The following is a 57,671-nucleotide window of genomic DNA, read 5'->3' as shown; positions in this document are numbered from 1 at the left end:
CTAAATGTATAAAAACATCTTAGAATAAATGTTAAAAAATGATTCTTGTTTCATAAAACAATTAAAAGTATCTACGAATAATCAAAGATTTGGTTTTAGACTGGGAAAAGTAATGAATCATTCTCGATTTTATTCACTCTCTGTTGGGCTGAACATAACAGCATTGTTTAATTGAATCTGCGCAAACGAGTGATATTTGGTTTTCAGTTTGCTTTGAAATTCATCAATTTAGAAGTTTTATTACTAAACAGTAAAAATGAGATCTTTGTAATGTGTTGAAAAACAGGGTGTGAAAAAGTTTTTAAAAAAATGCAAATTTTCTTGTTTTGTAATTTATTTTTTTAGATTTGCAGAACTAACAAGAAAAACATAAAGCGAAAAGTAATGAATAAATTAGCAGTTGTAGCCTTAGGAGGTAATGCGTTGCTTCGAGGCAATCAGAAAGGTACTGTTGAAGAGCAAAATGCGAATACAACAGATACTCTTGAAAATTTGATTTTCCTTATCAAAGAAGGATATGATATTATTTTGGCTCATGGTAATGGTCCTCAGGTTGGTAACATCCTGATGAGAAATGATGCAGGTGAGCAATTGTACAATATTCCTCAGATGCCTTTGGATATCGATGTTGCTGATTCGCAAGGCGGAATTGGTTACATGATTGAGCGTAACCTGAGAAATATTTTGAAAAAGCATGGCATCAAGAAAGATGTGATTACTTTGGTAACTCAGGTAGTCGTTGATAAGAACGATCCGGCTTTCGAAAATCCAACAAAACGTGTAGGTAAAATTTACACCAAAGAACAGGCAGATGCTTTAGCTGCTGATAAAGGGTGGATTTTTAAAGAAGAAGTTAAAGCTGATGGTGGTTGGAGAAGAGTAGTACCATCGCCAAGACCAATGCGAGTAATGAATGAAGATATTGTTTCCAAGTTGGCTCGTGAAGGCAATATCGTTATCACTGTTGGTGGTGGTGGTGTGCCAGTATATGAAGATGCTGATGGTCAGATTTGTCCGGTAGAAGGTGTAATCGATAAAGACCTTGCTTCAGCATTGATTGGTGCAAGAATTAAAGCTGATGAGTTCTACATTTTAACTGATGTTCCATATATCTACAAAAACTTCAAGCAGCCAAACGAAGAAATTCTTGAGTTCCTTGACTACAAAGATACCATGGAGTTAATGAAAGATGGTCAGTTTGCAGAAGGTAGTATGGCTCCAAAAATCAGAGCTTGTCTTGAGTTTATTCAGAATGGTGGTAAAAAATCGGTAATCACCGAAGCTACTAAGCTTGAGGACAAAAAGTATGGTAGTAAAATTACCATGGAATACGAAAACTAAAATTCGCTAAGAATCTTGTAACATTACTTTGTTATGTTGTTGCAAGATTCTAATTTTGACAAATATTTGTTTATCCTATTTAAAAATTATAACAATGGCTTTCAATCTTAGAAACAGACACTTTTTGAAGCTTTTGGATTTCACTCCAAAAGAAATGAAATTTTTACTTGATCTTTCAGCAGACCTTAAAAAGGCAAAATATGCTGGTACTGAAGAGCAAAAACTTAAAGGTAAGAACATTGCTTTGATTTTTGAAAAGTCTTCAACTCGTACTCGTTGTGCTTTCGAAACAGCTGCTTACGATCAGGGAGCTCACGTAACTTATTTAGGTCCTTCAGGATCTCAAATTGGTCAGAAAGAGTCTATGGCTGATACTGCTCGTGTATTGGGTAGAATGTATGATGGAATTGAGTACCGTGGTTTTGGTCAAACTGTTGTTGAAGAATTGGCTAAATATGCAGGTGTTCCTGTATGGAATGGTTTAACTGATGAATTCCACCCAACTCAAATTTTGGCTGACTTCTTAACAATGATGGAGCACACTGACAAGCCATTACACCAGGTTTCTTTTGCTTACTTAGGTGATGCTAGAAACAATATGGCTAACTCTTTAATGGTAGGTGCTGCAATTATGGGTATGGATGTTAGAATTATCGGTCCTGCTTCATTGCAACCAGAAACTGAATTGGTAGCTCAATGTGAAGAGATTGCTAAAGAAACTGGTGCTAAAATTACAATTACTGATGACGCTAAAGGTGGTGTTAAAGGTTGTGATTTCCTTTATACTGACGTTTGGGTATCAATGGGTGAGCCAGATTCAGTATGGGCAGAGCGTATCGAATTGTTGAAACCTTACCAGGTGAATACAGAATTAATGGATGCTACAGGAAATGCTAAATGTAAATTCATGCACTGTCTTCCAGCTTTCCACAACAGAGAAACTAAAGTTGGTGAAGAAATTTTCCAGAAGTTTGGTTTAGATGGTATGGAAGTAACTGAAGACGTATTCGAATCTCCAGCATCGATTGTATTCGACGAAGCTGAGAACCGTATGCATACTATTAAAGCTGTAATGGTTGCTACTTTAGGAGCATAATTAAGCTTTAAAAAAGATAAAGGAAAAGGGATAACAAATGTTATCCCTTTTTTATTGTATTATGATATTGTATTTTTTGTAAGAGTTCAGTTTTACAGTATTGTAAGAATGAATTAATTTTTGATATATGTAAAGCTGTCGTTTTTATTGATCTTTACAGGCTGTATGCCTCTTTTCTTTATCTCATCCTTAATTTCGCATCCGCTACAGCCACCTCCACAGGCCGATTCTCTTTGCTTCATAATCATACGAACCGTATGATAGCAAGTGTAACCAACCGCATAGGCAATAATTAGGTATGTCAGAATTAATTGTATGCTCATATTACTACATGATTAAATTTCCTACTTGATATACAAGGAAGGATGCCAGCCATGCCAGGCCGGTTGTATAAAATACAACAAATGTTGCCCATTTCCAATTCGATTCTTTCACCAGTGTCACTACAACGGCCACGCATGGGAAGTAAATCAGTATAAAAATCAGGAAGGAAAGAGCCGATATTGGATTAAATACTTTTTCGCCGGTTCTGTGAGAGCCCGTGAAAGTTTGCTCCTTTAATTTATTTCTTAGTCCTTCGCTTGATTCATCTTGTTCGCCTTCCTGGTAGAGAACACCCATGGTGCTTACAACAACTTCTTTTGCTGCAATTCCGGTTAAAATACTTACCGTCATTTTCCAGTCAAATCCCAATGGATGCAAAGTTGGAGCTACAAAATGGCCAATTCTGCCAATGTAAGAGCTCTCTTGTCTCTCTTCCAGCATTGCATTGTGCAATTGTGCAACTTTTTCATTCTTGGCCTCTGTTAAGGATTCAATATCCAACTGATTGGAATGATCTGAAGATGCAATTTTCTGATCAAAATCGATGGATACCTGCTCTATTAGCTGGTCGTAATCCTTCGAGTACTCAATGTCTCTTGGAAAATATCCCAAAGCCCAAATAATGATTGAGGCAATTAATATTACACCACCCATTTTTTTAAGGTACTGAAAGCCTTTATTCCACATGTGTCGAATTGTGGTTTTTAGGGTAGGGATTCGGTACGGAGGAAGTTCCATTACAAATGGAGCATCTTTCGATTTAAAAAAACTTGCTTTGAATACTTTTGCAAAAATTATCGCCAAAAGAATTCCCAGAATATAAATTCCAAACAATACAAGGCTTGCATTGGTCGGGAAAAAGGTTCCAATAATTAAAATATATACTGGCAGACGTGCACTACACGACATGAATGGTATAATCAGCATGGTGAGAATGCGGTCGTTCCTGTTTTCGAGTGTTCTGGTTGCCATCATTGCAGGTACATTACACCCAAATCCCATTACCAAAGGAATAAATGATTTACCGTGCAAACCAATTTTGTGCATCAGCTTGTCCATAATAAATGCAGCCCTGGCCATATAACCAGTATCTTCCATAAAGGAGATAAAGAAGAAGAGGATTAGAATGTTAGGCAAAAAGACAATTACACCACCAACACCTCCAATAATCCCATCAACAATCAGGTCTTTTAAAGGTCCGGGTGACATCCATTTTTCTATCAATCCTCCCAATTCAGCAACTCCCATGTCAATCCAATTCATTGGATATTCTCCCAGGTTAAAAGTTGCATAAAATGTTAGAAACATGAACACAAAAAAGATTGGGAACCCAAATAGTTTGTGTGTTAAAAAGGTATCGATAATGGTAGTTTTACGTCTGCGTTTAACCGGACTTTCCTTGTAGGTTTCTTTTAGTGCACCATCAATAAATCCGTATTTGGCATCGGTAATTACGGTTTCGCAAACCTCGTTAAATTCCGATTCTATTTTATTGATTTGCTCTTTTACCGTATCCTTAATTTCGAAATGATTCTTGCTGTCTTTAACCAGGAAACGAGCACTCTCATCATTTTCCAGAAGTTTAATGCTCAGGAATCGGGGAGAGGCTTTGGCAGAAAGCTTATCATCTTCTTTAATAAACTTTTGAATTTTAGTAATAGCCTTCTCAACCTGAGATCCATAATTAATATGAATATGGCGTACAATAGGATCTCTGTCTTCATAAACTTCGATCACTTTATCGAAGAGGTCGGAGATTCCTTTTCCCTTTGATCCTACGGTAGGAACAATTGGAATGCCCAGCATTTTTGATAAGGCCTTATAGTTGAATCTAGCGCCCTTTTTTTCCAGTTCATCATACATGTTTAAGGCAATAATCACCTTAATGTCCATGTCGATTAACTGGGTGGTTAGGTAGAGGTTTCTCTCAAGGTTTGAGGCATCTACTACATTCACAACCACATCAGGTCGTTCACCTAAAATATATTTTCGAACAAATAGTTCTTCAGGGGTATATGCTGTAAGCGAGTATGTTCCGGGTAAATCGGTTACGTCAAAATGATAGCCATTTTGCTTCACTTTGGCTTGTTTAGAGTCAACCGTTACTCCGCTGTAGTTTCCAACATGCTCTTTCGAACCGGAGGCAAAATTGAACAAGGTAGTTTTACCTGCATTTGGATTTCCCACTAAAGCAACATTGATTCTTTTTCCTTTCTCTTTAGCAGAAGTTTTTAAGATTTCATCGCTAATGGTGCCACCAAAATCAGAAATTTTAACTTCATCAGCCTCGTCTTTGGTAATCACTTCGATTAATGCAGCTTCGCTACGGCGCAGGGATACTTCGTACCCCATTATTTCATATTCAACAGGGTCTTTTAAAGGAGCATTTTTAATGACAGTTACTTTTTTGCCTTTTACAAAGCCCATTTCGGTAATTCTTTTTCGAAATGCACCGTGCCCCTGTACTTTTATAATTATACCTTTTTGATTATCTGTTAACTCAGATAGTTTCATTTGTCCTTAATTTCCTTAAAAAATAGAATATACAAGTCTTTAAATGGACTTGTAAGCGTTGTAATAGTTGGCCTAAGCCACAATGGAAAAATCAACAAAACCTTTCCTAAACGTTCCGTCAAACGTATGGGAAAATTCCATGATTCACAATCCCTACTAATAGGTATTTTTTCTTAAATAAGTGTTTAGCGCGGTATGGTGTTTTGTTGTTTCTTTGGACTTAATAAAAATATGTCCGTATGCAAATGTAATAGTTTTGCACAATTTATTGGCAAGATATTTCAAGAATCAAAAAAAGCTGCTTGTTTAAAGCAGCTTTTCAAGTATGGTAGTAAACTTTTACTCTGATAAATCTTCAAACTCAACATTTGAATAGGTCTCGGCTTCCAATCCCTCAATTAGTTCCGAGCTTGTATTTTGTTCTTCGGTTACGAACAGTTCTTCCACCTTTTCATTTTCCTTATTAGAAGCTCTGATAAAGTCCAATGCTTCTAATAATCCTTCAGAGAATTTGTCGAAATCCTCCTTGTACAGGAATACTTTGTGTTTCTCGAAAGAGTAATTCCCTTCCTTGTCGTAACGTTTTTTACTTTCAGTAATTGTTAAGTAGTAGTCGTTTTTCCTTGTTGCTTTTACATCAAAGAAGTACGTCCTTTTTCCAGCCCTAACCGCATTAGAAAATATTTCGTCGCGATTATTTTTTCCATATCCTTCTTTATTGTCGTAACCTTCCATTTCAAATAAATTTTAATTTATTCTGTTTATTGTCTTCAAAAATAAAAAAATCTGTGTACTAATTGCTATGTGTTAGTAATTTATTATCGTAAAAAGGTAATTTAAAATCAGTATGCAAACCTTTTCAATTGGCATTGATTGACTTACACGGATTTGTTATATGTAAAATAGAGGATACTCTGATCTTTAATTCTTTTTACTGTTTTTTTCAAAAATACTTGTTGGGTTATAAAAAAAGTCTAATTTTGCAGCCACAATAATAATTTTGTAAAAGTTCTTTAAGGATATGATTAGTAGAAGATTACTTCGAGTGAAAGTATTGCAATTGCTGTATGCGTACTACAAAAACCAGGATCGCACCATTGCAAAAGCTGAGAAAGAATTGTTTTTCAGTATAGGTAAAGCTTACGATTTGTACCATTACTTGCTTCTGCTGATTGTAGAGCTTGCTTTTGTTTCAGAGAAAAAGATTGAAACAGCCAAAGCCAAAATTATCCCTAGCCAGGAGGATCTTAATCCCAATACACGATTTATCGATAACAAAGTAATTAGACAGCTGGCTGAAAATATTCAGTTAAACAGTTATGCTGATTCCAATACAATTACATGGACCGACCAGGAAGATTACATCAGACTGTTGTTTGATAAGTTGATGAAGTCGGACTTGTACATCAATTACATGAATGCTGATAGTAATTCATACCAGGATGATAAGAAGTTTGTGGAGAAATTTTTCCTGTCTCTTGTTGCAGCTGATGAAGATTTCTACTCTTTAATGGAAGAAAAGAGTATTTACTGGAACGATGAAGTTGAGTTCATTATCAGCATGGTAATTAAAACAGTTAAAGGGTTAAAAGAGAATGATGATCAGCATACATCAATCATGTCATTGTTTAAAGATGATGAAGATGAAGACTATGTGAAAACATTGTTCCGTAAAGCGGTAGTGAATCATACCGAGCACGTGGAGCTAATTCAGCAAAATACCAAGAACTGGGATTTGGAGCGAATTGCTTTCATGGATATCCTGATTATGGAATTGGCTCTTACTGAATTGAAAGAATTCCCGAATGTACCAGTAAAGGTTAGCTTTAATGAATATCTTGAAATTGCGAAGTATTACAGTACCTCTAATTCGAGCAACTTTATTAATGGTATTCTCGATAAGCTGGTTAAGGAATTAAAGGAGAGTGGTAAAGTGAAAAAAGTAGGCCGAGGACTTGTTGGAGAAGTGTAAGTCTACTTTTGAAATGATATGTAAAGTGCGCAGTTCAGTTGAGCTGCGCATTTTTGTTTTATATGATCTAAGATGAATAGATTCATGGAAAATTTTGTACTTTCGAAATCCGAAAATTAATGTATGAATAGTCGAAAGTATAAATATAAAGTAGATCTAAGATTGGCTGTTTTATTGCTGCCTTTGTTAATGTTGAGTTGTGTAAGTGGTGATTCGAAAAATGGAAGCCATTCCAATTCTGGAAATAAGATAGAGACAGCAAGTGGGAAGTATCCTAAGTTTGAGTTTACTAAAGAAATACATAAATTTGGGAAGATTTCGGAGGGTGAAATTGGAGTATGCGATTTCTACTTTAAGAATATAGGTGAAAGTAATCTGATTATCAGGAAGATTGAGAGTGGTTGCGGATGTGCCGAATTCAAGTGGAAGAAAGAGCCCATTAAAGTCGGAGAAGAATCGAAAATTACCATTGAGTTCAATTCTAAAGGACGATATGGAAAACAATACAAAGTGATCACAATTTACAGCAACACTTTGCAGAAAAAGAAAAAGCTGTTTATCTCAGCAAATGTGGAATAGTAATTAAATGATTTGTAATTTTATAATAAATCGGTCGAAAGACCATTAAATTTGGATTGAAATGAATATGCTAAACATCTTATTGATGACTCAGCCTGCAGAAGGTCAAGGAGGTTTAACTTCCTTTATTCCTTTGATTTTAATTATTGTGGTATTTTATTTCTTCATGATTCGTCCTCAGATGAAAAAACAGAAGGAACTAAGAAAATTCCGCGAAGAATTGAAAAAAGGTGATAAAATTGTTACAACTGGTGGTATTTACGGAAAAGTTTTGGAGATTCAGGAACGTGCAATTATCATGGAAGTTGAAGGACAAAACCGTTTGAAAGTTGATAAAGCTGCGGTTGTAAAAGACATGGGTGACGTTGCTCAAAAATAATTTATCAGGCTGTGCCTACAGGGCACAGCTTTTCTAAACATTAAGCGCCTTGAATAATCTCGATCTTCAAAAACTAAAAGGATACTTTAACAAAGAAAAAATTACATCGAATAAAAAGCTATTGGTTTATTTATTCTTTGTTGGATTGTCAACCATTTTTTGGTTTTTGAATGCTCTGAGTAAAGAGTATACTACCAATATTAATTACCCGGTATATTATATGAACCTGCCGGAAGATAAGGTGCTAACCAATGAACTTCCTAAAAAACTTAGTCTTCGCGTAAAAGCAAATGGTTTGTATTTGCTTCGTTACAAGCTAAGTACGGCTTTTTTATCAAATCCTTTTGATGTAAACAAATATACCAATAACAGAATTACAGGCAGTTCGTTGAATTCGTATAACCTGCTTACCTCAAGTATCACTGCAAGAGTAGAGAAGGAGTTGTCAACAGGAATTCAACTGGAGTCAATCAGTCCGGATACAATTCGCTTTCAGTTTTCACCTATCCTGGAAAAGAAAGTTCCCGTAGAGTTGAACCTAAAACTGAATTACGAACAGCAATTTATGCAGGGTGGAATCATTCTTCCTGAGTTCGATAGTGTACTTGTAAAAGGTCCTCAATCATTACTCGATTCGGTATTTATTGCCAAAACAGAATTGTTGGAACTGTCGGGCTTAAAAAAGACAACAGAGAAGGAAATCGACTTTAATAAGATTAAAGGAATATCATTCTCACCTAAAAAAGTGAAAGTAAACATTCCGGTGGAACGATTTACCGAGGCAAATAAAAATGTGCCTATAAAAGTAGATAACCTGCCCGATTCGGTCTTGTTAAGATTATTTCCCGGAGATGTAAAACTATCTTACTTTGTGGGAATGAACAAGTACGAAAATATCACCGAAGATCATTTCGACCTGAGAGTTGATTATTTGGAAGCCACACAAGGTGATGGAAACAAACTAAAGGTAGAATTGAAACGAAGCCCTGATTTTGTTTCCAATGTTAGGTTTTACCCACAAACCGTTACTTTCCTCATCGAAAAACGCAATTCAGTTCAATAAGAATTTATCATGATAAAAATAGGCTTAACTGGCGGAATTGGTACTGGAAAATCCATTGTGGCCGAGGTCTTTAAATTGATAAAGATCCCTGTCTATGTTTCCGATTTGGAAGCCAAACGCCTGATGGTTGAAAGTGATGAAATCAGATCTCGTTTGATTAGCAGATTTGGAAAAGAAGTATATCATGAAAATGGAGCTTTAAATAGAAAGTTTCTTGCTGATATTATTTTTAATGAACCCGGTGCCCTACAAGACGTAAATGGAATTGTTCACCCTGTGGTGAGAAGCGATTTTCAAAATTGGAGTGAAAGACAACAAGCACCTTACGTAATACAGGAGTCGGCCATATTATTCGATACGGGCTTGTACAAGAACTTCGACAAGATTATTTGTGTAACGGCCAATGAAGAGCTCAGAATACAAAGAGTAATGGATCGTGATGGAGTCGACCGAAATGCTGTAATGGAAAGAATGAAAAACCAGCTTGACGAGAAGATAAAAATAAAAAAAGCGGATTATGTGATCCATAACAATACAGATCTTATTCTGCCCCAGATTATCAGGATTCACGAACAAATTCTGGCTCTTAACAAGTAAAGGCAACAGCTGTTAAACTTTGTTAAGGTTTTAGGATAAATCTGATAAAACCCCTGAATTATACTATCTTTAACGCTTTCTGGTAATGTTTGCCAGTTTGTAAATTTTAAAATTGATTACCAGAATATGGGTAAATATGGAAAATGGATAGCCGGTGGATTAGGCTGGGTCTTATTAGGAGGACCGATTGGTGGAATCCTTGGTTTTTTAATTGGTTCGGCATTTGAAACAATTGATGTAGAATCTATAAAATCAAACCCTAAAACACGACAAGGAGATTTTGTTGTTAGTCTTTTGATATTGGTTGCTGCTGTAATGAAATCTGATGGGAAAGTTCTTCGTTCGGAGCTGGATTACGTAAAAGCCAACCTGGTAAAAAGCTTTGGTGTGAGCAAAGCTACCGAAGCCGTAGGAATGCTGAAAGATATCTTAAAGCAAAACATTCCAGTTGAAGAAGTTTGCCGACAAGTGCAAGCCAACCTTGATTACTCTTCAAGACTGCAATTAATGCACTTTTTATTTGGGATCGCACAGGCCGATGGATCGATTTCAAGTGCAGAGCAATCGGTAATCGATAAGATATCCTACTACCTGGGAATACAGGGGAGTGATTATTCTTCTATTAAGTCGATGTTTGTTCAGGATACAGATTCAAGCTATAAAATTCTTGGACTTACGAAAGATGCAAGCGACGAGGAAATTAAGAAAGCCTATAAAAAAATGGCGGTAAAATATCATCCCGATAAGGTGAGTTATTTAGGTGAAGATGTGCAAGAGGCTGCTAAAGAGAAGTTTCAGAAAGTAAATGAAGCCTTCGAGAAAATTAAAAAGGAACGAGGATTTGCTTAATTTTAAAGCTTTCGAACTATTTTTTGCCAAATAGTTTTATAAAATACAATGGAATTATAAATTTGTGCTTCCAAAATTAAAATTTGAAAATATGTTGAAAGGAATATTAGCTATATCAGGACATTCAGGTCTTTTTAAAATGGTATCAAATGCAAAGAATGCTTTAATTGTTGAATCGTTGGTTGACAAAAAACGCATGCCAGCTTATGCAACTTCAAAAATTAGCGCATTGGAAGATATCGCAATTTTTACCGATGAAGGAGATGTGCCTTTGGCTGACGTTTTCAAAAACATTAAAGAGAAAGAAAACGGTGGAAAAGCAATTAGCCATAAAGCTTCAGGAAACGAATTGAAAGGATATATGGCAGAAGTATTGCCAAACTACGACGAAGATCGCGTTTACGTATCTGATATGAAGAAAGTATTCCAGTGGTACAATTTGCTACAGGAAAATAATCTTCTTGAAGAACTTGACAAAGAAGAAGAAGCTGAAAATACTGAAGAGTAATTTTCAATTCGAAATAATTTGCCAACCGCCTTCGTTCGAGGGCGGTTTTTTTGTGCCTGAAAATTGCGTTGAATCAATATTTTCAAGAACTTGTTGAGTGTTGTTGTAAGAAATTAAAATGCTTGTGTTATGGAAACGGTAAAAATAGGCGTACAAAATGTGATTTTAAGAAAATGGCAAAAAGGTGATGAGGATAGCTTGGTAAGGCATGCAGATAATATGGCTGTGGCCAAATTTCTGAAAGATAGTTTTCCAAAGCCATATACCTATTCAGATGCCGTTCAGTGGATTCGTTTTGCCAATAGAAGCATTGATTCCTATAACTTGGCAATCACCCTTAACGATAAGGTAATTGGAGCAATTGGAGTAGAAAAACAGCAGGATGTTTATCGAAAATCAGCAGAATTGGGATATTGGTTGGGCGAGGAATACTGGAACAAAGGCATCATGACCAATGTGGTAAAAGAGATGGTTGAATTGGCCTTTCAGAATTTTTCGATCGTACGTTTGTATGCTTATGTTTTTTCGGGCAACAAAGCTTCATCCGTTGTACTTGAAAAAGCTGGATTTGAATTGGAATCGATTCAAAAATCAGCCATTTATAAGAACGGACAATTTATGGATCAGATGGTGTATACCATTGTAAGAGTATAAAAGAATAAAAAAACGCACAGAACCAGAACTCTGTGCGTTTCTCTTTTTTAAACCAATATTTTATTCTCCATCGAAGATGATATTGTACGACTCCCAAAACTTTTTATCGTAAGGCATATTCTCATAATAAGCTCTTTTTTCAATTACTTCCGGATTTTCGGTATTGATCTTCGTAATCAACATCTCCGTATTGATATCAATTGATTTTGGAATGTCCGTCTCTTTTTCCTTTAATTCGTGATGACGCTTGTAAGTTACATAGCTTAGGTAGTATCTGCCCGAATGTTGTTTGTAGGTTACGCTAAAATCGTACTCAATTTTTAGTGGCTTCCAATCCTGTCGGTTTTCGTTCACATAAAAACTTCTTCCCTGCGGAGAGTAATTGGTGGCAACAACATGAGTTTCATTTTTAATTACAGCGTAATCTTTGGTTTTGATGTAAAGTTTTCCAGAATAACTTTTTGCATAGTAATCACCCGTATTACTAAGCATTGGGCGTTTGCTCTTGTAACTAATTACCCAAATTGAATCATTTTCATACTCGGTAATCTGATCTAATTTTAAATCGTAAAAGCTAATGTGATTGCCATTTAAAACATTGCCTCGGCTTCTAACAATATCCATTTCAAGCAATTCGTCCAAAAAAGTAGAACCATCAGCCAATGAAGCTGGCTCAAAATTCTTTCTTACCTGTAGAAACTTGTAGCCTCGCTCTTTAAAAACCTGGTACGCGTCGGCGCGCTGATATCCTTTGTCATCATAAATTCTTACAGCAGCTTCGCGCAAGCGGTTTAGTTCTTTATTTTCAAACTTCTCCGAACGGTAATACACATCGTAATTAAATGGAGTCTGTAAATAATTGTCTGGAATTCTTTCCAATGCCGTTTTTATTCTCTTTTGTAAAACAAGCGATTCAGCCATAATTTCAACCTCTCCAATGTTGTAGTTTTTAGGTGTAAGTACAATCTCAAGAGTATCTACACCTATGCAATCTGCAACTTTAGCTGTATAAGTCGAAAATCCAACTGCAGAAGCCTGAATCATTCTTTCACGATACTTTCCCGGAATTTTAAACTCAAAAATTCCATCCAGGTTCGATGCCGCTCCAATATAAGACCCAATCACGCCGACATTGGCAAATGGAATTGGCTCATTGTTTTGTTTGTTGCTAAGCTTTCCAACAATTCTGATAATTTCAGACTTTTCATCTTTTGTTTCATTCTCTTGTGCAAAACCAACAAGAGAGAATGCGCAGAGCATTACAAGCAATAATTTAAACTTTTGCATGATATGTAGGATTATTTCTTTTTTCGTTCAATCAAATTCTTTGCCAAATCGTATTTGACCAAAGCCTCTTACAAAGATATGTTAATATCAGAGCAAGAAAAGTGAATGTGAACAGAATCCCTTTAAAAAATGTTAATTTTATTCAGAAATATTTATTTTTTGTTGAATAAAAAATATCTTCGCTTGTAATTCTGTTATTAATAGAAAAGATTTACTACCGAAATAAAACAAATGTCCTATGAAAAGTAAATTGCTTGTTCTGTCTTTGGCATCATTAATGCTTACTTCATGCGTGGTTTCGAAGAAGAAATATGAAGAACTGGAGTATGCAAAACGTCGAAGCGATGCTAAAGTATCAGCCTTAGATAAGGAAAATTCAAAAAAGAAAAAACATATCGATCAGTTAAACTCAAAACTGGATAAAACTTTGGCCGAGTTTAACGAGATGAAAAACAGCATGGCTGAGAGCAATGCAAAAAAGAATACCGAGATCGATGAGATGAGCACAGAGTTAATGGGGTTGGCATCAGATACAACAGCCTTAAAATCCAAATTGCAGGAAACACTTGCCAAATACAACGATTTGATCAATAGAAACAGTAATAACGAAGACGCTATTGCCGATTTGAACAAGCAAATTAAAGAACTAAAGGCAGACTCTACTAAACTGGCACAAGAACTAAAAACCGCAAGTGTAGAAGCCGAATGGGACAAGAAAAAACTTGATACAGAAAAGCAAAAAGCAAAAGAAGCCGTAGCTGCCAAAGAGCAAATTATTAAAGAAAAGGATGGCAAACTGGGTTGGTTACGAAAGGAAATTAAAAGGTTGGAAGCAGAACAAAAGGAGTTAAATGAAAAACTTGAGTTTATGACCAACCAAAGAAATCTTTTCAAAAAGCAATACGAGAAAGCTACAGGAAAGAAATAAGAGATAGGAAAGAATAATTTAAACCATGAATTGCTTAGGCTTTGCTTCTGTAATTCATGGTTTTTCATTTGTTTTTGAATAGAAATAGTGAATCTTGTGTTTAAAAGTATATCTAGATATCTTGATTTAATAGATCTTAATTTTTAGCTTTGCACACATGAAAGTTTTATTGATATCACTTGTAGTGATTGCCCTTATTGCTTTCCTTTCTACCTGGATTGGACAAAAGCTAAGAGCACGCAAGGGGGAGATGGAAGAAGAACCAGAGGCCGAGCCAATGGAAGAGTGTTGCGGTGCGCATGAGATTTGCGAAACCGACTTGCTTAATAAGATGTCCGAAGAAATCATCTATTATGAAGATGAGGAACTGGATGCTTATAAAAATTACGAGGAGAACGACTACAATGATGATCAGATTGATGAATTCCGTGAAGTATTGTATAGCCTAAAAGAAAAAGAGATTGAAGGCTGGATGAGAAGCCTGGAATTGCGTGAAATTGAAATGCCTTCTGTAATTAAATCAGAATTGGTATTTATGTTGGTGAAATAATAGAACATATAAGATATGACTGAACCGTTTTGTATTACAGGACGGTTTTTTTGTGCCCTCTCTCATTTCTTAATTATGGATGTAATTTCAAGTCAGTACAAGTTTGTTTCCGGGCGATTGTTTTGTAAATTCATGATTTCAAAATTAATCCATCAAGAGCATTGAAAGCCATTTTATTTTCGTTAGGAAGCCGGGGAGATATTGAACCTCTGTTTGCTTTGGGAGAAATTCTCAGGAGCAAAAATTGGGAGGTGATTTATGTGTTTCCAGAACAATTCCGAGAATTGGTAGAGGGTGAAAATACTAGCTTTTATCCTTTTACCAAAGAATTTCTGGAGCTGCTGATTACCAGTGAGAAATCGAAACAACTTACAAGCAGAAGTGGTTCCTGGTTGAGTCGTGTTAAAGTGCTGATTGGGTTGGCTGTAAAGTCAATTAAAATTAATAAAGAAGTACTTGCCAGGCAACATGAGATTCTTGAGCAGGAGCAAGCCGACTATGTTTTTTTCAATCAGAAATGTGTTTACCCGATTTTATGGGAGCTTCAGAATCCGGGGCGGGCAATATTTGTTCATCCCTTTCCTTGTTTTCTTCACAAGGTGAAACAACACTCTATCATTGGTTTCTCGGGTGGAGGCAATTATGGAACGATACTAAATTCATTTACATACCGGCTTCAAACTGTGATTTTATCGATAGCAGTTTATTTTTCAACGAAAAAATATCACAAAGAAATACAAGGAGCTAAGCTGAATCCTGTAAGCATAAAAAGAGCCTTGCTGAATCGTTGCAAATCGGTTTACATGCTTTCACCATCGCTGTTTAAGCAGCCTGAATATTGGCCTCAAAATGCCAATGTTGTTGGTTATTATGAGCGCAATAAGTTGAAGAATTGGCAAGCCGATAAGAAGTTAATTGGATTTTTGAAGAAGTATCAAAAAATTGTGTTCATTACCTTTGGAAGCATCTCAAATTCAAATCCGTTAGAAAAAACAAAGGCAATACTTTCTGTTTTAGAAAAGCATAAAATTCCTGCTATTGTGAATACTTCCTGGGGTGGTTTAATTCAACCCGAGAGCCATGCAGATCATATCCATTTTGTGAATCAGATTCCTTATGAATGGATTATGCCAATGGTCTATGCCGTTGTTCACCATGGCGGTTCGGGTACTACACATACTGCCTTGAAATATGCATGTGCTAATTTAATCATACCTCATTTTATCGACCAGTTTTTCTGGAATAAAACCATTCATCAATTGGAGGTGGGCCCAAAAGGGAACTCTATAAAGAAGTTAAATCGCAAAAATTTCGAAAGCAAGCTTCTGGATCTGTTGCAAAATCCAGTTTACAAGAAAAATGCAGAAACAATTGCAAAGCAGATGAGAAATGAAAATGATATTGAGAAATTACTAGAGCTTATTCTTAGGGAATATTAGTGTAATTCGATCAAACTTGTTACAGACTTTTTACTTTTAAGAATCTTGCATTTAAAATTCTCTTGAATTAAAGAAAAAAAAGGCTAATTCACAGGAATCAATCAGTCTTCTTTCTTGTTAAAAATCAGAAAATTAACTTTCGAAAATTAATTTGTATCATTCTATTCAAATTAGGCCATACTTCCTATTTTAATTGCTACCTTTGCCGCTCATAAAATTTATAGAATGAATTCATTTGAAAATCTTGGTCTTTCAAAGGCCATACTAGAAGCTATTTCCGAATTAGGCTTCGAAACCCCAACTCCTATCCAAGAACAAGCCATCCCAATTCTTCTTGACGGAAGATCTGACTTTGTGGGATTGGCTCAGACCGGAACAGGAAAAACGGCGGCTTTCGGTTTACCTTTGCTTGAGCTTATCGAGCCTCAGGTAAAAATACCGCAAGCTTTGATTCTATCCCCAACAAGGGAATTGGGAATCCAAATTGCAGACGATCTTAAGACATTCTCGAAGAATATCTTAAACTTGAATGTTGTAAATGTGTACGGGGGTGCAAGTATCGAAGAGCAAATTCGAAAATTGAAAAGAGGAGCACATGTAATTGTGGCTACCCCGGGGCGTCTTCTTGATTTAATTAGAAGGAAGGCTGTTAACTTATCTGCTGTTGAATATTTAATTCTTGATGAGGCAGATGAAATGTTGAACATGGGATTTAAAGAGGATATTGATGCCATCTTATCTTCTACATCCGAAGAAAAAGTGACTTGGTTGTTTTCTGCAACTATGCCAGCTGAAGTTCGACGAATCTCTAAGAACTATATGACTGATCCTGTGGAAGTAACTGTAGGAAAGGCAAATACAACCAACAAGAATATTGAACACCAATATTACATGTTGAACAATCGCGACCGTTACAATGTATTGAAACGTGTGGTTGATTTTTATCCAGATATTTATGGTATTATTTTCTGTAGAACCCGAAAGGAAACTCAGGAAGTTGCCGAATTATTAATGAAAGATGGTTACAATGCCGATGCTTTACATGGAGATTTAACTCAGGTTCAGCGCGACAGGGTAATGCGTAACTTCAAGAATAAATCATTGCAATTATTGGTTGCTACCGATGTTGCTGCTCGTGGTATCGATGTTGATGATCTTTCTCACGTAATTCATTACAACCTGCCAGATGAGTTGGAATTCTACACTCACCGTAGTGGTCGTACCGCTCGTGCTGGAAAGAAAGGAATTTCCATTGCTTTGGTAACTCCTAGAGAGGAGCGCAAAGTAAAAGATCTTTCGAGAAGATTGAAAGCTGATTTCGAGCAAGTGAAAATTCCTGTAGGAAAAGAAGTGTGCGAGCGCCAGTTAATGAACTTCATGCATCGTGTTAACGAAGTTGAAGTGGAAGAGGAAGAGATTGCACCATTTATCGATGGAATTAACGAAGAATTAGAAAACCTAAATCGTGAAGAGCTGATTAAACGCTTTGTTTCTTTAGAGTTTAACCGATTTTGGGAATATTACAAGAATGCTGATGATTTGAACCTAAAATCAACTACCCAGAGAAGAAACAAAAAAGAGGGTAGCAATGGTGAAGATCGATTGTTTATCAATATTGGTAAGAAAGATGGTATCGATGTACCTCGTTTGTTAAACCTGATTCACAAACAGTGTGGTGTTCGTGGTAAAAACGTAGGTAGAGTTGACCTAAAAGGTGTGTTCTCATTCTTTGATGTGGACAACGGATTTACCGATGAAATTATTAAAGGATTTGCCGGAGCCGTTATTGGTGGAAGAAAAATCAGAATTGAAGTTTCGGGAGACAGACCATCGGAGAGTGGACATCGAAAAGGACGCTCACGAGGAGGAGAAAGAAGTAGGGGAGACCGAGGTAGAGGAGATCGAAGAGATAGAGGTTACCGAAAAGATTCTTCAAAAGATCGCAGAGGAAAAGGCGATGGAAAAAGAAATTTTGACAGAAAAAGAAAAGAGGCGTAAGCCTCTTTTTTTTATGGAGTTAAATGATGTTTAAATTTATATTGTTTAAAAAAAGATAAATAAAAAGCGCATACGTTTGAGAGTAAGTCGCACATAATTAATGACCTGTAGGCTTTAATTTACGCTAATTTTTATTTAAATTTAATCTATGGAAATCTGATTTTGGATTTTTATTATGAAAAAATTTATTTAATTATTATGCTATGAAGAAATTCTACACACGAACCTCATTGCTAATTTTATTGGCAATGCTCACTACCTTCCATGTTAATGCCCAAAATGCCGATGAAAAATGGGGCCTTGGTATCTATGCCAATTTTAATAGTTATAAGGGAGACCTGGGTAATGGCTTCTGGACCATTGAACCTCGATTCCCGGTTATCGGTGCAGCCAGTTTAAGCAGATATCTTAATTCATCATTTGATGCGGAGTTTAAACTTAGCGTATTCAATTCAAAATACAAGAAAGAGTTTGCCAACTTTGATGATTGGTTGGTAAATACTAACCTTAACCTTAGGTATAAATTCAATAATGGATACATTCTTGACGAAGATGTTAGAATTTCCCCATTCCTGGTTGGAGGATTTGGTAGTTCCTTTGTAAATGCGGAAGGAACTGCTTATGGAAATTATTTTGATCGAGATTATATCAACCTGAATTTCTATTATGGTGCCGGTATTAAATTTAGAATCGATGAAAGATGGAGTATTCTTTTAGAGACAGGTATTTTCTATCCATTAAATGATAAATACGATGGCGTTAAAAGTAAGAAGCGAGATACCGAAATGTACCATGATAAATTCATGCAAAACAGCATTGGTGTGGTGTACAGCTTTGGCGCTTCATCAGATTCTGATGGTGATGGAGTAAGCGATAATCGCGATGAATGTCCAAATACTCCTTCAGGGGTTCAGGTAGACAAAAACGGTTGTCCGATAGATACCGATGGTGATGGCGTACCAGACTACAAGGATGAATGCCCAATGCTGGCAGGAAGCGCATTGTTGAACGGTTGCCCGGATTCTGATGGCGATGGTGTACCAGATAAAGATGATAAATGCCCGAATGTAAAAGGAGAAGTTCAATTTGCCGGTTGCCCTGATACCGATGGCGATGGTGTACCTGATGCAGAAGATGAGTGCCCCGATGTTAAGGGTTTAAAATCGCTGAATGGATGTCCTGATTCAGATGGAGATGGTGTACCAGATAAAGATGACCAATGCCCGAACACAAAACCAGGATACAAGGTTGATGCCAATGGATGTGCTTTTGACGATGACAATGATGGTGTTGTTAACGAGGAAGATAAATGTCCGAATGTAGCCGGACCGGCCAGCAATTACGGTTGTCCTGAAATTAAAGCGGAAGTGAAGAAAGAACTTGAGTTTGCTGCTAAAAACGTTCATTTTGCTTCGGGTAGGGATGCACTTACAGCAAAGTCAAAGAAAATACTTGACGAAGTGGCAAGGATCATGAATGAGCATCCTGCTTACTCCTTGAAAATTGCCGGTTATACCGATAGCCAGGGGAAAGATGAAATGAATTTGAAATTGAGTGATAAAAGAGCGCAGGCAACAAAAGCTTACCTAATCTCTAAGGGAATCTCTTCGGCTAAAATTGACGCAAAAGGATTTGGAGAAGCCAATCCAATTGCAGACAATACAACCGCGGCTGGCAGAGCTTTAAACAGAAGAGTTGAATTTGAATTAAATATTAAATAAAAACCAAAACAAGAAAAAAATGGATATGGATGTAATTTTTAGTAAATCAGATCAGTTGTGGAACATGGCGATGGCTTATGCGCCAAAGTTGTTATTGGCTATTGTCACCCTTATTATCGGTTTGTGGATTATTAAAATAATCACAAAAGGAATTGCGAAATTGATGGATAAAAATGAATTGGATGCAACATTAAAGCCATTCATTGTTAGTATGCTATCGATACTGTTGAAAGTGATGCTCTTCATTGCTGTGGTAGGAATGATTGGTGTGCAAATGACTTCGTTTATTGCCATCTTGGGTGCCGCGGGTTTGGCAGTAGGTATGGCTTTATCAGGAACACTACAAAACTTTGCTGGTGGCGTAATGATTTTGATCTTCAAGCCATTTAAGGTTGGAGACTTGCTTGAAGCTCAAGGTTATCTTGGTGTTGTAAAAGAGATTCAGCTTTTTAATACAATTCTGCTTTCGCTTGATAATAAGACAATTATTATACCTAATGGTGGTTTGTCAACAGGGTCAATGATCAATTATTCGACTCAGCCTACCCGAAGAGTTGATATGACATTTGGTATTGGTTATTCTGACGATATTGACAAAGCGAAGGGAATATTGGAAGGATTATTGGAAAACCATCCAAAAGTATTGAAAGATCCGGCGCATTTTATTGCCGTTTCAGAATTGGCAGATAGTTCGGTTAATTTTACAGTAAGAGCATGGGTAAATGCAGCCGATTACTGGGATGTATTCTTCTTTATGCAGGAAACAGTGAAGAAAGAATTCGACAAGAACGAAGTTGGAATTCCTTTCCCACAGAGAGATATTCATGTTTACAATCATTAATTGTTTTTGATGAAATGATGAGGAGGCGAAAGCCTCCTTTTTTTGTGTAAAAAACAATCGAATAACAGGAAATAATAAACTTATTATTTAGCTTTGATTGTTTAATTTAATTCAATGCTAAATGATCCGATTCTCAAAAAAGAAAATCATCGTAGTCTCAATACTTACTGTACTTTTTGTACTCTTCTTTTTTCTCTCTACAATCGTAAAACACTATGTAATTAAGCATTCTGAAGAACTAATCGGCAGAAAACTTCATATTGCAGAATTACATTTTAACTATGCAAAAGTTGCTGTTCGCATTAAGAATTTACACTTATATGAAGAAAATGGAAGTGATGAATTCGTTGCATTTAAGGAGTTGTATGTAAATGTATCTCCCTGGAAATTGTTGTCTGGAGAGTATTCTGTCTCCCAAATATACCTCGATGGTTTAAATGTTTCTGTAATTCAGGATAGCCTGGGCTTTAATTTTGATGATTTGTTGCCCGCTGAAGAAAGTGTTTCGGATAGTTTAGCAGTTGAACCGGAGAATAAAAACACAAAATTCTCCATTTACAATATCGAAATAAAAAATAGTGATGTGGCTTATTTTGATAAGGAAAAGGATAACCTGTTGGATTTGAAGAATATTAACCTGGAATTGCCTGTTGTTGCCTGGGATAACCAGAAATCGGAGATGGGTGTAGATTTTTCATTAGGCAATGAAGGAAATGTTGGGATAAAAGCTGATGTGGATCATTCCAATGAGCGATACCAAATCGATCTTACTGTTAGTTCAGTTGATATCAGTCCATTTCTTGCTTACCTAAAAGATTACATGAAAATATCAAGCATGAATGGGAAAATGAATACATCGCTTACAATTGATGGAAGTATGACAGATTTTATGGATGTATTTGTGAAAGGTGATGCCAGCTTAAACGATTTTAAGTTATTGGATCAGGAAGGAAATCGGTTTCTTGCTGCAAAATCTGCTTTGGTAGATTTAGATTCTTTGCATATTGGCAAGTCTTACTACAAAATTGGAAAAGTAAGTCTTGTTAAACCGGAAATATATGCCACTTTATTTAAGAACAATACCAATTTTGAAAGGGTGTTTCAGCCAGTTATGGTTGTTGATTCAGTTGAAATGGAAACAGATTCTATTGTGAAGGAAGCTGAGATGTTTTACGCTGTTGATACCACAATAATTGAAGGTGGATTTTTACAGTTTGTTGATAAAACATTAAACCGTGATTTTGTATACGATATTCAGGATATTGGGATAAGTCTTGGTGAAATTACCGCTCTTGCCAAGAGTGTCCCGGTAAACTATTCGATGAACTTGAATGGAGGAGGAGAAGTTAAAGGAAATGCCAGGTTTAGCCTGCAGAATGTTCATAATTTTAGCTTGGATAGCAAACTTTCAGGTTTGGAATTAATGAGCTTTTCGCCATATACAGAATTTTATATTGCCAGGCCAATTACACAGGGAACTTTAGATTACAATTGCAGTATTGATATGAAGCCAGATCATCTGGAAAATCAAAACCAAATAAAAATTTCTGAATTCGATTTTGGGAAGAAGACCAATGATCCTAATACAATAAAAGCTCCGGTCAGACTGGCCTTGTATCTTCTAAAAGATCAGAATGACAATATTGAATTTGACTTGCCTGTTTCGGGAAATCCTAAGGAACCTAATTTTAAATTGCGTAAAATCATTTGGAAGACATTCATGAATTTTCTCGTAAAAACGGCAGCAAAACCTTTTGGAATTTTGGGAAGTATAGCGGGAACAAATCCCGAAAGCATTGAAACCATTCCGATGGAATATTCAAGAGTGGAATTGGAGAAGAAGCACAAAGCAACTTTGCAGGATATTTCAAAAATTATAGAGAAAAAGCCTGAGCTCGTATTTACCTTCACCCAGGAAACAGATGATACATTGGAGAAGGATTTAATCGCGCTAAGCAAATGTTCTAAAATGTATGCTGAATTGGATGTAGCTGAAAAAAACGAACTGTTTGGTGCTGATTTTGTAGCTTGGGCAGAAGATAAGCCTACATTTTTGAATTATAAACTCGGGCAAAAATTGGAGATTACAGCTCCATTCAAAGAAAAATGTCATTCCATTATTGGAGATCAAAAATTAAAAGCGATGTTGGATTCCATTATTGATGGAAGAAATCATTCATTGAAGGTCTACATGAAAGACAGTTTACAAATTTCTCCAGACAACTTTACGGTCAAGACAGCCGATTTAAGAAATCTGTCCGACCAACAAAAGGAAGCAAAATTTAGAGTGGAAGTTTCGATTAAATAGTTTATATGAGTCATAATCAAGTATTAGATAATACAAAGACTTTGCTCTTGCAAGATATCTTGTAAAACTATGTATTTTTTTATATGTTTGTTACACCATGAATCACGAAATCAACGAATACTTTATAACAAAATGGAAGTCTCAATTCAAAAAGGGACTCCTGGAATACATTATCCTCTTACTATTAAGATCGAAGCCATGTTATGGTTACGAATTAATTAGTGAAATGAATCAATTTACCTCGCTTGAAATTGCGGAAGGTACAATTTACCCTCTCTTGAACCGACTGAAGAAAGAAAAGTTGGTGACTTCGGAATGGGCAGAAATGGATACTGGTATTCCAAGAAAATACTACAAACTTACCGACGAAGGCGCTTCGCATTTGGAAATAATGCGCGAGTATGTTGATTCCTTAAACCTATCTATTAAAAGGATAAAGGAGAATGCGTAAAACTGTTAATTACAATTAATTACCAAAGGGAATGAAGGACTATATTTTATCCTTAGATCAGGGAACGTCAATTTCGAAAGCAATTTTATTTAATAAGAAAGGTGAAATAGTTGCGCAAGTTCAGAAGGAGTATGAGCAGTATTATCCGAAACCAGGGTGGATTGAGCAAGATGCCAGGGAAATATGGTATTCGCAAGCATCGGTGGCTGAAGAAGTATTGGCAAAGAAAGGATTAAGCGGGAAAGATATCGCAGGAATTGGAATCACCAACCAAAGGGAGACTACCATAATCTGGGATAAAGAAACGGGAGAGCCTATTAACAATGCCATTGTTTGGCAGGATAAAAGAACATCGAGAATTTGCGATGAGCTTAAGGAGAAAGGTTACTCTCAGAAAATAAAAGACAAAACCGGTTTGATTTTGGATGCATTCTTTTCTGCAACCAAAGTAAAATGGTTACTTGATAATATCGAAGGCGCAAGAGAAAAAGCCGAACAAGGTAAATTGGCTTTTGGTACTGTAGATAGCTGGTTGATCTGGAAACTAACCAAAGGAGAACTTCATGTAACTGATGTGTCGAACGCAAGTCGTACGATGCTTTATAATATACACGATTTGTGTTGGGATCAGGAATTGCTGGAATTGCTTGATATTCCAGAATCTATTCTGCCAAAAGTATGCTCTTCGAGCGAAGTGTATGGGCATACCCGAAGATCAATGTTTGGAGAAGAAATTCCAATTTCTGGTATTTGCGGTGATCAGCAGGCAGCACTTTTTGGACAAGCATGCTTCGAGAAAGGTATGATTAAAAATACCTATAACACAGGTTGTTTTATTTTAATGAATACTGGCGATAAACCAGTACAATCGAAAAATGATCTGATTACAACCATTGCCTGGGGAATTGGTGATAAAGTTACCTATGCACTTGAAGGAAGTGTGTTTATTGGAGGTGCTGTAATTCAATGGCTGCGCGATAGTTTGAATTTAATTCATTCTATTGAAGAAATTGAATCGCTTGCTCTAACTGAAAAAGATAATGGAGGAGTTTATATTGTTCCTGCCTTTACAGGATTGGGAGCTCCCTATTGGGATCAGTATGCCAGGGGAACTTTCTGGGGATTAAATATGGGAACCAGCATTGGCCATATTGCTCGCGCTTCGCTGGAATGTATTGCACACCGATCATCGGATGTGTTAAAAACAATGGAAGCGGACTCTGGTATGAAGGTAGAACAATTAAGAGGTGGAGGTTTGATGGCCAATGATACCTTACTACAATACCAGGCAGATTTCCTTGATTTGCCAATTGTTCGACCTGAAATTAAAGAAATTACCGCTGTTGGAGCAGCATACCTTGCTGGCTTGGGTGTGGGTTTCTGGGATAGTGTAGAAGAAATTCAGAACCATTGGAAACTCGATAAGGAGTACGAAGTTAAAATGGATAAGGATACGGTAAAACACCATAAAAAATACTGGGAAAAGGCGGTTAGTCGTTCTCAAAACTGGATCGATTCAGAAGATTAAATATGTCTGATTCAAGAGATATAGGATAGGTTATTTCAAGTTATGAGATAACCTATTCTTTTTTTTTGGTATTCGTTTTAAGCTGATTGATGACTAAGAAACACAGTAATCGTGGGTGTTTTAGCTTATGCAAACCTTTTAGACTAAATTAAAATAATACATTTTTTCACCAAGCACCTTGTATAACTAAGTATTTTATTTAGCTTTGTAATGTTCAAGTTTGAAAAAGAGTACCTTTTTACGAATTTGAATCTTAACAGGAAGAGTACTTCCGTTTTTTTTGACAAAGGTACATAGTAAGACAATGTACTGTGTATTCAGATTTATATTTTAATACTACTATGGAAGATGTAAGATTTGATATGCAAATGGGGAATCGCCTCTATTCTTTTTTTCTTGACATTTTGTCGGGACAAAAAGAACAGGCAACTCAGGAGGAAGAAGAAGCGAAAGGAAGTATTTGGGAATACTGGGAGAAGGAATTGTAGAAGAATCAATAGGTTGTGCAGTCATGGATAGAGGAAAGATGCTAAGAGAAGTAAAGAGTGCAAATCAGAAATGGGATGTTATCATTGTAGGTGGCGGAGCATCGGGTTTGGGCGCAGCCATTGAATCTTCGACTCGTGGTTACAAAACCCTTCTTCTTGAACAGGATGATTTCGCCAAAGGTACTTCGAGTAGAAGTACAAAGTTGGTTCATGGTGGCGTTAGATATCTTGCTCAAGGAAATATTTCCTTAGTTCTTGAAGCTTTAAGAGAAAGAGGTTTGTTAAAGCAAAATGCACCTCACCTGGTAAAAGACCAATCTTTTATTATTCCAAATTACACATGGTGGGGAACGCCTTACTATACATTAGGACTTACTTTGTACGACTTGATGGCAGGTAAGCTGGGATATGGACGATCATTGCCATTCTCGAAAAAAAGAACACTAAAGTATATTCCAACTCTTAAAAGCGAAAACCTAAGTGGTGGAGTCGTTTATCACGACGGACAGTTCGATGACTCGAGATTAGCCATTAATATGTGTCAAACATTTGTTGAAAATGGTGGTGTTGCGATTAATTACATGAAAGTGAATGGTTTTGAGAAAACCGATGGTAAAATCACTGCGGTAAGGGCAATTGATCTCGAAAATGGAGAGTCATATGTAATTGAAGCTAAGTCTGTTCTGAATGCAACCGGAGTTTTTGTTGATGATGTGATCAAAATGGACAAACCAAAAGCGAAAGATATCGTAAAGGTGAGTCAAGGTGTTCACTTGGTGTTAGATAAAGAGTTCGTTCCGGGAGATTATGCCGTAATGATTCCTAAAACAAGTGACGGACGTGTATTGTTTGCTGTACCATGGCATAATAAAGTGGTTGTTGGTACTACCGATGTACACAAAGATAAAGCAGAATTAGAACCGAAGGCGTTGGAAGAGGAAGTTGATTTTATTTTGGAAACTGCAGGCAGATTTCTGGAAAAACCACCTAAAAGATCAGATGTAAGAAGCGTATTTGCTGGCTTAAGACCTTTGGCTGCACCTACACAGGATGGTGCCAAAACCAAAGAGATCTCGAGAGGACATAAAATTGTTGTGTCGGAATCTGGTTTGGTAACTCTTACAGGTGGGAAATGGACTACATACCGACAAATGGCTGAAGATGTAATGAATACAGTAGCCAGAACAGCAGGTTTGGAGCAGAAAAAATCAAAAACAAGAAATTTGCGAATTCACGGATATAAAGAAAATCCGGATTTGAGTAATCCAATGTATTTCTATGGATCGGATGAGGAGAAGATCATGGAACTTGCTAAAAAAGAGGATGGCTTACATGAATATTTAAGTAAGGAACTAAGTGTAATTAATGCACAAGTGGTTTGGGCTGTTCGACATGAAATGGCAAGAACGGTTGAAGATGTTTTATCTCGCAGAACCCGAGCCTTACTACTGGATGCGAAAGAGAGTGTGAAGATGGCTCCAAAAGTTGCCGAATTAATGGCAAGTGAGCTTGGATACGATAAAAAATGGGAAGAAAATCAGGTAAAGAAATTTAAAGATTTGGCAGCCCAATACATACTGAAATAGGAATAATGTAGGACGAATTGAGCAAGGCATTTATTAAAGGTAGTTCTTAGTCTGTTATTTATAACTACTGATTTTATTAATTGTTACAATATTATTAATCAATTTGTTAGTTTTGGCACGATATTTCTTTGCTCTGACTGTCCTACATTTTTCAAGAGAAACCCTGAAGTGTGATTCACTTCATAAAAAACCTAATCAGGTCCGATAAGACTTGAGTGTTTAATCCGAAGGATTAAAAATTTTTACCGCAAAATTGCAATCGTTTACAATTGGTGAATTTTTGCGATTTGGCACTCGGAAAGAAACTAATTTTTATAACACAATAACCCAAATTAATTGAATTATGGAAGACAAGTTTATTTTAGCTTTAGACCAGGGAACTACAAGTTCGAGAGCAATCGTTTTCAACAAGCAAGGTGAGATGGTAAGTGTGGCACAGAAGGAATTCACCCAAATTTTCCCTCAGCCAGGATGGGTAGAGCACGATGCAAACGAAATTTGGTCTACACAAGCAGGTGTAGCTGCCGAGGCAATTACACAAGCTGGAGCTAATGGAAAGAGCATTGCAGGGATTGGTATCACAAACCAGAGAGAGACTACAGTTGTATGGGACCGCGAAACCAGTGAGCCAATTTACAATGCAATCGTTTGGCAGGATCGTCGTACATCAAAATATTGTGATGAGTTAAAGGCACAAGGTCATGCTGATATGATTCAGGATAAGACAGGTTTGATTATCGACTCATACTTCTCGGGAACTAAAGTAAAATGGATTCTTGACAATGTTGAAGGTGCTCGTGAAAAAGCAGAAGCAGGAAAATTAGCATTTGGTACTATCGATAGCTGGTTGATCTGGAAATTAACTCAAGGTAAAGTGCACGTTACTGATGTAACCAATGCAAGTAGAACCTTACTTTACAACATCAAAACTTTAGAGTGGGATAAGGACATGTTGGAGCTTCTTGACATTCCTGCAAGCATTCTTCCTGAAGTGAAATCTTCTTCAGAAGTTTACGGACATACAGTTACTACTCTTTTTGCACACGAGGTACCTATCGCAGGTATTGCAGGCGACCAGCAAGCAGCTACATTTGGTCAGATGTGTATCAAACCAGGTTCTGTAAAGAACACTTATGGAACAGGATGTTTCATGCTTTGTAACACTGGAACAACTCCGGTAAAATCAAACAACAACTTATTAACTACCATTGGATGGCAAATAAACGGTGAAACCACTTACTGTCTTGAAGGAAGTATTTTCATGGGTGGAGCTATCGTACAGTGGTTACGTGATGGATTAGGAATTATCAAGTCGTCACCTGAAGTAGAGCAATTGGCTGGTACGGTTGAAGATAATGGTGGTGTATTCCTTGTTCCTGCACTTACAGGTTTAGGAGCTCCTCACTGGGATCAGTATGCAAGAGGTACCATTGTTGGTTTAACAAGAGGATCTACTTCTGCACATATTGCAAGAGCTGCGCTTGAAGGTATCGCTTTCCAGACAAGAGACGTATTAAAAGCAATGGAAGCTGATGCTGGAATCGAAATTAACGAATTACGTGTTGATGGTGGTGCTGCAATTAACAACTTATTAATGCAATTCCAGTCGGATGTGTTAGACGCACCAGTATACCGTCCAAAAACTCTTGAAACTACTGCATTAGGTGCTGCATACTTGGCAGGTTTAGCAGTTGGATATTGGGATAGTGTTGACGAAATTAAGAGCCAATGGGCAATGGATCGTAAGTTCGAGCCAGAAATGTCTAAGGACAAATCAGAGAACTTGATTAAAGGATGGGATAAAGCCCTTGGTCGTTCGAAAGATTGGGATACGGAAGCTTAATTTTCAACATCTAACAACCTGGGTTCGGTTGATCGGATTGTGCCCAGGTTAAATATTTTTAAACCTATGCCGGAAACGAGAAGGAGGAACAGTAGAAGATAGAGTTCCGGCATTCTTTTATTAACAATTACTAAATAAACCATAATGTCATGAGTGAATTTATAGCAGAATTTATAGGAACAATGTTACTAATCTTATTAGGTAACGGTGTAGTTGCAAACGTTGTATTGAATAATACCAAAGGAAATAACAGTGGTTGGATCGTAATCACAATGGGATGGGGATTGGCAGTATTTACTGCAGTAGCAGTTGCTGGTCCGATTTCTGGAGCACACATTAACCCAGCTGTAACCGTTGGTTTGGCAGTAGCAGGTATGTTTGCATGGTCGAAAGTAGGTATTTTTATTGTTGCACAAATGGCAGGTGCTGCATTCGGTGCTTTCCTTGTATGGTTAATGTATCGCGATCACTTTAACTCAACAGAAGATGGTGGAGCAAAACTAGCTTGTTTCTCTACTGGTCCTGCTATCCGTAACTTTGGAAGTAATGTTGTGAGTGAAGTTATCGGAACATTTGTATTGATGTTTGTGATCTTCTATTTGGCTGGTCCTTCTTTCGAAGCTGCTGGTGTTGAAGGAGCGAAGATTGGATTGGGTACCTTAGGTGCTTTACCAGTTGCTTTATTGGTTGTTGCTATTGGTCTTTCATTAGGTGGAACTACCGGTTATGCAATTAACCCTGCAAGAGACCTTGGTCCAAGAATTATGCATGCTATTCTTCCTATGCAAAACAAAGGTGGTAGCGATTGGGGATACTCTTTGATTCCTGTTGTTGCACCAATCGTAGGAGCAGCTGTAGCAGCATTCTTATTCATGAGCTTATAATCTAGTTTATAACACTACTCAATTTTATTACTGTAGAGATCTTGAAATCGAGATCTTCAGGATCTCTACAGCCCAAAAAATCATTTAATCTATGGAAATCCCGGAGGGATTCGGGACCATCTGACCTAAATTCAAAATTCTTAACAGATGAAAAAATCAGTTTTAAAACTATCGGTATTATTTACGCTTATTATACTATTTGCATCTAACATGAATGTTAATGCACAAGGAAAAGTAACAGTAAGTCCATCGGTAACCACTCGTCACTACTGGAGAGGTATCATGGTAAGTAATACAGCAAACTTCGAAATGGACGTAGCATATACAAACAAAAACTTCACATTTGGAGCATGGGGTGGATATGCATTCGACAATACTTACTCAGAGTTTGATTTCCACATTGGATACAAATTTAATGAGCACTTTAACATTGCAGTTTGGGATTTATTTGCAAACCGCGACAGAGCTTCTATCGATGATTACAACTACCTTGATTTAGATAGATCAACAACCAATCACTTGATTGATGCAAGTTTCAACTTCTATTTTAACGAGAAATTCCCATTGAGCGTTTGTGTAAGTACTATGCTTTATGGTCGTGATTTAGATGAGAACGGTGATCAGAATTATTCAACTTACCTTGAGTTTGGTTACCCTGTAACAATTGGTGGTGAAAAAATTTCACTATTTGCAGGTTTGAACCCATTCGAAAACCAGGTATATGGTGAGAGTGTAGGCTTTGTAAATATTGGAGCTACAGCTACAAGAGATATTAAAATTACAGAGAGTTTTTCTCTAAACGCATGGGCTAAAGTCGCTATTAACCCACAAGCAGAAACTGCTAACCTTATTTTAGGGATCGGTTTCTAAACTTTGCATAAAACATCAAAAACCTAAACATCAGGTTCAATTATTAGCGATCAAAATAAAAACTCGCTTTCCAAATGGAGAGCGAGTTTTTTTGTTGAAACATCAATCGTTTAGAAAGCTAGTGCTTTTTTAATCATCTCGATTTCATTTTGTGCTAATTTTTCAAAATCAGTTGGAAGGATCTTGAGCTTACCATTCAATTTCGCGGTATGCTACCGATTCACAATTGATATCGTAACCTGAAGTAGCAGATGGCAACTCAAACTTATAAGCATAAACACCAACTACATAGCTTTGTCCTTCCACTAAATCGAAATCTGTCCAGTTATCGGTGCCAGAAATCACCCTGTGATTTGTTGAAATCATTCTGTCCGATACATAGATGATTTCTCCATCGATTTGATTGTGAATTTTTACTACATATACATCTCTGTCTTCAACACTCTCCCAAGCGATTTGTATGGAATGAATAAGTTTATCGTAGTTGAATTCTGTAATTTCTACCGGATCCAAACGACCTTCCAATAATTTATCACTAATGGTATAAGTCTTCAAATCTGCAGCAGTAATGTCGAACTGATAAACGCCATTTTCCACATCATCAGTAGAGAAATCATTCTGTACTGGCATCGATCTAAACACCATTTTGTTGGTGTACTTCGCTAAATCTTTATCAATACCGCTGGCGTCAGGTCCTTCCACACTTACATCTTGCATATCAAAGTTTGAGTAAGTATAAAATACTGGCGCATATACTGTATCGTCTCCACTTTTTTGTACTCGTACAAATACATCTGCGATTGCTTGTTTTTCAGGAGTATTGTCAAAATCATCACTGTCACACGATACAAACCCCACTGCTAAAATTAATAATGCCCCTATGGCTTTTAAATTGTTCATTTGTTTTAATCTTTTCATCAGTAATACTGATATTTCTTATTTAGTAAATTGTTGAGACCACAACCCGGGTAAGTCTCTTTTAAAAGCTTTTACATTTGCATGATGTTGCTTTTTACAATTGGTTGCTTCAGGAAATGAGAAATTTTCAATTTAAATTCTAATCGATTAAAAATCAGTTGAGTTTAGGAGCTGCCTGAAAAAGTTGTAATTTTAACGCAACCTTATCGCACTTTGTACAACTATCTAGTAAATCAGGATCGTAAAAGACGATAGCCACTTTGGAAAACCAAGAATTAGAAAAAATAATTAAAGATTGCTCGAAAGGTAAATCTAAAGCACAAGAATTGCTTTATCGGGAGTTTGCACCCAAAATGTTGGGTGTATGTTTGAGGTATTCCAATGATTTAAGCGAAGCCGAAGATACTTTGCAAGATGGTTTTATAAAGGTTTTCCAAAGTATTAAATCCTATCAGTTTAAAGGATCTTTCGAAGGATGGATTCGCAGAATAATGGTGAATACGGCTTTGGAAAGGTTTCGCAAATCGAAAAATATGCAAGTGGTTGATGAGATTTGGGAACCCGATCCTGATCCCGAACCGGAAGAAAGTATCCAAAATGCCGATATTCCTTTGGATGCACTTCTACAGATGATCCAAGGTTTACCCGATAGATATCAGATGGTTTTTAGTTTGTATGTTTTGGATGGGTATACCCACAATGAGATTGCTGAAGTTATGGACATTACAGTTGGGACTTCGAAATCGAACCTGGCTAGGGGAAGAGCGATACTAAAACAAAAGGTGAATGATTTTTTAAGTGAAAAAGAGAACAAGCTGAAAATATGCTAGACGAGAATAAACATATAGATAGTCTGTTTGCAGATGGATTGAAAGGAATGAGCGTTGAGCCAAAACCTGAAGTCTGGAATGCGATTAGCGGAAAAATGCTGGCAGCCCGACGAAAAAGGCGAGGGGTGATTGTATTTATTTCTGCTGCATTGGCTGCTTCGGTATTATTGTTCTTTGGAATCCAAAATCGAAATCTGTTTATTTCAGAACCTGGACTTGTACCAATGCAGCAGTTGAGCGATCAGGTATCCGAAACAAATCAGGCTAAGAATACAGATAAAACTATTGAAACAGAAACTGCAACGGCCGAACAGGAAGAGGTCATGCTAAGCAAAGAATCAGTGCAAGACTTTGTTGCTTCTAATGAGTTATTCGCAGGTCGAAATATCACTAAAGAAACAACTGTTGTGCACGATAATAGGCTGCAGAAAGAATCCATTATGGCTTCCATTCCAATGAGTGTTGGTGTATTGTCTAATTCTGCCAATACAATTCCTGAAAGCCTTCAATACATTGGTGTTGATAAATTATCAGTAATCACTTTAAGTGCCGAAGATCTGATTGTAATGAATAACTTGATGGCAATGGAACAGGCCAAAAAGGATGAATTGAGGAAAAACAGATGGGCAATCATTGGCCAAATTACATCGGCTTATTCGAACGAGGAATCGGCAGCAAGTGCTAACAGTGGAATTGTAAGCTTTGGTGGTGGTGTAAAAGTGAATTATGCGCTTGGTGAAAAGCTGGCATTTCAAACCGGATTCATGTACAATCGCATCGGTCAGGATTTTGGTGGCGGAAGCCAGAATCTTGTTTTCTCGGATGCCAATGCGTTAGAAGGCAGTAATAAGGATGAAGGTGCTTCTTACGGTCTGGAGGTATTGCCATCAAACTCAACTGCGGGAAATATCAGGTACAAGAACCTTGAAACCCGCGATGCAAGTCAGGCAGAATATCTGCTGACTTCAAATTTTGGATCCTCAGAGGAGTTAATGCAAAGTTTTGAAACCATAGAAGTGCCATTTTTATTGCGATACAGCTTGTCGCAAAAACGATTGGGCGTATATGTAAGTGGTGGCTTTGGTGCCAATTGGATTATCGATAATGGAGTGTATCGAACTTCAGGATCGAAACAGAAAATTGGTGAAATTGATAACCTGAGGACAACCAATTTTAGCTCATTATTTGGCCTGGGTTTCGAATACAATCTAAGTCCGAAAATTCAGATTGGACTTGAACCTAGCTTTAAATATTACCTGAATTCCATTAACAAGAGCAGTGAATTTAACTACAAACCATATTCAATAGGAATACATACAGGTATACGCTATAATTTTTAAGAACGATAATTGTGTGTATCAAAGGAAAAAAGACAGTGTTTAATACCAGGAATTAGTTCCTATAGAGCTTATTGATTTGTTATTCTTTTGTCTTTTTCCGTTTATTTTTCTTTTTTCGTTTGTTTTTCTTCTGATCTTTTTCTTCAAGTTCATCAAAGAGTTTCATCCCATCGGGGCCAAACATGCGCTTTGCAGCATGCTCGATATTGAAATATAGATGAGGACAATCTTCGCTGTTTTTAAATTTAACGCCTAAAATATCATGAAAATTACCATGTTTATCTCTGCCCGAACCCATTGAGCAAATGGAACTTTGAAAAGCCAATTTAATAATCCATTGTCCATCGGCAGGTGATAAAACAAACCAGGAAGTTTCGTATGATGTTCCATCACCAGTCGATAAATTACTTAATGCAACAAGGTCAAACTTCTTTATATAGGTTTCTATTTTTTCATCTTTACCAAGCTTGTTAAGTGCATAAGATTTTTCTCTATTCCCTATCAAACTAAAAGGATTCCTGTCTAAAAGGCTATCGCATTTTAAAAGAGCTAGTTCAAAATTTCCTTTCTCGTTTAAATTCCAGATTTCTCTTTCCAGCTCAATATCCTGATATGGCCAATATTTCTCGTTGTCGGTATATCCAATTTGTAAAGCAATCATTTCGTAGTTTGTGAGCGTAGTGTCACCACGTAAAAAGCGAGGGAATAATGTATCAAAAAAGATCTCACTATTTTTATTTTTGCTTTGTGCCAGGATAAGTTCAAAATCGCGCTCATAATCAAAATCTATGCGTGTTTGACCGTGTGAGTGGCATGATAACAATAGTGTAAAAATGGTCAGTAGAAGTGATAGTTTACGTGTCATAAGATTTTTAGCTTAGAAGTTAAATGCTGGATTTTTTTCAGGGATATAATTGCTTGGTAAAGTGTTGGCAAGCGACCGTTGACCCATAGCACCATGAACTTCGAATGATAAATTCGATGATGTTCCGTTTGGATGTACATCAAACTCTTTTTCAAGAGAAATGAAAACGGTTGGCCATTCGGTAAACGCAGTTACTCCACTTGTAAGGTTTATTGGTTTGTGATCAAAGCTTTCACAGTAGGTTACTTTTACCTTTTCTGATTGAAATCTATATCGTTTGATATTTTCCCCTGTTTTGGAGAGTATAATGGCTTTGTCGCCTGATTCGGGAATGCATTGCAATTTGTAACCGTTTGTTACAAGATTGTTGGCATAGAGGGAGGTTAAAAAATGCCTAAGGGAACCATAATAATGTTTTCTTCTATTGCTTTTAATTAGTGTTTTGGTTATTGAACTTGAAACTGGCATATCCTGGTAATAATAAAATGCTTCAAGTTTGAAAAGAGCATTATCGGTAAAAGAATTGATACTTATTTTCTTACCGCCCACCTTGTCTTTCTTGCAAACATGAAAATCTTTAATGAGAACTTTAATCTGGTAGCCTAGATGTTTGTTTTCGATAATCAAAGGAGAAGTACAGAAGGTGTGAAAGTCGTATTCATCTTTTCGAAAACGCAGCACGCTGTCGTTTAAAATTTTTACTTGAGAATTTTCAGCATAATAAAGGAAGTATTTCTTGAACATCCTGAGGTTTTGTTTTCGTTTATTCTTGCCCTTGATTTTCACTTCACCAATACTTTTTACACTTTTCGTAAGTTCAACCTCGACTTCTTCAGATTTGTTGATAGTTAGAACCTTGGGCTGATATGCTACGTGCATGACACCAACATGACAAGGAATTTCGGGGGAGTGTAAGATGAACTCTCCATTTTTGTTGGTCGTTGTGCCAATTGTTGTGCCCGATACAAAAACTTCAACATTTTTAAGGGCTTTTTTACTTTCAGAATCAATAATTTTTCCACGAATGGTTTGAGATGTGTTTTGTGCAGATACATTGTTTAGTGGAAGGGTAAACAATAGAATGGCTATCAAAAAGAGTTTAGGCATTTGTTTTGGCTTAGTGGGTTTTAATTGTTTTGTTTAATGAGTTTTGCTGTGAGTTTTACCTTTTTTTGTCTGATTCATATTGCTTTCAAAATCTATCTAAATGTATCATTAAGGCAATGCTGCTTTTGCTAATATTACTTAAGTGTAGATATTTAGAAAGAAATGCTGACGTTGAAAATTAGCAATAATTATGCCACAAAACAAGAGGAATATTAGTTTCAAATGCTGAAAATACATTCAAAGACTGTGTTTCTGCATTGGTATTGATTTGAAGTAAAGATTTTATTGTAAAGCAATATTTTCTTGTTCAGCTTGTCCATATTTTTAGGGAAAGAACAATAAAAATATTTGAGTTTGTTTGTTCATTCGATCAAAGACTAAACAAAAAAACCACCTTGTAATAAGGTGGTTTATATGCGGTTTTTTCTGTTTGGTCTTAGGCCAGTTCGAGCCATGAGCTTCCATCCTGGTAGTTCTCAATACTCGATACGTCTTTGTTAATTTGGAATGAATTAATCAGGTTACTGATGTCTTGTTGTAGTGAGTTTATGCAGTTGGTAATTAAATCTTTGCGAAAACCTTTTTCTTCGAGATTTAATACAAAATCTGCCGAAACAATTCTGCTTAGTGCTTTCCCCAAATCAACTTGTTTGCGCTGAGGCAGATTGAAATCAACAGAAAAATTAATTTCCTTTTTGAAATATTCAGAAGCTTTATCGGTAAGGCTGAAATCCTTAAGAAACTGAAATAAATTGCTCTCTTTTTTCTTCTTCATTAGTTTCAGAACCATGTCCGAAATTTGTGTGTACAGCATTTCATTTGCTCCTTCGAAAATTTGGAAAGGACGACTATCTACAATTCCGCGTCCACCAATATGACTCAATCGATATCCTTTTGCTCCCGATAACTGGACCAATGTTTGAGCGCATTCCTGCATAAGATCGGTAACTACAGTTTTTATGCTGTTTGCTTCAACGCCGTCGCTTGCCAGGTTATTTTCCAATCCGCTTTTTTCGCTACTTCTAACGCATAAGGCCGAGCAAATGGTATAAGCACTTTGCATTTTCGAAATCTGGTGTTGAACCTGATCGAAAGAAAACAGACTCTTTCCGCCTACAATTCGTGTTTTACACTGGTTGATGGCTTCATCCATCAGACGTTTGATAAAACCCAAACCCATACCTGGAAACTGCATTCTGCTGCGATGAAGAATGTCCAGCATCATTTTTACACCTGTACTTTCTGGTGTTAGTTTATACTCTTTGGGGATTTGAACATCCAGTTTATTGGTGCCATAAGGAATCATGTATAAGCCCAGGTTATCGAAGTATTCTTCAACCACTACCTTTTGGTTCTTTTGTGTTACATCGCAGATGAAGAAATCGATATCACGATCCAGTTTCCCTTGCTCTTGTTTGTGTCTTGAAGTGATTAGCCAAAAATCGGCCAAACCAGTTAAACCTTGCCAATGCTTGGTTCCTTTAATGTGGTACAAATCATCTTTTTTGGTGTAATGGGTTTGCATGTTAAGGGCATCGCTACCAAAATTGGGTTCGGTTATCATTAAACCACCCATTTGTTGTTTTTCCAGAAACCTTTTAAAAATGCCACCTTTTACTGTGTTGTTGGCATACTTTGCAACTGGTTCCAGAAAAAGTGCAATGTTTATTCCCAAAGTTAATGCCAATGGCAATGATTCGTATGCAGCCGAAGAAAGGATTCCTAAACACTCTTTTACATTTGCCCCACGTCCACCATAGTTTTCAGGAATGGCTACCGAAAGGGGAGAGTTAGACATGATTTCACGCATCACCAATGGAGGGAATCCACGGTTCAGACTGAATTTATTAATATCGTCACGTTCGTAAAATACTGATTTTAGGGTTTGTTCAAACTCCTGTAGGTACTCAGAAAAATTCTTAGTCATTTTATTCGTTCTACTTTATATCGATCTAATTTAATTTAGACGAGATAAAAATAGCTTTAATAAAGGACTTTGAAGTCTTCTTTTGTGTTTTTATTTACTATTTAGAATGGGAAACCTGAATATGAATTTATATTATTTTAAATTGAGACTTTCCACTGCTGGTAGTGCTTCATTGTTAAAATCGAAAAGTGCCTGGTTTTCCCAACTCGAACCATGTAATGTTCCTGGCTCCTGAAAAGCAACATATTCGGCTCCCCAATAACAAAAACCCATATTGTTGGTTTCGATACAGATGTCTTTTATTTTATCAAGAAATTGCTTTTGTCCTTCCGGAGTTGCCGGATAATCGGGAAGGATTAACTGACTGGCTTCACCAATTATATTTGTGGTATGATCGTTCCATTTTAAAGTAAAAGGGTAGGCGGTTTCCGCAATTATTACTTTTCGTGAGAATTGAATCTGATAATTATTGATTTTTGACTGTAAATCGGTAAGGTTTTTACCGTGCCATTGCGGGTAATAGGATAGTGCAATCATATCGTAATCGAGATGATCAACTTCATTGTAGAACGAATAGGCATCGGAATATCCGGCATAATGTATCATGATTTTGCACTCTTCATCCTGATTTCTTACCGCTTGAATGCCTGTATTCAATAATTCTTCAAATTGATCAGGATGTTCGAAACGATCGCCTTGTGGCAATAAGAAACCCGGATTCACCTCATTACCAATTTGAATGTAATCGGGTTGAATTTCACGCATGATTTTTTCTGTGTAGTTGTACAGGCTATCCTTGAGTGTGTTAAAATCTAAACCTGTCCATGCCTCGGGTGTTACCTGGTGGCCCGGATCAGCCCATGTGTCAGAATAATGTACACATAACCAAACATCCATATCCTGATCCTTTACTCTTCTTGCAAATTCTTTCACTGTCTGTAAAGAAGAATTCGGATTTTCAGGTGTGTGCCACAGGCGAATTCTTACCGTATTCAATCCGTGTTGCTTTAGGATACTCAGCATATCAGATTCAACACCATTGTCATAGAATTGTAATCCTAAATCTTCAATCTGTGGCAGAAAAGAAAGGTCTGCTCCAGAAATCATATGCTCTTTTGGTTCTTCAATCAGATCCGAATTGTCATTACTATCGGAACAACCCGAAAAAAGGGCAATATATATCGGAAGAAAGAGAAAGATGTATCTCATGAAACTGAAGTTTGATTTTCTACAAATTTAAGAAGAAAACTTGTCTTATTTTGAATGTTGATAAATACTTGACAAAATGTTATAAAACCATAAGGAAATCTGTAACCTTTTACCTGTTTATCAGGTACTAAAGGATCGTAGGACTGTTTAAGTAAATTATAACAAGAATTTCATACTTGCCGAAATCATGGAAATGATACTAACAACGATTTTTCAGTGATCAATGATCGCCTTTTGTTTGTCAAGCAATTCAATGGTTTTATAAAAATTAAACAAATCTTAAGTTATATGATGTTAACGTTTTTTATTTTAGCAAGCTGGATAAAATCGAAGTCCAAATAGATATCAATTAGATTACTCATTTTACTTAATTATATGGCAACATTTTTACCCTCGAAATTAAATCAGAAGACACATTTTCCTAAAAGATTTAAGTTTTTAATTGTTTTATTTATTCTAAGTTTTGGGATTTCTCAAAATGTAATGTCTCAAGATGCTTTTATAACCAATAAAGGTGATGCTGATATTTGTGCTGGTGACGGCACGAGTCTACAGATTATTATTGGAGCTAGCGTCGGACCCTATACAGTTGTTTATAAGGAAGGCACTACCTCAATAGAGATTGCGGATTACAATAGTGATGGAGACCCTGAAAGTCCAAGCTATGGTGGAGACGCAATTCCAATTAATCCTGCTGTAACTACGGTTTACGCACTTGAAAGTGTTCAGGATAGATTTGGAACATATCTTCCGGTTGATGCAACGACTCAATCCATTACTGTTCATCCACTTCCAACAAACTTGACTTTGACCAATCCTCTGTTATCTGTTTGTTCAGGGGATGACTTTACTATTACCGCTACGGCGGAAGGAGCCGAACGGATCGAAATATGGGACAGTCCTAAAACAAGTAAAATTGACAACTTGCCATATGTTGCTAATATTATTTCGGATACCCAGTATACATTAGTTGCTGTTAGCGATCAGGGATGTGTAGTTGATCAACAGGTTGAAATTGTTGTTGATGATGAAAATCCTACTGCCATCTGCAAGAATATAAATGTTTATTTGGATGGTTCGGGGAATGCAAGTATAGTTCCTGCCGATGTTGACAATTCATCATCGGATAATTGTGGTATTACAAATAGAACCTTAAGTAAATCTGCATTTACTTGCAGCGATTTGGGTGAAAATAATGTAACATTAACGGTATTTGATGGAGAAGGAAATTCAGGTTCATGTACAGCAGTTGTTACTGTTTTAGATAATATCAACCCATCGATAAGTGGAGCTGCAACCAATGCTGATGTTGCTACTTCAGGTTCTGCTTGTGAGTATACGATTGCAGATAACTCCTATGATCCAACATCATACACCGATAACTGTGGTGTAATACGACTTACTTATTCCATAAATGCTGGTGCGACAGTAGGAACAGATAATACAACCAGCTTAAATGGTGTTGCTCTGCCCAAAGGGATCAACAATATTATTTGGACAGCCGAAGATGCCAGCGGAAATACTGCGCAATGGTCTTACACGATTACAGTGAATGATGAAAAGGCGCCTGAATTTTCAAATTGCCCAGGTGATCAAAACCTTGAGATGACCAATAATTCATGTGATGCCTTACTGCCAGATTATAAAACTCTTTTGAGTGTAACGGCTACTGACAATTGCAGCATTGAAGGGAATATTACCTATAGTCAGAATCCTGCTGCTGGAACTTTAATAGGTGGTGGGCATGGAGCTACGCAAAGTGTAAGTATTTATGCCGAGGATGAAAGTGGAAATCAGGCTTCTTGCACATTTACAATTACTTTGGTCGATTCTCAGGATCCTGAGATTGTAAATTTACCTGCAAATATATCAGTAAATAATGATAATGGATCGTGCGGAGCATTAGTGAGTTGGATAGAGCCAAGTTCCAATGATAATTGCTCTGGACATAGTATCTCACAAACGGCAGGCCTTCCCAATGGTTCACTTTTTCCTATAGGTGTAACTACGATAACTTATACGGCAATCGATAATGCAGGTAGAACTTCAATTGAAAGTTTTACGATTGCAGTAGCAGATAATCAGAATCCAAGCATTCTGAATATGCCTGCAAATGTGAATCAATCGAATGATAATGCAGTGTGTGGAGCCATAGTGAGCTGGACAGCACCTACTTCTGTTGATAATTGTGGTGGGCATAGTATTGCTCAAACAGCAGGGTTAACAAGTGGATCAAGCTTTCCTATTGGAGAATCTACCATTACCTATACTGCCACAGATGCTTCAGGATTGACAACACAGGAGAGTTTTACCATTACTATAGTAGATTCTGAAGATCCGACGATAATAAATTTGCCGGAAAATATTACTGTAAGCAATGATGCAGGAGAGTGTGGAGCATTGGTGAGTTGGATAGAGCCAAGTTCCAATGATAATTGCTCGGGACATAGTATTTCACAAACAGCAGGACTTTCCAATGGTTCTCAATTTCCTGTTGGACTAAGCACGATTAGTTATGAGGCAACAGATGCAGCGGGCAATAAGTTTTCGAATAGCTTTACAATTACCGTAAATGATATTGAAAAACCAGTTGTTCAGAATTGTCCTTCGAATATTCTAAGAACAAGTGATGCAGGTGTATGTACTGCAAATGTATCATGGACAGAACCATTAGCCAGCGATAATTGTACATCAGCAGACAATTTGGTTTGGACAAAATCTCACCAACCGGGCGATGAGTTTTCGGTGGGTGAAACGGTTGTAACTTACACAGTTACCGACGAAAAAGGAAATGTAAGCGAAGCGTGTAATTTTACGGTTACAGTTGCAGATAATCAGAAGCCTATTATAAGTAATTGCCCTGAGGATATTTCTGTAAATACAAATCCTGGTGTTAGTACAGCACTTGTAAATTGGACTGAGCCAACAGGTAGCGATAATTGCAGCGGAACATTAACATGGAATAAATCGCACACACCGGGAACATCATTCCCAACTGGCAACACTACAGTAACTTATACATTAAGCGATGAAGCTGGAAATACAAGTGCAGTTTGTTCTTTTGTAGTGAGCGTAAGCGACAACGAAGCACCAGTTGCATCATGCAAAACAGTTACGATCTATTTAAATGAGTCGGGACTGGCCAATTTACTTCCCGAAGATGTTAATGATAATTCATCGGATAATTGTACAGCACCCGAAGACTTGATCTTGTCATTGAGCAAAACTTCATTTAGTTGCTCTGAGATTGGCGTAAATGAGGTGACTTTAACAGTAAAGGACGAAGAGGGAAATCTCAGCACTTGTACAACGAATGTTACTGTTGCTGATAATGCTGCCCCAGTGATTACGGCAACTTCCGGAACGATTTCAAAATCAGTGAATACCAATTCTGGTGATTGCTTTTATACTGTAAATGGAGCTGAATTTGATCCTATTGTAGCAGATAATTGTGGAGGTGAAATTTTATCCTATACAGTAAGTGGAGCAACAGATTTAAGTGGAAATGGAAGTCTGGCTTCTCAACATTTAAATAAGGGAGATAACCTGGTTACCTGGACGGCTAAGGATGCAAGTGGCAATATAGCAGCGAGTTCGATTGTTTTTACAATTACTGTTGTGGATAACCAAGCACCAATTATTTCTGCAACTACAAATAAAAACAGGGGAACAGATACCGATTGTGGTTATACTGCAAAAAATGGTGAGTTTGATGTAAGTATTACAGATAATTGTGCTGTAACTAGTCAAACCTATACAATTAATGGAGGAATGCCAGTAGTTGCAACAACTCTGAATAATGTGGTTTTTGAAACAGGAACCAATCGTGTGGTTTGGACTGCAAGCGATGGAGTGAATACCAGCACCAGAACTTTCCAGGTAACCGTTGTTGATGACGAAGCACCAATTATTTCTCAAATTACAGATATTGTACAAAATGTTGATGCAGGAAAATGTGAAGCTGTGGTTAGCTGGACTGAACCTGACTTTTCAGACAATTGTCCTGGTGTTAGCATGTCACGAATTCAAGGACTTCCAAGCGGAAGCATATTTTATCCGGGAACGTATAAAATTATTTATCGCGCAATTGATGCAGTTGGTTTGGTAACTGATATGTCTTTTAATGTAACCGTTGAAGATCAAACGCCGCCAGTGGTTAATTGTCCTTCAAGTACAGAACTATCTCCATTCGTGCGTAACGCGGATAACGGTGTATGTTTCTATACTGTACAAGGATCAGAATTCAATCCTACCGTGTCGGACGAGTGTAATGTGTTAGTTACGAATAGTTTCGATGGAACTTCGACTTTGGAAGGAAAACAAATTCCAACAGGAGTTCATGAAATTATTTGGACAGCAACAGATGGGATTAATTCATCGACCTGTTCAATTTTTGTAACTGTTGAAGATCATCAGGATCCAACATATACTCAACCTTTAGGTGATCCGGCAAATTCATATGCTTATAATTTTGATACAGATCCAGGTCAATGTTATTTTACCATTTCAGGAACTGATTTTGATTTAGGTAATGTATCTGATAATTGTAATACCCAAACACCAACCTATGTAATTACAAAGAATGGAGAGGAAGTATTTACAGGTAGTAATACGTTGGCGAATTTACAACTGCCTAAAGATAATGAACATCCTTATGCTATCGTTTGGACACTTTCAGATGTAAATGGAAATTCAGTTGTTTCTTCACCATTTAATATTACCATATCAGATAATCAGGCTCCGTCTTTTGTTTGTTATGGAAATGAAATTCGCGAAATGCCGACGGATGCTTGCGAATATGTAATTGTTGGAACGGAATTTGACCCAAGCGAATTGGTCGACAATTGTGATAATGCAAACGAACTAACTGTTTCGTATACTTTAAACGGAGAATCGGGTGGTGCGTCAACCAGCATGGCTGGTGTAACACTGACAGGTGGTGTTCATAATGTAGTTTGGACAGTAACCGATAAAAGTGGAAATAGTGAAACCTGTAGTTTTCAGATTACTGTGAGAGATGTAAGCGCTCCTGTGATCACAATAGTAGACGATCAGGTGAAAGATTCACCTATTGATAAATGCTCTTACAAAACGGTTGGAACGGAGTTTGACCCAAGTGCAGATGATAATTGTACCACCTTTACTTTGGTAAATAACCAAAACAACACATCAACACTTGCAGGTTTTGAATTTCCCGTTGGAGTAACCATCGTAGTCTGGAAAGCAACAGATGCTGCAGGTAACATTTCAACAATACAATATCAGGTAACAGTAAATGATGTAGCTAAACCTGATTTTACCTTAACGGCAAGTGCTTCAAAATCAGCGTCGGCTAATCATTGTTATTATACAGTTGTAGGTGATGAATTTGATCCTAAGGCAATTGTTGATAACTGTACGCCAGATAATTTCTCTATCACCAACAATTGGAATGGTTACAAAACGCTTGCCTATGAACAATTTCCAGTAGGAGATACAGAGGTAGAGTGGACCGTAAAAGATTATTTTGGCAATGCACAGAAGAAAACCATTACAATTACAGTAGTGGATGATACAGATCCTGTGATCAATTGTCCTACTGATGATTACCTGCGTGTAGTGGATCAGGGACAAACTTATTATACAGTTGGAAATGGAGAGTTTAAACCAGTTGCTTCAGACAATTGCAACTATACTTATACCAACAATTTAAATGCTAGCTCGAGTTTAACAGGAGAGAGGTTAAGTCCTGGAAATCATGCAATTGTTTGGACTGCAACAGACCATTCGGGCAATACCACAAGTTGTACCGTTAATATAGAAATCGTTGAAGATTTGTATCCAGCAATAACATGCGTTGGAGATCAATCAGTTTCTAATACTTCAGGACAATGTAGTTATACTGTTGCTGGTACTGAATTTGACGCAAGTTCAACTACTACGGGAGCAACATTAATCAATAGCTATAACAATTCTTCTTCACTTGTTGGCGCAGAATTCCCACAAGGAACAACATTGGTAACCTGGACCGCTTCACGTACTATCGATGGGCAGGATTTTTCTAATTCTTGTAGTTTTTATGTGACTGTAAGAGACGAAGAATTTCCTACCATAACAGCTCCTGAGGATATTACGGTAAATACAAATTCAGGCTGTCGTGCTACTGTAACATTAGGTACGCCAATCGTATCAGATAATTGTGGAGTAGATTGGGTTAGAAATGATGCTCAATCTTCTTATTCATTAGGTGAAACTACGGTAACATGGCGAGTGAGAGATATTCATGGAAATATCTCCTCCGCAATTCAAAAAATTACCGTATTGGATGATGACGCTCCAAGTATTGACTGTCCGTCACCTTCTGACTTATGTCGTCAGGTTGATGAAGGACAAAACTATTATACAGTAAATGGCCATGAATTTGGTCCTTATTACAATTCTGATTGCTCTGGAATAAAGAGTGTTGAGAATGATTTTAATGGAACAGCTTCGCTTGATGGAGCTCAAATTCCAGTGGGGGAAAATACCATTGTTTGGACAGTAACCGATAATGCGGATAACATTGCTACCTGCACAATTACAGTTACTGTAAATAATGATGATCCACCATCGGTTACCTGTAGAGGAGATTCACGGGTAAATACCGATCCTGGAGTCTGTACTTATACAGTTCCAGGTACCGCTCTAGACGTTAGTTCTACGGCAACTTTAACTCACAATATTCAAACTACAGATTCGGAAGCCACACCTTACGCTCCAAATGCAAATACTTTACAAGGTGCAATTTTTCCAAAAGGTACAAGCGATATTATTTGGACAGCAACCGATGGTGGTGATGTAAACAATTGTTGTGCTTTCACCATTACAGTTACTGATAATCAGGCTCCTGTAATTGATTGGCCTGCAGATGTAAACCTTAATGTAGATGCCGGTTCGTGTATTGCATCTGGTGTCGATGTAGGTACTCCTTCGGGAACAGATAATTGTGATGCTCCATTGGATCTTACTTACTCAAGAAATCCATCGGGCAACAATTTCGATGTTGGAACTACAAATGTTTACTGGACAGCAAGAGATGCAAGAGGTTTTGTTGTAAATCATACACAAAAAATAACTGTTGTAGATGATATTTCTCCAGTTATTGATTGCCCAACAAATACATACTACAGAGAGTTTAACAATTCACAAGTTACCTACTATACAGCAGTAGGAAGCGAGTTTAGACCTGATGTAGATGAAAATTGTAGTTTGTCATCTTATCGAAATGATAGAAATAATTCTGGTAATCTTAATGGAGTACAATTAAATATAGGCGATCATGCAATTGTTTGGACAGCTACTGATGTTTCAGGAAATTCTGATAATTGTACAGTAAATATTACCATTGTCGATTCATTCGATCCAATTTTAGATTGTCCTTCCAACTTATATGAACATACCACATTGGACGCTTGTTCTTATACACATTCAGGTAATACACTTGATGCTCAAATTACAAACTTATCAGTAATTGCAGGAAGAACACTTGTTCATAATATCCAAACAACAGATTCGGGTATTCTTCCATATGCACCAAGTAATACAAGTCTTAATGGAGCAGTTTTTCCAAAAGGAATAACTACAGTAACCTGGACAGCTAAGCAAACCATTGGTGGTAATGAATATTCTAATACTTGTTCAAATCAAGTGGTTATTACTGATAACGTTGCACCTGTAATCGATCCACTACCAGTAAATATTACAGTGAATATCGATCCGGGAACATGTATAAGCACAATGGTTTTGACAAATCCGATTGCAACAGATAATTGTACCGCGAGCGGTGATTTGGTAATTACCAATGATGCACCAACCCCGTTCTTAATTGGAGAAACAAAAGTAAGATGGACCGTTACGGATGAGGCTGGAAATACAACAGTTCACAACCAAACAGTTACTGTAGTTGACAATGAAGGACCTATTATTAGTAACTGTCCTTCAACAATTACAGTGCAGGCTTCAGGAGAAAATTGTCAGGCGATTGCAAATTGGCCTGCGCTAGCGGCAACCGACGATTGCAGTGGAGTGAAGAGTTTTACATCTACTCATTCGCCTGGTAGCTTGTTCGATGTTGGGACAACTGCTGTTACCTATACTGCAATTGATAATAATGATAATGTGTCAATCTGTACATTTAATGTTGTGATTACTGATGTGAATCCAAGCATTTCATGTATTGCTAACCAAACAAGAAACACAAATTCAGGGAATTGCTCGTACCTGGTGTTGGGGAATGAGTTCGATCCAACCGCTTTTAGCGATAACTGTACAATTGCATCGGTAGTTTGGAGTTTTACTGATGCTGAAACAGGATTAGAGCGAACAGGTGCAAATACTCTATCTGGTATTGAAATTCCAAGAGGATCCGGAGCAGGAGCAACAGGAGAAACAGTAATTACCTGGACAGCTACAGATGCAAATGGAAATGAAACTTCATGCTCATTCCTTTTAACAATTGAAGATCATGAAGCTCCGGTTATTGCAGTTCCTGGTAATCAAACTCGTAGTACCGATTTTAGGAAGAATTACTATACGATACAAGGTAGTGAGTTTGATGATGTTACTTCCATTGACAATTGTGGAATTGTAACCAAATTGGTAAATGAATTTAACGTTGCTACTTTGGCAGGTACTCAATTACAAATGGGGGAGAATACCATAACTTGGTATGCTGAAGATGACAAAGGAAATAGAAGTGAAGCCAAATTCTATGCTTATGTAGTAGACACTGAAGGTCCATATGTAGGAACAGCGGCTTTGAATACAACCGTTCAAACCTCTGGAAGTTGCGAGGCTGTTGTAAATTACATAGCTCCGGTATTTAAAGATAATGTTACTGCAGATGAGAATATCGTTGTAACAGTAAGTCCTGCCACAGCTATTCCTGGTGGAACTTTTGAAGTGGGGATAACCGAAGTTACCTACATGGCGGTTGACGCAGAAGGAAATCAAGTGGTTCATTCATTTAATATAACTGTCGAAGACAATGAAGCTCCAACAATTGCATGTCCTTTGGGTTCTCCGTTTAATAGGGATGCAGATCCGGGAGAATCATATTACCTGACACAGGGATCTGAATTTGATCCTACTGCCAACGATAATTGTACAGCAACCCTTAGTAACAATTACAACAATAGCAACACCCTTGCAAATGCAACCTTCCCAGTAGGAATTACAGATGTAGTCTGGACGGCTACCGATAAGGCTGGTAATTTCTCAACTTGCACCATTCAAGTGATTGTAAGTGATAATGAGGCACCAGTTATTGAGAACTGTCCAGATGCAAGTGTTGCTAAAGATGCTGATATTGGAGCTTGTTCATTCGAAATTCCTGGTGCTGAAGAAGATCCTTATGGATTTTCAGACAACCAAGGACTTAAAAAATTGACCTATCAAATTGGTTCAAATCCTGAAGTGGGATCAGACTTAACAACCACTTTGGCAGGAATTAAAATCCCGGTAGGAACAGATGCAGAACCAACAACTACTGTGGTTTGGAGACTTTATGATATAAGTGATAATGTAAGTGCAACATGTACAACAGTGTTCACGATTACAGATGTTGAAGTTCCAAAGATAACAACCGTTGCCAATCAAACCAGGAATACAGATGCCGGGAAAGCATTCTATACGGCTTTGGTAGCAGACAATTGGAATCCTCTTGTGACTGATAATTGTGATGTTGAAAAGATTACTTATAATATAGACAATACAGGAGAAGTAGGAACAGATCTTACAACAAGTATAGAAGGTGTACAATTTTCAATTGGAACCCATGAAGTAGTATGGACAGCAACGGATATCCATGGCAATATCAATACCGGAAGATATTTGGTGAAAGTGGTGGATGAGGAAGATCCGATTGTAAACTGTAACACCATTACCGTTCAGTTGGATGCAGATGGTAATTATAATTTAGATAGCGATGATGTTAATGCATTGGCAAGTGGTTCTTCGGATCCAACGGGAATTGCTTCTATTCAAGTGACTCCAAATAGTTTCTCATGTAACGATGTTGGAAACAATACTGTTGTAGTAACGGTTACTGACAATCACGGTAATATTTCAAGCTGTAATACTGCAGTTGTAATTTTGGAAGATGCAACGCCTCCAAATGTATTGTGTAATGATATAACTATCCAGTTAGATGTGCTTGGACAGGCAAGTATTCTTGCAAGCCAGTTGGATGGAGGTTCTACCGATGCCTGCGGAATCCAAAGTGTATCAGCAGCCAAAACTACTTTTGACTGTTCCGATGTGGGAGCAAATACTGTTACTTTAACGGTAACCGATGTGAATGGAAATTCAGCAAGCTGTGATGCAACCGTAACAGTTCAGGACAATATCAATCCGATTGCAGTTTGTAATCCAATTACAATTTATTTGGACGCCAATGGCAACTATATATTAACTGGAACTGATATCGATAATTTATCTTTAGGTTCATCAGATAATTGTAATTTAACTAAAACTGTAACGCCAAATATTTTCAGCTGTGCTGATATTGGAGCTAATTCGGTTACATTACGAGTTACCGATCCTCAAGGAAATTATGATGAGTGCAGCACTACTATAAATGTTGTTGATAACACGAAGCCAATTGTTTTATGTCAGAATATAACAGTTGAACTTGATGCTTCAGGAAATGCAAGTATCACACCAGAACAAGTTGATAATGGCTCAAATGACGCTTGTGGAGTAAACTTGAGTTTAAACAAGACAAACTTCGATTGTTCTAATATTGGGCCAAATACTGTGACTTTAACTGTTTCCGATAATAATGGAAACAGTTCTTCATGCGATGCAATAATTACCATTGTTGATAATATTGCTCCAAACGCAGTTTGTAAGGATATTACTGTACAACTTGATGCTTTTGGTAATGCAAGTATAACAACCGATCAGATTGATAATGGATCTACAGACAATTGTAGCAGCTCACTAACATTTAGTCTCGATAAAACCAGTTTTACATGTACGGATATCGGAGAGCAGATTGTTACTTTAACAGTAGAAGACGAATATTCAAATTCTGCTACCTGCACGGCCAAGGTAATGGTAGAGGATAATATCGCGCCAAATGCAATTTGTCAAAACATGACAATTCAGTTAGATGTTAATGGAAATGCCAGCATTAGTGCAGCGGATATTGATAATGGATCTAACGATGCCTGTGGAATTGCAAACCTGGCCATAGATCAGACTAATTTTGATTGTAATCATATTGGAGCCAATACAGTAATTCTAACGGTAACAGATAATAATGGTAATGTATCTACATGTGAAGCAACTGTTACAATAGAAGATAATGTAAAACCTACGGCCATTTGTCAGAATATTACTGTTCAACTGGATGCTGATGGAAATGCAAGTATTACTCCGGCCATGGTTGATAACGGTTCAACGGACGCATGTGGTGTAAACCTTGCTTTGGATATTACTAATTTTGATTGTAATGATATTGGAGCTAACACTGTTACATTAACAGTTACTGATAACAATGGAAATGTATCTACATGCACATCTACGGTAACAGTAGAAGATCTTGTAAAACCGAATGCTATATGTAAGGATATTACAGTGCAACTGGATGCTTTAGGAAACGCAAATATCACTGCAAATGATATCAATAACAATTCATCTGATGCATGTGGTATTGCTTCGATAAGTATTGATAAGTCAACATTTAACTGTTCAAACGTAGGTGGAAACCTTGTTACATTAACAGTTACCGATAATAATGGAAATGTATCGACATGTACATCAACTGTAACTGTTCAAGATAATATTGCACCTTCTGCTATTTGTCAGGATATTACAATTCAGTTAGATGCAACCGGTAATGCTTCTATTGTTAATGCAGATATTGATAATGGTTCAAGCGACAATTGTAGCGTTGCTTCATTAAGTTTGAGTCAATACAATTTCTCATGCGAGCATTTGGGCAATAATGTAGTTACTTTAACGGTAACAGATGTGAATGGAAACACATCTGCATGTGATGCAACGGTTACAGTTCAGGACCTTATCGCTCCTGTAGCCCAATGTAAGGATATTACAGTGTCTTTGAATCGTCAAGGAAATGTGGCAGTATCTCCATCTCAGATAAACGATGGATCAAGTGATAATTGTTCGATTACCATGGAAATTTCCAAATTGGAATTGTCTGGATATGTTCCATTTGTAACTTATACTTGTTCCGATCCTTCAACACCAACAGTTTATTTAAAAGTAACTGATGCTGCAGGAAATACGGCAACATGTTCGGCTACATTGACAATTGTAGATGATCAGGGACCTACTTTAGATGATTTAACAGATAGAACAGTTACTACTGATCCAGATGAGTGTTCATATACGCATGGAGATGATCTGTGGAATCCAACAGATAATTGTGGTACTGTAACTGCTATGTCTTATTCTTTATCAGGAGCAACTATAGGTACTGGAAATACCTTAAATGGTGTTGTCTTTAACAAAGGCAGAACTACTGTAACCTGGACAGCTTCAGATGATCATGGAAATAATGATAGAGTAACTACTTTTGATGTGGTAGTTTCTGATCACCAGAATCCAGAATTTACTTCTTGTCCGGCTAATATGTCGAAACTTGCATCTAACGGAGTTACTTATGTAACAGTATCGGATATTCCTGCTGCATATTACGATGATAATTGTGCTGTAACGAAATTCGATTGGGAACTGACAGGAGCTACAACTGGATCAGGAACTGATAATAGTCCGCTAAGCGGTACAACAAATCCTCTGAATGGTGGTGATTACAACATTGGTACAACAACTCTTACATATACCGTGTACGACGATGCTGGTAATTCAGCATTATGTGCCTTTACAATCACAGTAAATGCGAGTGGAGGATCTATTGTAACGAACAAAGGAAATATAACAACCACAGAAGATAAAGGTTATGAAGATTTCACTGTGATATTGAAATCAGCACCAACAGGAACTGTTGTAATTGATGTTGCCAGTGATGATTCAGGAGAAGGTACTACTGATAAAAATAAATTGACATTTGATGCTTCTAATTGGAATCAACCTCAAACGGTTCGAGTAACAGGTGTTAATGATGATGTTGATGATGACGACATCGCGTATAATATCAGTTTATCTGTTAACAAAGCAGAAACCGATGATTTTTCAGGCTATGAGCAGGCTACTCCAACTTATGTGAATGCTGTGAATCTTGATAATGATGAAGCTGGTGTAAGCGTAACTGTAAATGATAATAGTACCAATGAGGATGGCAGTTTAGGTTCATTTGATGTTGTCTTGGATACAGAGCCAATACAAAATGTAACAATTACACTTTCCTGCGATGATTCTACCGAAGGAAATATTCAAGGTTCTACAATATTGACTTTTACACCTTCCGATTGGAGTGATGCTCAGACTGTTACTATTAAAGGTGTTGATGATGATATTGATGATGGTAATGTAATTTATAACATTAATACAGGAAATACATCTTCCACCGATCCAAAGTATGCTAATTTGTTAGTTGATAACGTTAGCATGACAAACATAGATGATGATACTGCTGATTTTATTGTAACTCCGTTGACATTAACTACTAATGAAACAGCTCCTGGCTCAGGAACATTTACTGTAGTACTTACTACTAAACCAGCCACAGATACAGATAATTATAATGTGGTGATTAATCTGGCAAGTAGTGATGAAAGTGAAGGTACAATTGACAAATCTGTGCTAACCTTCGATCATACAGATTGGAATACCCCACAAACTGTTACGGTAACCGGAGTGGAAGATGTATTGGTTGACGGAGACATTCCTTATTCAATCAACTTATCTGTTGATAGAACAAGTACGAGCGATCCAATATATAAGGATGTTGCTAAAGTTGAAGATCCACCGAATGTAAATGTGATCAATTATGACAATGATGCAGCGACTATTTCGATAAATGATGTTTCAGCATTTGAAACCAATAGTGGAACAACCGACTTTATTTTTTCAGTAACTCATTCAGGAGAACAAGTAGTAGGCTCATATCAGGTCTCCTACTATACTCAAAATGGTTCAGCAAAATCACCTTCTGATTTTACCGCAATAGGGGGATTGTTAACTTTTGATGGTAATCAGTTGAATGAGATTAAAACATTAACCCTAAAAGTGAATGGAGATCTTGCACTAGAGCCTGATGAAGCATTCCAATTAGTACTTGGAAATGTGAATCATTCGGGTCGAAATATTTCAATTGATCCAGCAGGAAAAGTAGGAACAGGAACTATTCAAAATGATGATACTTCTGAATTGTCTATTTCTGATCCGACAATTACAGAAGGTGATTCAGGTACAAAACAGCTGGTGTTTAATGTAACGCTTAGCAATCCTGTTGAGTTAGGAGTAACGGTTGATTACGCAACGGTGGATGGAACTGCTACGACTTTTAATGGGGATTATACTGCTCAGTCAGGTACTCTAACATTTGTTGGTACGGCAGGAGAAGTTCAAACCATTAGTATTCCAATTCATGGTGATGAGATCGTTGAGTTAGATGAAACTTTTTCAGTGAATTTGAGTAATGCCAAGGTCGATGGTAATGTTGATCCTTCTATCAGTATCTCTGCTACCGAGGGAGTAGGAACAGGTACAATTACAAATGATGATACAGCTACCATTTCCATTGCAGGATTTACAGTAGATGAATCCATTGGAACGGCCGACTTTACAATTACAATGGATAAAGCCGTTCAAGATGAATTTACAATTGATTTTGCTACTTCTGATGATTCAGCGAAAAATGGTTCTGATTACACGGCAGTTTCAAATTCAGGAATGACATTTGGAGCAGGTAATAGTTTAGTTCAAACAGTTTCAGTTGATATTTTGGATGGCAACATTGTTGAGCCTATAGAAATAGTAAAAGGAACAATTAATAATAAAGTTGATGCCAAAAATCAGGCAGTAATATTCTTTGGCGGAGGTTCTTCAGTTCAGGCTGATGGAACAATTCTGGATAATGATGTAGCTACTGTAGCTATCAATGATATGAGTGTTGCAGAATCGGCAGGTACAGCAACCTTTACTGTTACGATTACTGGTACGGTCCAAAATGACTTTACAGTTAATTATTCAAGTGCTGATGATACTGCAGAATCGCCATCTGATTTTACAGCAATCAGCTCAACTGAATTAACATTTGGAGGTTCTAATAATAATGTTCAAACATTTACTGTTGACATTATTGAGAATAACATTGCGGAAGCAACCGAAACATATCATATTAATCTATCTGGCTTGAATACAAATGGTCAGACTGGAATTAGTATTTCCGATGCGCAGGGCGAGGGTGAAATTACAGATAATGATATAGTCAATTTGGTTCTTAGCGGATTTAATGTAACGGAAACAGATGGTTCACAAACTCAGAATTTCCTGGTAAGCAGAAATATTGCTTCTCAATCTCCAATTTCATTGTTGTTTTCAACTGCGGAAAATACTGCTAAAGGAGGTAGCGATTATTCAGCACAATCTAATGCAGATGTAATATTAATTGCAAATTCAATAGCAAATACAAATATTCCTGTTACTGTATTGGGTGATATCATTGCAGAACCAACAGAGGATTTTACAGGTGCAATTTCATTGAATACCTTAAATGGACAGCAAGTAACAATCACAACAGCTACAGCTACAAGTATTATCAATGATAATGATGAAATGCAAGTTAGGTTAGAAGATAAAACAGTTACTGAAACCAATGGAACACAATCTGTAAATTATCTTGTAAATACTAATATAGCAGCTGAAAAAGACGTTGTTTTGAGCTTTGAGACTTCTGATGGAACAGCAAAAACAACAACAGATTATACAGCTCAGACTGGAACAGTAGTAACAATTCCAGCAGGTAGCACATCTGTTAATATTCCAGTAGATGTTCTGGGAGATCTTGTTTTGGAACCTCAGGAAAGATTTAATGGATCAATCAACTTAAGCAATGACAATAGTCAGCAAGTAAACATTGTAGACGCAAATGCAGAATATACAATCAACGACAATGATGCGGCGAGCATAACCATTGCAGATGTAAGCGTTGATGAGGATGTTGCAGGTGGCTTGGCTACATTCACTGTTGTCTTAACAGGAAATGTACAAGATGAATTTACTGTTGATTATTCAACTAGTGATAATGCAAGTGCAGTTGCAGGTTCTGATTACACTTTATCAGCAGGCACATTAATATTCCCTGCTGGTTCTGTTAATGGTACTAGTAAATCATTCACTGTTGCCATTAATAATGATAATTTAATTGAACCAACTGAGACGTATACGATAACACTTAGTAATATTACCGGTGGTTTGGTTACAATTTCGGATGCAATTGCCACAGGAACGATAATAGATAACGACAGTGGAACGATTAGTATTGATGACGTGGAGGTTTCAGAGGATATTGCGAGCGGTGAAGCAGTGTTTACCGTAAGTTTAACAGGAACTATTCAGGATGAATTAACTGTTGATTTTACAACAAATGATGGAACAGCTCATGCACCAAGTGATTATACCACAGTTTCCAATACATTAACTTTTACTGCGGGTTCATCCAATACGACCCAAAGTATTACGATTCCAATTATTAATAATTCAGTTGCCGAATCAACAGAGAATTATAATATAGATTTAATCAATATTGTAAGCAGTGGAAATGTAAGTTTTGCAGATAATCAAGCGGAAGGTACAATTACTGATGATGACGAGGTTACTGCCATAAATCTGATTGGATTTACAAAACAGGAAACCAACTCAAATATTACCCGCAATTTTGTTGCAAGTATGAATATTACGGCGCAATATCCGGTGGTAATCAGCTTTACAACAATTGAAGGGACTGCCTTAGCAGGAAGCGATTTTACATCACAATCTGAAGTTGAATACACAATCCAACCTGGTGACTTAATTGTAAATATTCCAGTGGAAGTAATTGGTGATTTGGTGAACGAACCACAGGAATCATTTACAGGTAAGATTAAAATTGTAGAAAAGAATGGGCAGCAAATTACATTAGGAAATGATACATCAATAGGAATTATAAATGATGATGATAATGCAATTGTGTCTGTTTCTGGGTTTACAATTAATGAATCAGCTGGTACTGCAGAATTCACAATCGAATCTAATCGTACGATTCAGAATGCCATTTCAGTAGAGTTTGAAACGATTAATGGTACTGCCTCGTCAGGTTCTGATTTTACTGCAATAGCTCCTACCATATTTAATTTTGGTGCTACAAATCCTATCAGCCAGACCGTAACAGTTAATCTGAATAATGATGATGTTGTAGAACCATCGGAAAATTTAATTGGTAGACTTAGTAATTTGATTTCGAACGGTCAAGATATTTCATTGGCTGGCGAAGCTTCTACGACGGAAGCAATAGGTACCATTACAGATAATGATTTGGCAAGTTTATCAATTAACGATGTAATTGTGAATGAATCAGATGGGACAGCAACATTTACAGTAAGTCAAACTGGTACAGTTCAAAATGATTATACTGTAGATTATGCATCAGCAAATTCGACAGCTATAGCGCCTTCAGATTATACTGCTATTCCTACAAGTAAATTAACATTTGGAGGATTAAACAGTTCTTCTCAAAGCATTACTGTTGATATTATCGGAAATAATATCGCAGAGCCAACAGAAGAGTATTATATCAATTTGTTTAACCTATTTGTAAATGCTCAAACAGGAATTTCCATTTCAAAACCGCAAGGTATTGGAACCATTACCGATGATGATGCCTATACAATTAGCCTGGCAGGATTCACAGTAAGTGAAACTGATGTAAATGCGAATCACAATTTTGTGGCGACCATGAGTGGCGAGGCGCAAGAAAATGTAGTAATCAATTTTACTACTACAAATGGTACTGCAACGGCAGGTGATTTTATTGCACAATCATCTCAGACCTATACTATTCTAAAGGGAACAACAAGTGTTGATATTCCTGTGGTAGTTATTGGTGATCTAAAATTGGAATCTACAGAAAGTTTTACTGCAGAAATTGAAGTTAATAGTGCAAATGAACAACAGATAACTATTGATAGTGGAAATGCCACGGCAACTGGAATAATTAATGATAACGATGTTTCAGAGGTAAGTATTGCAGCCAATGATGATGAAGCAGGTGAGCCAAATAACGACGGACAGTTTACGGTAAGCTTGAGTAATCAATCGGATGTAGCAACAGTAATTGCTTACACAATAGGTGGAAGTGCAACAGCAGATGAAGACTATACAGCTTTATCAGGCAGCATTGAGATTCCTGCCAATACAAGYAGTGGAACCATTGATGTACTTGTGATTGATAACAACATCCTGGAATCAGATGAAGAGGTAGTTGTTACTTTAACAAGTATTACATCTGGAGATSCACAAATCAGCATTGGAGCAAGCAATACAGCAACAGTAACAATTTCTGATGACGACAGTTCAGARGTAAGTATTGCAGCCAATGATGATGAAGCAGGTGAGCCAAATAACGACGGACAGTTTACGGTAAGCTTGAGTAATCAATCGGATGTAGCAACWGTAATTGCTTACACAGTAGGTGGAAGTGCAACAKCAGATGAAGACTATACAGCTTTATCAGGCAGCATTGAGATTCCTGCCAATACAAGTAGTGGAACCATTGATGTACTTGTGATTGATAACAACATTCTGGAATCAGATGAAGAGGTAGTTGTTACTTTAACAAGTATTACATCTGGAGATCCACAAATCAGCATTGGAGCAAATAATACAGCAACAGTAACAATTTCTGATGACGACAGTTCAGAGGTAAGTATTGCAGCCAATGATGATGAAG

The 57,671-nt window shown here is 37.0% G+C and carries 36 protein-coding genes; 27 read left to right on the top strand and 9 right to left on the bottom strand.

The window, feature by feature from the left end:
• Positions 1-384: 384 nt before the first annotated feature.
• Together arcC and ELS83_RS03990 are read left to right on the top strand one after the other, a co-directional pair.
• A complete protein-coding gene (gene arcC, locus ELS83_RS03995; protein ID WP_171594238.1) occupies positions 385-1,341 on the top strand; it encodes a carbamate kinase in 957 nt (318 codons plus the stop codon).
• A gap of 94 nt (positions 1,342-1,435) precedes the next feature.
• Entirely contained in the window at positions 1,436-2,437 is a 1,002-nt protein-coding gene (locus ELS83_RS03990) for an ornithine carbamoyltransferase (RefSeq protein ID WP_171594237.1), read from the top strand.
• 113 nt (positions 2,438-2,550) lie between these two features.
• On the opposite strand, the gene ELS83_RS03985 is transcribed toward ELS83_RS03990, so the two are convergent.
• The 3 genes from ELS83_RS03985 to ELS83_RS03975 form a co-directional block, all read right to left on the bottom strand.
• The gene (locus tag ELS83_RS03985) at positions 2,551-2,760 is read right to left on the bottom strand and encodes a FeoB-associated Cys-rich membrane protein (protein ID WP_171594236.1); all 210 of its coding nucleotides are present in this window, start codon (positions 2,758-2,760) and stop codon (positions 2,551-2,553) included.
• A 4-nt stretch (positions 2,761-2,764) separates the two neighbouring features.
• A complete protein-coding gene (gene feoB / locus ELS83_RS03980; RefSeq protein WP_171594235.1) occupies positions 2,765-5,275 on the bottom strand; it encodes a ferrous iron transport protein B in 2,511 nt (836 codons plus the stop codon).
• Between the two features lie 339 nt (positions 5,276-5,614).
• Positions 5,615-6,010, bottom strand: a complete 396-nt coding sequence (locus ELS83_RS03975) for a DUF3276 family protein (protein ID WP_171594234.1) — start codon at positions 6,008-6,010, stop codon at positions 5,615-5,617.
• A gap of 286 nt (positions 6,011-6,296) precedes the next feature.
• Between ELS83_RS03975 and ELS83_RS03970 the strand changes: the two genes are divergently transcribed.
• From ELS83_RS03970 to ELS83_RS03935, 8 genes are all read left to right on the top strand, one after another.
• Complete coding sequence (locus ELS83_RS03970) at positions 6,297-7,247, top strand: transcription antitermination protein NusB (protein ID WP_171594233.1); 951 nt, start codon at positions 6,297-6,299, stop codon at positions 7,245-7,247.
• A 123-nt stretch (positions 7,248-7,370) separates the two neighbouring features.
• Positions 7,371-7,826: a DUF1573 domain-containing protein gene (locus ELS83_RS03965; protein ID WP_171594232.1), complete on the top strand. Its 456-nt coding sequence runs from the start codon at positions 7,371-7,373 to the stop codon at positions 7,824-7,826.
• A 61-nt stretch (positions 7,827-7,887) separates the two neighbouring features.
• Positions 7,888-8,205, top strand: coding sequence for a preprotein translocase subunit YajC (yajC, locus tag ELS83_RS03960; RefSeq protein ID WP_171594231.1), 318 nt, complete (start codon positions 7,888-7,890; stop codon positions 8,203-8,205).
• Between the two features lie 49 nt (positions 8,206-8,254).
• On the top strand, positions 8,255-9,268 hold the full coding sequence (locus tag ELS83_RS03955; RefSeq protein WP_171594230.1) for a CdaR family protein: 1,014 nt from the start codon (positions 8,255-8,257) through the stop codon (positions 9,266-9,268).
• A gap of 9 nt (positions 9,269-9,277) precedes the next feature.
• Positions 9,278-9,865, top strand: coding sequence for a dephospho-CoA kinase (coaE, locus tag ELS83_RS03950; protein ID WP_171594229.1), 588 nt, complete (start codon positions 9,278-9,280; stop codon positions 9,863-9,865).
• Between the two features lie 126 nt (positions 9,866-9,991).
• The gene (locus tag ELS83_RS03945) at positions 9,992-10,714 is read left to right on the top strand and encodes a TerB family tellurite resistance protein (RefSeq protein ID WP_171594228.1); all 723 of its coding nucleotides are present in this window, start codon (positions 9,992-9,994) and stop codon (positions 10,712-10,714) included.
• 91 nt (positions 10,715-10,805) lie between these two features.
• Positions 10,806-11,222, top strand: coding sequence for a DUF5606 family protein (locus ELS83_RS03940; RefSeq protein ID WP_171594227.1), 417 nt, complete (start codon positions 10,806-10,808; stop codon positions 11,220-11,222).
• A gap of 129 nt (positions 11,223-11,351) precedes the next feature.
• Positions 11,352-11,876, top strand: a complete 525-nt coding sequence (locus ELS83_RS03935; protein ID WP_171594226.1) for a GNAT family N-acetyltransferase — start codon at positions 11,352-11,354, stop codon at positions 11,874-11,876.
• Positions 11,877-11,936: 60 nt separating this feature from the next.
• Here ELS83_RS03935 and ELS83_RS03930 read toward each other — a convergent pair whose 3' ends face one another.
• Entirely contained in the window at positions 11,937-13,163 is a 1,227-nt protein-coding gene (locus ELS83_RS03930; RefSeq protein WP_171594225.1) for a carboxypeptidase-like regulatory domain-containing protein, read from the bottom strand.
• Positions 13,164-13,401: 238 nt separating this feature from the next.
• Here ELS83_RS03930 and ELS83_RS03925 point away from each other — a divergent pair, with 238 nt between their 5' ends.
• The 14 genes from ELS83_RS03925 to ELS83_RS03860 all read left to right on the top strand — a co-directional run bounded on the left by ELS83_RS03925 (position 13,402) and on the right by ELS83_RS03860 (position 30,598).
• Positions 13,402-14,091 (top strand): hypothetical protein, encoded by a 690-nt coding sequence (locus tag ELS83_RS03925; RefSeq protein WP_171594224.1) that lies wholly within the window; start codon positions 13,402-13,404, stop codon positions 14,089-14,091.
• A gap of 157 nt (positions 14,092-14,248) precedes the next feature.
• Entirely contained in the window at positions 14,249-14,641 is a 393-nt protein-coding gene (locus tag ELS83_RS03920) for a phospholipase (protein WP_171594223.1), read from the top strand.
• Between the two features lie 161 nt (positions 14,642-14,802).
• On the top strand, positions 14,803-16,080 hold the full coding sequence (locus tag ELS83_RS03915; protein ID WP_171594222.1) for a glycosyltransferase: 1,278 nt from the start codon (positions 14,803-14,805) through the stop codon (positions 16,078-16,080).
• 225 nt (positions 16,081-16,305) lie between these two features.
• The gene (locus ELS83_RS03910) at positions 16,306-18,078 is read left to right on the top strand and encodes a DEAD/DEAH box helicase (RefSeq protein WP_171594221.1); all 1,773 of its coding nucleotides are present in this window, start codon (positions 16,306-16,308) and stop codon (positions 18,076-18,078) included.
• 203 nt (positions 18,079-18,281) lie between these two features.
• Positions 18,282-19,799, top strand: coding sequence for an OmpA family protein (locus ELS83_RS22425; RefSeq protein ID WP_171594220.1), 1,518 nt, complete (start codon positions 18,282-18,284; stop codon positions 19,797-19,799).
• Positions 19,800-19,818: 19 nt separating this feature from the next.
• Positions 19,819-20,640 (top strand): mechanosensitive ion channel family protein, encoded by an 822-nt coding sequence (locus tag ELS83_RS03900; RefSeq protein WP_249414403.1) that lies wholly within the window; start codon positions 19,819-19,821, stop codon positions 20,638-20,640.
• Between the two features lie 121 nt (positions 20,641-20,761).
• Positions 20,762-22,948: an AsmA family protein gene (locus ELS83_RS03895; protein ID WP_171594219.1), complete on the top strand. Its 2,187-nt coding sequence runs from the start codon at positions 20,762-20,764 to the stop codon at positions 22,946-22,948.
• Positions 22,949-23,045: 97 nt separating this feature from the next.
• Positions 23,046-23,399 carry a PadR family transcriptional regulator gene (locus ELS83_RS03890; RefSeq protein ID WP_216616358.1) on the top strand — a complete coding sequence of 118 codons (354 nt, stop codon included), beginning with the start codon at positions 23,046-23,048 and terminating at the stop codon, positions 23,397-23,399.
• Positions 23,400-23,430: 31 nt separating this feature from the next.
• Positions 23,431-24,927, top strand: coding sequence for a glycerol kinase GlpK (gene glpK, locus ELS83_RS03885; RefSeq protein ID WP_171594218.1), 1,497 nt, complete (start codon positions 23,431-23,433; stop codon positions 24,925-24,927).
• A 341-nt stretch (positions 24,928-25,268) separates the two neighbouring features.
• On the top strand, positions 25,269-25,415 hold the full coding sequence (locus tag ELS83_RS03880; RefSeq protein WP_171594217.1) for a hypothetical protein: 147 nt from the start codon (positions 25,269-25,271) through the stop codon (positions 25,413-25,415).
• 23 nt (positions 25,416-25,438) lie between these two features.
• On the top strand, positions 25,439-27,001 hold the full coding sequence (locus ELS83_RS03875; RefSeq protein WP_171594216.1) for a glycerol-3-phosphate dehydrogenase/oxidase: 1,563 nt from the start codon (positions 25,439-25,441) through the stop codon (positions 26,999-27,001).
• A 343-nt stretch (positions 27,002-27,344) separates the two neighbouring features.
• On the top strand, positions 27,345-28,844 hold the full coding sequence (glpK, locus tag ELS83_RS03870) for a glycerol kinase GlpK (protein ID WP_171594215.1): 1,500 nt from the start codon (positions 27,345-27,347) through the stop codon (positions 28,842-28,844).
• A 149-nt stretch (positions 28,845-28,993) separates the two neighbouring features.
• Entirely contained in the window at positions 28,994-29,728 is a 735-nt protein-coding gene (locus ELS83_RS03865; protein ID WP_171594214.1) for an MIP/aquaporin family protein, read from the top strand.
• Between the two features lie 147 nt (positions 29,729-29,875).
• Positions 29,876-30,598, top strand: coding sequence for a hypothetical protein (locus tag ELS83_RS03860; RefSeq protein WP_171594213.1), 723 nt, complete (start codon positions 29,876-29,878; stop codon positions 30,596-30,598).
• Positions 30,599-30,787: 189 nt separating this feature from the next.
• On the opposite strand, the gene ELS83_RS03855 is transcribed toward ELS83_RS03860, so the two are convergent.
• Positions 30,788-31,498, bottom strand: coding sequence for a hypothetical protein (locus tag ELS83_RS03855; protein ID WP_171594212.1), 711 nt, complete (start codon positions 31,496-31,498; stop codon positions 30,788-30,790).
• Between the two features lie 278 nt (positions 31,499-31,776).
• Between ELS83_RS03855 and ELS83_RS03850 the strand changes: the two genes are divergently transcribed.
• Positions 31,777-32,346 (top strand): RNA polymerase sigma factor, encoded by a 570-nt coding sequence (locus ELS83_RS03850; RefSeq protein WP_249414402.1) that lies wholly within the window; start codon positions 31,777-31,779, stop codon positions 32,344-32,346.
• Positions 32,340-33,686 carry an outer membrane beta-barrel protein gene (locus tag ELS83_RS03845; protein WP_171594211.1) on the top strand — a complete coding sequence of 449 codons (1,347 nt, stop codon included), beginning with the start codon at positions 32,340-32,342 and terminating at the stop codon, positions 33,684-33,686. Before ELS83_RS03850 ends, ELS83_RS03845 begins: the two co-directional genes overlap by 7 nt.
• A gap of 79 nt (positions 33,687-33,765) precedes the next feature.
• Here ELS83_RS03845 and ELS83_RS03840 read toward each other — a convergent pair whose 3' ends face one another.
• The 4 genes from ELS83_RS03840 to ELS83_RS03825 all read right to left on the bottom strand — a co-directional run bounded on the left by ELS83_RS03840 (position 33,766) and on the right by ELS83_RS03825 (position 38,794).
• Positions 33,766-34,551 (bottom strand): DUF4919 domain-containing protein, encoded by a 786-nt coding sequence (locus ELS83_RS03840; RefSeq protein WP_171594210.1) that lies wholly within the window; start codon positions 34,549-34,551, stop codon positions 33,766-33,768.
• A 12-nt stretch (positions 34,552-34,563) separates the two neighbouring features.
• Entirely contained in the window at positions 34,564-35,658 is a 1,095-nt protein-coding gene (locus ELS83_RS03835) for a carboxypeptidase-like regulatory domain-containing protein (RefSeq protein ID WP_171594209.1), read from the bottom strand.
• A 436-nt stretch (positions 35,659-36,094) separates the two neighbouring features.
• On the bottom strand, positions 36,095-37,585 hold the full coding sequence (locus tag ELS83_RS03830; RefSeq protein ID WP_171594208.1) for an acyl-CoA dehydrogenase family protein: 1,491 nt from the start codon (positions 37,583-37,585) through the stop codon (positions 36,095-36,097).
• 132 nt (positions 37,586-37,717) lie between these two features.
• Positions 37,718-38,794, bottom strand: coding sequence for a glycoside hydrolase family 53 protein (locus tag ELS83_RS03825; protein ID WP_171594207.1), 1,077 nt, complete (start codon positions 38,792-38,794; stop codon positions 37,718-37,720).
• 375 nt (positions 38,795-39,169) lie between these two features.
• On the opposite strand from ELS83_RS03825, the gene ELS83_RS03820 reads away from it, so the two are divergent.
• A partial coding sequence (locus ELS83_RS03820; RefSeq protein WP_171594206.1) for an HYR domain-containing protein occupies positions 39,170-57,671 on the top strand: 18,502 nt, incomplete at its 3' end.

Origin of the sequence: Marinifilum caeruleilacunae (assembly GCF_013141825.1) — a bacterium.
GTDB lineage: Bacteria > Bacteroidota > Bacteroidia > Bacteroidales > Marinifilaceae > Marinifilum > Marinifilum caeruleilacunae.
Note: the sequence above shows the minus strand (reverse complement) of the source record. Positions and strands in the feature narration are given on the sequence as shown.

Bases quoted from the DNA above. Each gene is read 5' to 3' on its own strand.
- arcC (WP_171594238.1), top strand. From the start codon at position 385: ATGAATAAATTAGCAGTTGTAGCCTTAGGAGGTAATGCGTTGCTTCGA.
- ELS83_RS03990 (WP_171594237.1), top strand. From the start codon at position 1,436: ATGGCTTTCAATCTTAGAAACAGACACTTTTTGAAGCTTTTGGATTTC.
- ELS83_RS03985 (WP_171594236.1), bottom strand. From the start codon at position 2,760: ATGAGCATACAATTAATTCTGACATACCTAATTATTGCCTATGCGGTT.
- feoB (WP_171594235.1), bottom strand. From the start codon at position 5,275: ATGAAACTATCTGAGTTAACAGATAATCAAAAAGGTATAATTATAAAA.
- ELS83_RS03975 (WP_171594234.1), bottom strand. From the start codon at position 6,010: ATGGAAGGTTACGACAATAAAGAAGGATATGGAAAAAATAATCGCGAC.
- ELS83_RS03970 (WP_171594233.1), top strand. From the start codon at position 6,297: ATGATTAGTAGAAGATTACTTCGAGTGAAAGTATTGCAATTGCTGTAT.
- ELS83_RS03965 (WP_171594232.1), top strand. From the start codon at position 7,371: ATGAATAGTCGAAAGTATAAATATAAAGTAGATCTAAGATTGGCTGTT.
- yajC (WP_171594231.1), top strand. From the start codon at position 7,888: ATGAATATGCTAAACATCTTATTGATGACTCAGCCTGCAGAAGGTCAA.
- coaE (WP_171594229.1), top strand. From the start codon at position 9,278: ATGATAAAAATAGGCTTAACTGGCGGAATTGGTACTGGAAAATCCATT.
- ELS83_RS03945 (WP_171594228.1), top strand. From the start codon at position 9,992: ATGGGTAAATATGGAAAATGGATAGCCGGTGGATTAGGCTGGGTCTTA.
- ELS83_RS03940 (WP_171594227.1), top strand. From the start codon at position 10,806: ATGTTGAAAGGAATATTAGCTATATCAGGACATTCAGGTCTTTTTAAA.
- ELS83_RS03935 (WP_171594226.1), top strand. From the start codon at position 11,352: ATGGAAACGGTAAAAATAGGCGTACAAAATGTGATTTTAAGAAAATGG.
- ELS83_RS03930 (WP_171594225.1), bottom strand. From the start codon at position 13,163: ATGCAAAAGTTTAAATTATTGCTTGTAATGCTCTGCGCATTCTCTCTT.
- ELS83_RS03925 (WP_171594224.1), top strand. From the start codon at position 13,402: ATGAAAAGTAAATTGCTTGTTCTGTCTTTGGCATCATTAATGCTTACT.
- ELS83_RS03920 (WP_171594223.1), top strand. From the start codon at position 14,249: ATGAAAGTTTTATTGATATCACTTGTAGTGATTGCCCTTATTGCTTTC.
- ELS83_RS03910 (WP_171594221.1), top strand. From the start codon at position 16,306: ATGAATTCATTTGAAAATCTTGGTCTTTCAAAGGCCATACTAGAAGCT.
- ELS83_RS22425 (WP_171594220.1), top strand. From the start codon at position 18,282: ATGAAGAAATTCTACACACGAACCTCATTGCTAATTTTATTGGCAATG.
- ELS83_RS03900 (WP_249414403.1), top strand. From the start codon at position 19,819: ATGGATATGGATGTAATTTTTAGTAAATCAGATCAGTTGTGGAACATG.
- ELS83_RS03895 (WP_171594219.1), top strand. From the start codon at position 20,762: ATGATCCGATTCTCAAAAAAGAAAATCATCGTAGTCTCAATACTTACT.
- ELS83_RS03890 (WP_216616358.1), top strand. From the start codon at position 23,046: ATGAATCACGAAATCAACGAATACTTTATAACAAAATGGAAGTCTCAA.
- glpK (WP_171594218.1), top strand. From the start codon at position 23,431: ATGAAGGACTATATTTTATCCTTAGATCAGGGAACGTCAATTTCGAAA.
- ELS83_RS03880 (WP_171594217.1), top strand. From the start codon at position 25,269: ATGGAAGATGTAAGATTTGATATGCAAATGGGGAATCGCCTCTATTCT.
- ELS83_RS03875 (WP_171594216.1), top strand. From the start codon at position 25,439: ATGGATAGAGGAAAGATGCTAAGAGAAGTAAAGAGTGCAAATCAGAAA.
- glpK (WP_171594215.1), top strand. From the start codon at position 27,345: ATGGAAGACAAGTTTATTTTAGCTTTAGACCAGGGAACTACAAGTTCG.
- ELS83_RS03865 (WP_171594214.1), top strand. From the start codon at position 28,994: ATGAGTGAATTTATAGCAGAATTTATAGGAACAATGTTACTAATCTTA.
- ELS83_RS03860 (WP_171594213.1), top strand. From the start codon at position 29,876: ATGAAAAAATCAGTTTTAAAACTATCGGTATTATTTACGCTTATTATA.
- ELS83_RS03855 (WP_171594212.1), bottom strand. From the start codon at position 31,498: ATGAACAATTTAAAAGCCATAGGGGCATTATTAATTTTAGCAGTGGGG.
- ELS83_RS03845 (WP_171594211.1), top strand. From the start codon at position 32,340: ATGCTAGACGAGAATAAACATATAGATAGTCTGTTTGCAGATGGATTG.
- ELS83_RS03840 (WP_171594210.1), bottom strand. From the start codon at position 34,551: ATGACACGTAAACTATCACTTCTACTGACCATTTTTACACTATTGTTA.
- ELS83_RS03835 (WP_171594209.1), bottom strand. From the start codon at position 35,658: ATGCCTAAACTCTTTTTGATAGCCATTCTATTGTTTACCCTTCCACTA.
- ELS83_RS03830 (WP_171594208.1), bottom strand. From the start codon at position 37,585: ATGACTAAGAATTTTTCTGAGTACCTACAGGAGTTTGAACAAACCCTA.
- ELS83_RS03825 (WP_171594207.1), bottom strand. From the start codon at position 38,794: ATGAGATACATCTTTCTCTTTCTTCCGATATATATTGCCCTTTTTTCG.